A 54,799-nucleotide genomic window follows, 5' to 3' on the forward strand; every position below is an offset into this window, starting at 1 on the left:
TTTATAATCTGAAAGCCTTCCCAGAAGGAAGATAGGAAAGTATTATTCGACATGAAAACGGTAGTTTGTGTAGGTTTTTGTTTGGCGACTAAACCATATCACTTACTACCGTTTTTGTTTTCAGTTCCCGCTAATCTGCGAAGAACCTTAAAAAAGCCGCTTTATTAGCGGCTTTTTTCGATAATGGGATAAGGGTGCCAAGTTAGCCGTTAAGGGCTACCTTGCTGTCTGCACTGTCCATGTCCTTCAGCTCAACCAGTACTTCTTCAGCCCAGTCAATCCACGCCTGACGGTTGTGGATCCCACGGCGAAGCGTTAGACGATCAAGGCGTGCCTGACGGTCCATGTTCTTGTAGTCGCCGAAATGGACTTTCTCCAGTTCGTGGTAGTGGTTCATCAGCGTGTGAGACTCTTCAATCAGCCCTTCCAGCTGCTGTTGCATCGGCACAGAATTGTGCACGCCACAAACCAGTAGCTTGGCAGAGAACTCATCGCGGATGGTTGGGTTGCGAGCAGGCTCCTGGAACCACTCAAACAGTGCCTGACGGCCCAGATCAGTGATGGAGTATACTTTACGATCCGGCTTGCCTTCCTGCGGTTCCAGTTTGCAGGTAACCTGATCGTTGGTTGCCATTTTGTTTAGCTCTCGGTAAACCTGCTGGTGGCTTGCCTTCCAGAAGTAGCCGATGCTGTGGGAAAATTCTTTTGTTATATCGTAACCGGTTGCGTCGCGATTGCTCAGCACGGTCAAAATTACGTGTGGTAGTGACATCTCTTCTATCCGTTAAAATACTACAAATAAAAAACAATCAGACCGACGTTACCCTTCGCTCTTTGGCGTTTGTTATAATCGTCTTGTTGCAGTGCCTGATCGAGATCACGTAGCATACACATCAATGTGATCTTTATCGACACCAGAAAGTGATAATAACCATTTTGGGCAGCGTCCAATTGTTCATCTTGTGATGTTTGTCTATATCTTAAGGTTTCCGATGCACTGCAATATATTGTGATTCATCCATGTTCACAGTGCATGTGATTACTTTAGACTATGCGACTAGTTACATTACGTCTCATTATTGAGTCACTGTAATAAAAAAAGTGTGTAAAAGGTATAAATGGCATATCGGGCCTGATCTGGCTGAGGCGAAGGATTGGGGGTTGGTGAGATCAGTAAAACAAAGGCCTCCACGCGGGAGGCCTTAAAGTAGCGTTTAGATGTTCAGGTAATCAGATTAGCCTGTGTTGCGCATGCCTGTCGCGATACCGGCGATGGTTACCATCAAGGCCTCTTCCAGCATCGGTGATGGCTCATCTTGCTGACGGGTACGGTACAGCAGCTCGGCCTGGAGCATATTCAGCGGCTCAACATAGATGTTACGCAGGCGGATGGCCTCTGCACCCCATGGATCCTGTTCCATCAGGTGGGCACTGTTCTCGACATTCAGCACGGCCTTGATGTCTTCCTGCAGCTGATCGCGCAGTTTCTGACCCATCGGCCATAGCGACTTGTCGGTCAGGCGCTGATCATAGTACTCGGCAATCCCGATGTTGGTTTTGGTGAATACCATTTCCAGCATACCAAGGCGGGTCGAGAAGAATGGCCACTCGCGGCACATATCTTCCAGCTGCTGGGCATGACCCTTATCAATCGAGAACTGAATCGCCTCACCGGCGCCCAGCCAGGCTGGCAGTAGCAGACGGTTCTGGCTCCAGGCGAAAATCCACGGAATGGCACGCAGGCTCTCTACGCCGCCTTTCGGGTTACGCTTGGCCGGACGCGAGCCCAGCGGCAGTTTGCCCAGTTCCAGCTCCGGTGTGGCCGCGCGGAAGTACGGGACAAACTCTTCGTTGCCGCGTACCACGTTGCGGTAGGCTTCGCAGGAGACTTCGGACAGCACGTCCATCAGCTCACGCCAGTCTTGTTTCGGCGCTGGTGGCGGTAGCAGGTTGGCTTCCAGAATCGCACTGGTATACAGGCTCAGGCTGTTGACGGCAACTTCCGGCAGGCCGAGCTTGAATCGGATCATCTCACCTTGTTCGGTAACGCGCAGGCCGCCTTTCAGGCTGCGTGGCGGCTGCGACAGCAGTGCAGCGTGTGCAGGCGCACCACCACGGCCGATAGAACCACCACGGCCGTGGAACAGGGTCAGTTCGACACCGGCCTCTTCACAGACATCAACCAGGGCTTCCATCGCGCGGTACTGGGCCCAGCCAGCTGCCATTACACCGGCATCTTTGGCCGAGTCGGAGTAGCCGATCATGACCATCTGGAAATTCTGGATAAAGCCACGGTACCAGTCGATACTCAGTAGCTGCTTGATGACCGATTCGGCATTGTTGAGATCTTCCAGTGTTTCGAACAGCGGACAGACATCCATTCTGAACGGACAGCCTGCTTCTTTCAGTAGCAGGTGGACAGCCAGAACGTCAGAAGCGGTACGAGCCATGGAGATCACGTAGGCGCCCAGGGCTTCACGTGGCTGCTCAGCAATCGCCTTACAGGTTTCGATTACCTCCTGAACATCAGGCGAAGGCTGCCAGTCACGAGGCAGGAGCGGACGTTTTGAGGCCAGCTCGCGCACCAGGAAGGCGACTTTGTCCTGCTCACTCCACTGATCGTAGTCGCCGAGGCCCAGGTGACGGGTCAGCTCGGAAATGACATCTGAGTGGCGGGTACTTTCCTGGCGAATATCCAGACGTACCAGGTGGACGCCGAAACTCTTGATGCGGCGCAGCACATCCAGCAGCAGGCCGTCGGCAATGATACCCATGCCGCACTCGTGGAGTGACTGGTAACAGGCATAGAGCGGATCCCATAGCTGGTCGACATGATCGATAATGCCGAAGTTAGGCACGCTCAGGCCTTTAATCTGGGCGTCGAGCACATCACGGGTATTGGTGAGCTTGGCACGCAGATCCTTGAGGATGGCACGGTAAGGTTCGTGCTCGTCACCGGCTAGCTCGCGTACCTGGTCGTTGCATTTGACCATCGACAGCTCGCTGACCAGCTCCTGGATATCGCTCAGGTACAGATCGGCGGCTTTCCAGCGAGACAGCAGCATGACTTCGCGGGTGACCGACGAGGTCACAAACGGGTTGCCGTCACGGTCACCCCCCATCCAGGAGGAGAATTTCACCGGCGAGGCATCAATCGGCAGGCCTTCGCCAAGGTGGGTTGTTAGTTTCTCGTCGAACTGGCGCAGGAATTCCGGCACGGCCTGCCACAGGGAGTTCTCGACAACGGCAAAGCCCCATTTGGCCTCGTCAAGCGGGGTCGGGCGCTGCTGGCGGATCACATCAGAGTGCCACGCCTGGGCGATCAGCTGCTCGAGGCGCTGTTCGACACGCTGGCGCTCGCTTGGAGACAGCTCGCTCAGCTCCAGCTTGGAGAGGCATTTGTTGATCTGCACCAGCTTGTGGATCATGGTACGGCGGGCAATCTCGGTAGGGTGCGCCGTCAGTACCAGTTCGATGTTCAGATCACGTACCGCCTGAATAGAATCAAACTGGCTGATATCACTGTTGCTGAGTTTGCCAAACAGGGTATCGATAGAGTCCGGGCTGCAGATATGTTCTTCGCAGTGGCGGGATACCGTGTGATACTGCTCGGCAATATTGGTTAGGTTTAGGAACTGGCTAAAGGCACGAGCTACCGGTAGTAGTTCGTCATCAGGCAGGTTTTGCAACTCATCGATCAGTTTTTCACGATCATCCTGATTTCCTGCGCGGGCAGATTTAGATAACTTACGTATGGCTTCCACTTTATCTAGCAATGGCTCGCCATGCGCATCTTTAATGGTATTACCCAGCAGGTGGCCGAGCATACTGACGTTACTTCTTAACGCGCTGTACTTTTCGTTCATATCGCATCCATCTCGTAATTTTGTTACATCCAAATCGCAATTGCGTTAGTGACAATCTATCCGTGATCCCACTTTCAGGTCAACTTTGATTACATTTAGGCGCCATAAATTGAAGCTAGATTGATATTTGTCATGATATGAAATCCAGTATGTAACAAATTTTCGTAAAAATGGGTCATAAGACACGCATTTAGTGTGCTATCTGCGCCGTTTAGTGTGCTATCTGCGCCGTTTAGTGTGCTCTCTGCGCATAGTGCTATAACTTTCGTCGCCTAGCGGGTATTAGATCTGACAATTCTAATTAACATTTTTTTTATTCCTGCTGTTGACAGGCCAAGGATTAATCGGTAAACATATAAATGCAATCAAGATGAATAAAAATTTAGCTGTTTATTGATGCCAATATCGACGCAAAGTGTCAGCGCAAAGAATAGCTAAAGATGCTGAATGTAGGAAGTTATTAACATGAACCAGGCGACTATTCACAATCTGAATTCCCTCCGACGACGCTAAGTCTCACCGCCTGGTGCGCTCGTGCACCCCTTCATCCGCTGTATCTGCAGCATAGTTTCAAACACCAAGTATTAACTACTTAACGCATTAAAAACGGAATTTCATATGTTGAACACCTTCATTATCGGTGCCAGCGGTTATACCGGCGCAGAGCTGGCGAAAATGGTGCATACCCATCCACAACTGAATCTGGCGGGCCTGTTCGTATCGGCCAACAGCCTCGATGCCAACAAGCCACTTAGCGACCTGCACGGACAGCTCAAAGGCATTGTCGACCTGCCGCTTCAGCCTTTGACTGACCCTGATGCGGTTGCCGCCAAGGCAGATATCGTTCTGCTGGCCACAGCCCACGAGGTTAGCCACGACCTGGCAACGATTTTTCTCTCCAAAGGCTGTCAGGTGTTTGATTTGTCTGGCGCGTTTCGGGTGCAAGGCGATGACTTCTATACCCAGTACTACGGTTTCGAACATCAGCACCAGCAGTGGCTGGAGAAGGCGGTTTATGGCCTGGCCGAGTGGAATAGCCAGGCGATTAAGCAGGCGCAGCTTGTGGCCGTTCCGGGCTGCTACCCAACGGCATCGCAGTTGGCACTGAAACCGCTTCTGGAGGCTAACCTTATTGATAAAGACCAGTGGCCTGTTATCAACGCGGTGAGCGGTGTTTCTGGCGCAGGCCGCAAAGCCACTATGGTCAACAGCTTCTGCGAGGTTAGCCTGCAGGCCTATGGCGTCTTCGGTCATCGTCACCAGCCGGAGATTGCGGCGCACCTTGGTTGCGATGTGATTTTTACCCCTCATCTCGGCAACTTTAAGCGCGGGATCCTGGCAACGATTACGGCCAGGCTGGCCCCGGGTGTTGATGCCGGGAAAGTGGCCGAGGCCATGCAGCAAGCCTATCAGACCCAGGATGGCCAGCATGCTGTCAGGTTGCTGGGCGAGCAAACGGCAAGTATTCAAAATGTTGTTAACACTTGCTTTTGCGATATTGGTTGGAAGGTACAGGGCCAACACATAATTTTAACATCGGCGATTGATAATTTATTGAAAGGTGCCTCATCCCAAGCGATGCAGTGCATAAATATTCGAAATGAATTCCCGCAATTAACGGCGTTGGTTTAGGAGGTAGCACCATGAGTCAGGTTCCTTTGGTAATTAAGTTAGGTGGTGCCGTGCTGTCATGCACGGACACGCTGGAAAAACTGTTCGGTGCGATCAGCCATTACCAGGAAAAAGCCCAGCGACCACTATTACTGGTTCACGGCGGCGGTTATCTGGTTGACGACCTGATGGAAAAACTGCAGCACGAGACCGTAAAGAAAGAAGGTCTGCGGGTGACGCCGAAAGAGCATATTCCCTTCATTGCTGGCGCGCTGGCCGGTACGGCCAACAAAGTTTTGCAGGGGCAGGCGATTAAATCAGGCGTAGCAGCTGTGGGTCTGAGCCTTGCCGATGGCGGCCTGTGCCAGATCACTGAGCTGGACCCGGAGCTGGGTTCGGTTGGCAAGGCTGCACCGGGCAATAGCGAACTGGTCAAGCTGATTATGGCCTCTGGCTATTTGCCGATTGTCAGCTCGATTGGCCTTGATGGTGATGGCGAGCTGATGAACGTCAATGCCGATCAGGCGGCGGTTGCGGTGGCGGCGGCGCTGGATGCTGAACTGGTTCTGCTGTCGGATGTCAGCGGCGTGCTGGATGGCAAAGGGCGGCTGATTGCCAGCCTGACTGAAAACGAAGCCGAGGCGCTGATCACCCAGGCCGTGATCACCGACGGCATGGTCGTCAAGGTACGGGCTGCCTTCGAGGCTGCGAAAGCACTGGGGCGGCCGATTGAAGTGGCGACCTGGCGTTACCCGGACAAGCTGGAAGCCTTGTTCGATGGCCAGAGCATCGGCACCAAGTTCTCGGTGTAAGCCGGACGAAAACAGAATTTATTTGATTAGAACACCCATTATATTAGAACGCCTGAGCGGTATGACCGTCGAGCAGGCAAGCAGGAGAGCATTATGAGCAAGGTAACTAAAGTAGTATTGGCCTATTCCGGCGGTCTGGACACATCAGCGATTATTCCATGGCTGAAAGAAAACTATGACTGTGAGGTGGTGGCGTTTGTGGCTGATGTCGGCCAGGGTGAGGCAGAGCTGGAAGGGATTGAAGAGAAGGCACTGGCTTCGGGAGCATCCTCTTGCTTTATTGCCGACCTTAAGGACGAGATGGTTGCCGACTATATCTACCCGAGCCTTAAGACTGGTGCTATCTACGAAGGCAAGTACCTGCTGGGTACCTCGATGGCACGTCCGATCATCGCCAAGGCACAGGTTGAATGTGCGCTGGAAGTCGGCGCAGATGCTGTCTGCCACGGCTGTACCGGTAAAGGTAATGATCAGGTACGTTTCGAAAGTGCCTATGCGGCGCTGGCACCACAGCTGACAGTGATTGCGCCTTGGCGTGAGTGGGATCTGCGTAGCCGTGAGGCCCTGCTGGACTATCTGGCCGAGCGTGATATCCCGTGTACGGCATCACTGGAAAAAATCTATTCGCGTGATGCCAACGCCTGGCATATTTCGACCGAGGGCGGAGTACTGGAAGATACCTGGAACCAGCCTAACGAGCTGTGCTGGGTCTGGACCAAAGATCCTGAAGATGCACCAGAAACACCAGAAACGGTATCAATCTTGATTGATAAAGGCGAAATCGTTGCGGTTGACGGCGAAGTGATGTCACCACTCAACGTCCTGACCTACCTCAACGAAAAAGGTGCCGAGCATGGTGTCGGCCGTATCGATATCGTCGAGAACCGTCTGGTGGGTATGAAATCCCGTGGTTGCTATGAAACTCCGGGTGGCACCATCATGAATGAGGCACTGCGTGCGGTTGAGCAGCTGGTTCTTGACAAGGAGTCATTCGAGTTCCGTGAGTCTATCGGCCTGAAAGCCTCGCACCTTATCTATGACGGTCGTTGGTTTACCCCGCTTTGCAAATCACTGCTGGCAGCTGCCGATGAGCTTGCTCAGGATGTGAGCGGTGAAGTTGTGGTGAAACTCTATAAGGGGCAAGCTACAGTTGTTCAGAAGCGCTCGCTAAACAGCCTGTACTCGGAAGAATTTGCCACCTTTGGTGAAGATGAGGTTTATGACCACAGTCATGCCGAAGGCTTTATCCGCCTGTACTCGCTGGCCAGCCGTATTCGTGCGTTAAACGAACAAAAGAAAAATAAATAATTCAAAGCAATGAGCAAGTCGAGTAGCGAAGCATAGGAGAAGTACCATGGCACTATGGGGCGGACGTTTTAGTCAGGCAGCTGACACACGGTTCAAGCAGTTCAACGATTCACTACGTTTTGATTACCGTTTGGCGGAGCAAGACATCGTTGGTTCTATTGCATGGTCAAAGGCACTGCGTCAGGTGAACGTCCTGACGGACGAAGAGCAGCAGCGGCTGGAGCTGGCACTGAACGAGCTCAAGCTGGCGGTGATGGAAGATCCGGAGCAAATTCTGCGTTCTGATGCCGAGGATATTCACAGCTGGGTCGAGCAGCAGCTGATCAGCAAGGTGGGGGATCTGGGCAAGAAGCTGCACACCGGTCGTTCGCGTAACGATCAGGTCGCGACGGATCTGAAGCTGTGGTGTCGTCAGCAGGGCCAGCAGCTACTGCTGATGCTGGATAAGCTGCAGAACCAGCTGGTCTCGGTCGCCCGGGACCACCAGGGGACGGTACTGCCGGGCTATACCCATTTGCAGCGTGCCCAGCCGGTGACGTTTGCCCACTGGTGTCTGGCCTATGTGGAGATGTTCGAGCGTGATCATTCGCGGCTTCACGATGCGCTTAATCGTCTTGATACCTGTCCGTTGGGATCGGGCGCGCTGGCCGGTACGGCCTATCCGATTGACCGTGAGGAGCTGGCCCATAGCCTGGGCTTCCACCGGGCAACCCGCAACAGCCTTGACTCGGTATCGGATCGCGACCACGTGATGGAGCTGTTGTCGACGGCCTCCATTTCGATGCTGCACCTGTCGCGGATGGCAGAAGACTTGATTTTCTACAACTCCGGCGAGTCGAACTTTATCGAACTGGCCGATACCGTGACGTCGGGCTCGTCCCTGATGCCGCAGAAGAAAAATCCGGATGCACTGGAGCTGATCCGGGGCAAGTGCGGCCGGGTATACGGCTCGATGGCCGGCATGATGATGACGGTGAAGGCATTGCCGCTGGCCTACAACAAAGACATGCAGGAAGACAAGGAGGGCTTGTTTGATGCCCTTGATAGCTGGCATGACTGTATGGAAATGGCCGCGCTGTGCTTTGACGGCATCAAGGTCAACAAGGATCGTACCTTGGAAGCTGCGATGCAGGGCTACTCGAATGCCACCGAGCTGGCTGATTACCTGGTTGCCAAAGGTATCCCGTTCCGTGAAGCCCACCATATCGTCGGGGTGGCCGTGGTGGCCGCTATCGACAAGGGCTGCGCACTGGAAGAGCTGTCACTAACCGAAATGAAAGCCTTCTCCGAGGTGATAGACGAGGATGTGTATCCAATCCTGACGATTGATTCGTGTCTGGACAAGCGTTGTGCCCTTGGCGGGGTGGCGCCTAATCAGGTGGACTATGCGATTGGCCAGGCCGAGAAGCGTCTCGAGAAGCGCTACTCGCCGGGTGTGAAGGTACGGGGAGCACGTCTGACCGACCTTGATGCCATTGAAGGTATGGTCGTCTACTGGGCTGGGCTGGGTGAGAACCTGCCACGGATGCGCAATGAACTGGTGCGTGATATCGGCTCGTTTGCCGTGGCCGAACACCACGGAACCGTGACGGGATGTGCATCGCTGTATGTCTACGACTCCGGATTGGCAGAAATTCGCTCATTGGGTGTCGAGGCCGGCTGGCAGCAGCAGGGCCAGGGCAAGGCGATTGTCGAGCATTTGATTGAGAAAGCTGGTCAGATGGCGATCAAGAAGGTCTTTGTCTTGACGCGTGTACCTGAATTCTTTATGAAGCAAGGCTTTATCCCGACATCCAAGTCGCTGTTGCCGGAAAAAGTGATGAAAGACTGTGACCGTTGCCCACGTCAGCATGCCTGTGACGAAGTCGCGCTGGAAGTGCGTCTGGATCAGGAGCAGGCGATTCCGACAGTAAATGTCGCGTAACGGCTAGCTCGTTATTCGAATGTAAAAAATCCGGTCGCAGGCGTTATCCTGCAGGCCGGATTTTTTTATGGCGATTGTTGCTGGCGCGCGCTCTTGTTGGTCTTTTTCAGCCACAACATGAAGGCGACTACCCAGTGGGCAATCAGCAGCAGGCTGAAGGCAGTGGCGGCAAAAAGAAGGGTAATGGATTCTACAACGGTAGGGGTGGGTAGGTAGAAGTAATACCAGACGCCCCAACTGATCACGCTCAGTACTGACAGCTGAACCATACATTGGCGGCATCGCCCGAGCTTTTGTCTGAATACTTGTGCCGCTTGGCAGCTACGACAACCCATGATGTCATCCGAATTGTTTTGACAGGAAGTAGGATTGTACATGAAAAAAGCCCTCCGGATGGAGGGCGGATCGGTAGTGCAGGAGAGTTGATAGTTTTTTGGGGCCAAGACCCACTATTGTGCCGGGTTAGATTACTGAGCTGCTGATTAACAACCCGGGCCGCAATCCAGACAGTGCTTGATCATTTCCGGGCCAAGGTGCAGTTTGGCATTGAGATCACGCAGTGCGGTGCGAACCCCTTCTTCGATTACCGGGTGATAGAACGGCATCTCGAGCATTTCTGCCACGGTCATCTTGTTTTGGTGCGCCCAAGCCAGCAGGTGCGCCAGGTGCTCGGCATTCGGACCCATCATTTCGGCCCCCAGGAAACGGCCGGTACCGTGTTCGCCGTAGACATGCAGCACCCCTTTGTTGCGTAGCATGACACGGGAACGGCCCTGATTTTCAAACGACACCTCACCGGTTTCGAAGCAGCCACAGTTACCAAGACGTGTAGTAATTTCCTTGTAGGTTTCACCGACCATCGCAATTTGCGGATCAGAGAAGACTGCCGAGATTTTCGAGCGGCGCAACCCGGCGCGGATATCCGGGAAGCGGCCGGCGTTGTCACCGGCAATACGCCCCTGGTCAGCCGCCTCGTGCAGCAGCGGAAGCTGGTTGCTGGCATCTCCGGCGATGAAAATATTCTCGGCCGACGTTTGCAGGGTAAAGTGATCGGCAACCGGTACACCGCGTTCATCCAGTTCCAGCGAAGTATTCTCTATCGCCAGCTTGTCGACATTCGGGCGGCGGCCAGTGGCAGCCAGGACATAGTCGACAGTGATCACTTTGAACTCGCCGTCTTTGTCCAGATACTGGATCTCGACAGCATCACCAATACGTTTCATGCTCTCGATCCTGACATCGGCATCGAGGTAGAACTCTTCGTTGAAGGCCTTATCGGCATAGGCCATAACCGCAGGGTCGGTGAGTGGACCCACCTGGCCACCAAGTCCAAACATGACAACCTCTACACCGAGGCGTTTCAGAGCCTGGCCCAGTTCTAGGCCGATAACGCCGGGGCCGAATACCGCAACCGAACTTGGCAGATCGTCCCAGTTGAACACATCATCATTGATGATCAGGTGATCACCCAGCTCGTTCCATACTGCCGGGTAGGCAGGGCGGGAGCCCGTTGCAATCACAATACGCTTGGCGGTGATTTGGGTGTGGTCGTCGACGGTCAGGGTGTTATTGTCGATGAACTTGGCATAGCCGGAAATCTTGTCTTGTGACGGGATTTCGTCAACCCCTTCCAGAACAAAACCGACAAAGCGGTCACGCTCGCGCTTGACACGGTCCATGACTTCACGGCCGTTAATGACGATTTCGCCTTGCGGATGGACACCAAATGCCGGTGCTTTTTCGATCTGGTGAACGCTTTCTGCCGCAGCAATCAGCAGTTTTGATGGCATGCAACCAACGCGGGCACAGGTTGTGCCGTAAGGACCGCCTTCAATCATTACTACGCTATCGGTATGGGCCTTGGCTGCGCGGTATGCGCCCAGGCCTGCGGTACCACCACCGATGACTGCAACATCAACATTCAGGGTTTTCATTTTTGCTCTCTCCACTCAAATCTTGCCAGTTTTCGGCTTTATTCGTAACGGTGGGGCATTCCGCCCCACCTTGTTATTGCTGCTTGGCCGATTTAGCCCAGGAATGCTTCTAGTTCTTCGCTGCCGCCGATGTGCTTGCCACCGATAAATACCTGAGGCACGGTGCTGCGACCGGATACGGCGCGCAGGCTGACAGTGGTTGCATCCTTGCCCAGGATAACTTCTTCATACTGCAGTCCCTTGTCGATAAGGTTCTGCTTCGCCTTGGCACAGAACGGACAGCCAGGCTTGGTAAATACCGTGATTGACTCTTGCAGCTTGTGCTCGGGAGCCACGTACTGCAACATGGTGTCGGCATCAGAGACTTTGAACGGGTCGCCCGGCTCTTCGTTTTCGATGAACATTTTTACTACCACGCCGTTCTTCACCAGCATGCTGTAGCGCCAAGAGCGAGGACCGAAACCCAGTTCCTCCTTGTCGACCAGCATACCCATACCTTTTGAGAACTCGCCGTTGCCATCCGGGATGAAGGTGATGTTTTCTGCTTCCTGATCGGCCTTCCAGGCGTTCATCACAAAGGTATCGTTGACTGACACACACAGGATGTCGTCGACACCGTGCTCGGCAAAAACGGATGCCAGTTCGTTGTAGCGCGGCAGGTGGCTAGAAGAACACGTTGGAGTGAAGGCGCCTGGCAGGCTAAAGACCACCACTGTCTTGTCGGCAAAAAGCTCGTTGGTGCTTAGGTCAACCCACTGGTCGTCCTGGCGGGTGTGGAAAGTAACCTGTGGGACTGGCTGGCCTTCTTTTGATGCGAACATAATATTTTCCTCAATAATTCAAATGCGTATAGATGGTTTTAATGTCTCAACCGGAGCTTACTCTTCGCTGCTCCGTTTTGATGTGATGATTATGTCGATTTTGACTTGATAGCTCTAATCGTTTGCTGCTATGGTTTTGATAGTTAATTTCTATTAAAAGATATCTAGTCATGAACATTCGAGATCTTGAGTATCTGGTAGCGTTGTCTGAGCATAAGCATTTCAGAAAAGCGGCCGAGGCCTGTTTTGTCAGCCAGCCCACCCTGAGCGGCCAGATCCGCAAGCTGGAAGACGAGCTCGGTGTATCCCTGCTGGAGCGAACCAGCCGCCGGGTGCTGTTTACCGATGCCGGTCTGAGCCTAGTCTCGCAGGCGCAAAAAGTGCTGCTGGAGGTCAAGGTGCTGACGGAGCTGGCCAGCCAGCAGGGGGAAAGTATGGCCGGGCCGCTGCATGTCGGGTTTATTCCTACCGTCGGTCCGTATTTGCTGCCGCATATTATCCCGCAGCTCAAGGCCTCGTTTCCGCAACTCGAGTTGTTCCTCCATGAGGCGCAGACCCACCAGTTGGTCCGACAGCTGGAAGAGGGCAAGCTGGACTGTATTATTCTGGCCGCCGTCAAAGAGACCGAGCATTTCATTGAGCTGCCGCTCTACAATGAACCTATGGTTCTGGCGGTCCCTGAGGAGCACCCTTGGGCCAAGAAGGAAACGCTGGATATGGCCCAGTTAAACGGCGAAACCTTGCTGATGCTGGGGGACGGCCACTGTTTGCGGGATCAGGCGATGGGCTTTTGCTTTGCCGCCGGTGCCCATGAGGATGGCAGCTTCAAGGCGACCAGTCTTGAGACGTTGCGCAATATGGTTGCTGCGGGAAGCGGGATCACACTGCTGCCTAAACTGGCAACGCCCAAAGAGCAGAGTCGTGACGGGGTGAGCTATGTAAAAGCCTGCGATCCGGTACCGACCCGATTGATCACTCTGGCATACCGACCGGGCTCACCGCTGCGGGGGCGCTATGAGAAAATCGCCGAGCTGATCAACCAGCATATTGCGGCCCGTTTCAGTGTTGATTAAGGGCTATGTCGCCAGATATAAAAAGAGCGCCAATCGGCGCTCTTTTTTCGACGTGAACTTGGCGTTGGATCAGAATAGCTCGTCAGAACTGTCTGATTCAAAAATACCGTCAGAGGATCCTTCGCCCACCTGCTCGGTCGGCTCTGTTCCTTTCTCGAAGTACTCGAACATCGAGGTGTAATCATTACGGTTGCTGAGCTTGCCGGTATCGCGGTCAATCCGGACCTTGACGATATCGGACGGTAGCTGCTTGCGCTGAACCGGCACATCTTCCAGGGCGGTTTCCATAAAGGTTACCCAAGCCGGCTGGGCTGTTTTGGCCCCGGCTTCACCGCCGGAAATCTGTTTCTTGTCCAGATTGTTGTTCCAGGCGGCTTTACCCAGCTCACGGCTGTGATCATCAAAGCCGACCCAGGACGTCGCGACAATATTCGGGCCGAAACCTGAGTACCACGCATCTTTCGAGCCATTGGTGGTACCGGTTTTACCGCCGACATCACGGCGCTTGAGTACCTGACCGCGCCAGCCGGTGCCGTTCCAGCCGCTGCCGTGACGCCAGTCGCCGCCACCCCAGATATTGCTCTCCAGCATCTCGCGAACGAGGAAGGCATTTTGTTCGGAAATAACCTGTGGCGCATAGCGCGTCTGCTGCTGGTCGCTTTCTATGGCACTGCCGGTATCGCCCAGTTCCTGCTCGCTGATAGCAATGTCATTCAGTACCGCCCGGCTGGCTGCGATGTTATTGCCGGCCTGCTGCTGTTCCCGCTGACAGTCGTTGTTGCAGACAATATTCGGGTTGGCCTGATAGACCAGATTGCCGTAAGGATCTTCAACGCGCTCGATGAAGTAAGGCTCGACATAATAGCCGCCGTTGGCAAAGACAGAGAAACCCTGGGCCATTTCTAGCGGTGTCAGGCTGCCTGCGCCCAGGGCAATGGCTTCTGCCCGCGGCAGATCTTCGCGCTTGAAGCCGAAGCGGGTGAGGTAGCTGATGGTATCGTCCAGCCCGACATTTTGCAGTACCCGCACGGCCATCACGTTTTTCGACTGTGCCAGTCCAAGGCGCAGGCGTGTCGGGCCGTTATAGGTTGGTGGCGAGTTTTTAGGACGCCATGCCGTGCCCATGCTCTTGTCCCAGCGGTTGATTGGTGCGTCATTGACCAGGGTTGCCAGTGTCATGCCTTTTTCCAGCGCCGCCGAGTAAATGAACGGTTTGATGCTGGAGCCGACCTGACGGATGGACTGGGTGGCACGGTTAAATTTGCTGTGGACAAAGTTGAAGCCGCCGACCATGGCTTTGACTGCGCCGTTTTGCGGGGAAACCGCGACAAAGGCTGTATTGGCATCCGGCACCTGGCTCAGTACCCACTGCTGGTCTTTTTGCTGTACCCAGATTTGCTGACCAGCCGCCAGAATATCTGCCGCGGTTTTCGGCGCAGGTCCCTGGCGGGTGTCGGTCATAAACTTACGGGCCCATTTCATGCCGCTCCACTCAATGGTGTGCTGCTCGCCGTCATTGGTCAGAACCTGGGCGCTCTTGCCGCTGGTGGCCATAACGACGGCGGCCTGGAGCTCGCCATAGCTCGGCTGTTTGTTCAGGTGCTCGATGACTTTGTCGGTCGTCCAGGCTGTCTGTTCGGGTTTCCACAACGTGGCGACAGCGCCTCTGAAACCATGGCGCTGGTCATAGCTCAGCAGGTTGTTGACTGCTGCCGTCTGGGCTGCACGCTGTAGCTTGGGATCAACCGTGGTGTAGATACGCATGCCGGAGGTATAGGCATCTTCACCGTAGCGCTCAACCATCCAGGCGCGGGCGCGTTCGGCAAAATACGGTGCATTGAGTTCAATTTCTGCACCGTGATAACGGGCGAGAATTGGCTCGGATCGGGCCTGATCAAGTTCAGCCTGGGTGATGTAGCCTTCGGCAAACATACGACCCAGGACGACGTTACGACGTGTGGTGGCGCGATCCATCGAGTAGATCGGGTTCATGGTCGACGGGGCTTTCGGCAGGCCGGCGATAATGGCAATTTCACTCAGGGTCAGCTGGCTGACCTCTTTACCAAAATATACCTGCGCCGCTGCACCGACACCGTAGGAACGGTAGCCGAGGTAAATTTTATTGAGGTAAAGCTCGAGGATCTCTTCCTTGCTCAGCAGTTGCTCGATATGGATAGCGATAAAAATCTCTTTGATTTTTCGCATTATCTTCTTTTCGTTGGAGAGAAAGAAGTTTCGGGCCAACTGCTGGGTAATCGTACTTGCCCCCTGTTTGGCCGAGCCCGAGGTGGCCACGACAAAGGCGGCACGGGCGATACCAATCGGGTCAATACCGGGATGGTCGTAGTAACGGCTGTCTTCGGTCGCGATGACCGCATTGATCATTTGCGGCGGAATATCGTCAAGTGCCAGAGGAATGCGGCGTTTCTCCCCGAACTGGGAGATCAGTTTTCCGTCTGCACTGAATACCTGCATAGGTGTCTGTAATTCAACATTTTTTAGAGTTGCAACATCCGGGAGCTCTGGTTTTACATAAAGGTAAAAACCAAAGATAGTACCGACTCCAAGAATTGTGCAAATCATTGCAAGGATAAGTAATCGCTTTATGAACTTCACTTGAGAATTCCTGTTACACCATCATTCGACCGTTCAATCTATTTCAACCAATAGTATAAAGATAACTTAAATAAAATTAACGCCATAGGTTGGTGTTTGTTAGAAAAATATATTGCTTTTCCATTAACAGGGAGCATAGCACGGTATGTTTCGGAACCCACCAATAATTGGCATTGATATCGGCCATCATAGCGTTAAAGCGGTCGTCTTGAACCCAAAAAAAGAGCAACTGGAACTCTCTGCCTTTGCAGAAATTACCTTGCCTTCTTCGGTTATTAACGACCAGCATAGCGTGAATACGTCAGCCTTGTTGTCAGCAATACGTAAATTAAAAAAGAGTCTGCCGTTTAACGCCAGAAAAGTGGTCATTGCCCTGCCGGACAGCGCGGTCATTAGCAAGGTGATCCAGCTTGATACGAACCTGAGTGACGAGGAAGCGGAATTTGCAGTGACCCAGGCGCTCAGTGCCTCTTCCCCCTTTCCGGTTGAAGAGCTCAGTTTGGATTTTTTTCCGCTGTCATCGGACGCCTTTGTTGAAACGGCAACGACCGTACCGTTTCAGGTGTTTGCTGCGCGAAAGGACACCATAGACAGCCGGATCAAGGCATTAAAAAAGGCGGGCCTGCATCCCGGGGTGGTCGAACTCCAGACACACGCTCTATTGTGGCTGGGCGAGTATATAGCCGAACGCGCCGCGATGCAGGAGTTGTGGGGTATTGTGGATATCGGTATGCACTGTACTGAATTTAGCATCAAGCCACCTGGCGGTGCGGCCTACCACCGCGAAATGGCTTTCGGTACCTCGCTGGTGAGCGGGAATATGGCTGGCGGCAGTGAAGAGCCGGGGGGCTTTGCCCCCGAACTCGAACAGGCTGAAGTCTTTACCAAACAGCTGGCAGATCACCTCAAGCGGCAGTTTCAGCTTTATAATTCGACACACCCGCGCTCGGTGCTAAAAGGGATCTGGCTGTGTGGCGGGGGGCAGCATGTTGTGCTGGAAGAACTACTGGCCCGGCTGCTGGGTGTCGAGGCCAGCTGGATCAACCCTTTTCGTTATTTTCCCTGCAGCAAAAAGCTGGGGCAGATCGCCAGCAATAGCTATTACGGCCAGTATGCGGTTGCGGCCGGGCTGGCTATAAGGGGTGCCAGTCAATGATTGCACGCTTGAATTTGTTGCCGTGGCGGGAGGAAAAGCGAAAGCAGCATAAGCAACGTTTTTTTACCATCCTGGTGGGCGTTATGCTGGCAGTTGCTGCCGTGCAATGGCTGCTGGCGAGCTACATTGAGCAGCAGCAGGCGCACCAGCAGGCACGGAACCAATTGCTGCAGCAGGAAATATCAACGCTCGAGCGCCAGCTTGCATTTTTACCCGGCCTCGACAGGCAGCGTGCTGCACTTAACAAGCGGCTTGGGGTGATAGGGGACATTCAGCAGGAGCGTAATCAAATCACGCACCTGCTGAGTATATTGCCTGGTATTGTCCCGCAGGGAGTCTATCTCGACAGTGTGTCACTGTCGTCCAACCGGATCGCCGTCAATGGGATCGGTGACTCTACCGGTCGCCTGGCAATACTGTTATCCAATGCCGAGCAGTCCCCCTGGCTGGAGGATGTGGCCATGCACTCGATTGTGGCAACGAAAGGTGACCAGGCACAGGACCAGACCCGGTTTAAGGCCTCGTTTACCCTGGCAATGCATCCGGAGTCGGCATCCGGGAAGACCCATAGTCAACAAGGAAAACGGCAGTGAGTGACTGGCAGGATTTAGATCTGGATGAAATAACCGAGTGGCCGTTGATACCGCAATGTGCCGTGGCGTTGTTTCTGGCATTGGCAATGGGCACGGCTGGCTACTGGTATTGGCTGACACCGTTGCATGAGGAGCTGGTCCGGCTCAAGCATACAGAACGGGAGCTTCGCCAGCAGGTTGGAAAGCGGGCCAGCCAAGTGGCGGCCCTGCCCAAGGTAAGAGATCAGATTCAAGCGCTGGAAGAGCGCTATCAGTATGTCGTAGAGCAATTGCCCGAGGAGGAAGAATTGGCAAGCCTGCTGTCTGGCGTGAATGACATCGGGGTCCGCAACGGCCTCGAGTTTCAACGTATCGAATGGGGCCCCAGGCGTGAACACCCTCTGTATTACGAACTTCCCATCAATATTGCCCTGACTGGCCGCTACGTAAACATCGGTCAGTTTGCGGAGTCGGTTGCCAGGCTATCACGTATTGTGACCCTGAATGACTTCGATTTGGCTTTTCTCCGGCAGCACCAGAATCAGGAAACCCTGTCGCTGAAGGTGTCTGCCAGTACCTATCGTTTTAAAGCGCCGAAATAGAGGTGGCCAGTTTGAAAAGGATGTCATTGCTAGTCTTCATATGCTGGCTGGTGGTTGGCTGCCGGGCCAATGAAGATTCTGTTCAGCAGTTTATCGAACAGGCCCATAACCAGGCCCTGGTGCAGATAGAACCCCTGCAGGAACAGTATGTTTTCGTGGCTGACGAGTTTGTTATGGCGAGCAACCGAATCCCCTTTGTTCGCCCTCGCCCGGAACTGAAGACCGTCGGACAGGAGAGAGATATGTCTTGCTGGCAGCCGGATATGATGCGTACACGCAGCGCTTTGGAGGGCATACCTTTGGCCCAGCTCAGGATGAAAGGGGTTATTGGTGACAAGCGTGTACTCTGGGCGATCATTGCCAGGCCAGACGGCAAGTTGGAAAAAGTCCGGGACGGGCACTACCTGGGTCTCAATTTCGGCAAGGTTCGACAGGTTAGCCCGAGCAGTGTTGAGATTGAAGAAGTATTACCTGACGGTATGGGGTGCTGGTTGAAAAGGCTGACCACATTGCCACTCGCTTCCGCAGGTTCTGCCGTATAGAAGGAAGAAAAAAAGATGAAACGGAGTTTTCCAGTATCCACTGGTGCGTGGGCCAGATATTGGCTGCCTTTGTGGCTGTGTCTGGTCTCGATGGCTTTTCCTGTGACTGCCGTGACGGTGGTGGATAACCAGATAGCCGATATAGATTTCAGGCGGGACAAGCAAAACCGGGGGGTACTCAGTGTCAAGCTGGCCAAGCCCCAGTCGCTGGTTGATATGCGCAAGTCCGGCAGGCAGCTTTACATTGAAATGGTGGGGACGACACTCAGTGACGAGATGGTGTACTTGCTCGATGTTGCCGATTTCGCCACGGTTGTCGAGTCGGTCGAGACGCTGCGGACCGAAAAGGGGGCCCGGCTGGTGCTCAACACAACTGCCGACTTTGTCTACGACTATGACTTGAAAGGCACACTGTTAACGGTGTTTGTTGCCGGCCGGCCTGAGCCGGCCAAGGCGGGGCAGAGCCGTGACGTGAGCTACAGTGGTAAGCCTATTTCAATTAATTTTCAGGATATTCCCGTTCGTAACGTGCTTCAGCTGATTGCGGAGTATAACGATTTCAACCTCGTGGTCTCAGACTCCGTGCAGGGCAGTGTGACCCTGCGTTTGGATGATGTGCCCTGGCCCCAGGTGCTGGAAATTATTCTCCAGGCCAAAGGGCTGGACAAGCGGGTGCAGGGCTCGGTGGTATTGATCGCTCCGAAGCAGGAGCTGACCCAGAGCGAGCAGCAGATCCTCGAGGCCAGGCGCAAGGAGCAGGAACTGGCTTCATTGCGCTCGGAAATCATTCAGGTCAATTTTGCCAAGGCCACGGATCTTGCCGAGTTGCTTCAGGGCGGGGACGGGGGCAGTAGCATGCTCTCAAACCGGGGTTCCCTGCATGTCGATGACCGTACCAACTCATTGATTGTCAATGATCTTGGTGAGCGTATCGATACCATCAAGAATATCATTGCCGCGCTGGATATTCCGGTCAAGCAGGTTCATATCGAGGCCAGGATCGTCTCAGTCAATGAAGGGGATATTGATGAAATCGGGGTCCGCTGGGGGGTACTGAGTAGCAGCGGCAGCAAGACGGTCGGCGGGTCGATTGAGAGTAACCTCAACTCTGTCGGGCTGCTGGAAGAAGAGGCGACAGTGGAAGACTTCCTTAACGTCAACTTGGCCGCCACTCAGGCCGGGGCTTCCAGTATTGCCTTCCAGGTTGCCAAAATGGGCGATATCCTGCTGGATCTCGAACTCTCCGCCCTGCAGTCGGAAAATAAGCTGGAAATCATTTCCAGCCCGCGGCTTGTCACTACCAACAAGCAGATGGCCTATATCGAGCAGGGGACAGAGATCCCCTACCTGGAGGCCTCATCGAGCGGGGCGGTATCTGTTGGCTTCAAGAAGGCGGTGCTGAGCTTGATGGTGACGCCGCAGATCACCCCGGATGACAAACTGGTGCTGGATTTAGTGGTGACCCAGGACAAACCGGGAGATGTCGTGAGTACCGGTACCAGCGAGGCGGTAGCCATTGATACCCAGCGAATCGGCACCCAGGTGCTGGTGAATAATGGCGAGACGGTGGTGCTGGGAGGGATTTATCAGCACCAAACCAATAACTCGATCAGAAAAGTCCCCGTATTGGGGGATTTGCCGATACTTGGTGCCTTGTTCCGCCACAAACTGAACAAGCTGGCCAAGCGAGAGTTGCTGATCTTCGTGACCCCGAAGATAGTGATGCAGTGAGTACACGGGAGTCATGGACTGTGCAGGTAGGGTTGACGGCGTGATTGTCTAGATGTGCGCAGCACCATGATGAAAAGCTAACTTATTGTGTTTATTGATGGCTTTGGCCTCTACAAGGCGATTATTCCGCAAGATCCCCATGCCGATGCGTGTCTCAAGGGTAATTAAATTGGTAATGAGGCACACTAGCTATTGCCAAATGATAGCGAGTCCTGAGATAATTTTCGGTCTTATCACGAATTAAATGTGAGGAAGTTGGCGCCTCGGGCTTATTTATCGATAGCCTGCGGGCGGTGTCGTTTTATTAACCGCGCGTAAAATTGCTAAAAATGGCTGAAAAACGAAATATTTTCCTGGTCGGCCCAATGGGTGCCGGCAAAAGCACTATTGGTAGACATCTTGCACAGCAGCTACATATGGAATTCTTTGACTCTGATTCTGTCATTGAAGATCGTACTGGAGCCGATATCAGCTGGGTATTCGATGTGGAAGGTGAAGACGGTTTCCGTGTTCGCGAAGAGAACGTGATCAATGACCTGACCCAAGAGCAAGGGATCGTCCTTGCGACAGGTGGTGGTTCCGTTAAAAGTAAAGAGAACCGCAACCGCCTTTCTGCTCGCGGTATCGTGGTTTATCTTGAAACTACCATAGAAAAACAACTCGCCCGTACTCAGCGTGACAAAAAGCGTCCTCTGCTACAGACAGATACGCCACGCGAAGTACTTGAAGCTCTGGCAGAAGAGCGTAACCCTTTGTATGAAGAGGTTGCAGACTATGTAGTTCGCACTGACGATCAGAGCGCCAAGGTAGTTGCAAACCAAATCATCAAAATGCTTGAAGAGCGTTAATCAATAGTAAGAGAAGCTGACCATGGAACGGATCAACGTCAACTTAGGTGACAGAAGCTACCCAATCTCAATCGGCGCCGAGTTATTTACTGACCCGGCGTTGTTTTCCTCTGCCATCAGTGCCGGTCGACGTGTTGTCGTGGTCAGCAATGAAACGGTGTCGCCGCTGTATGCCGATACAGTGATGGCGACCATCCGTCAGCTCCAGTGCGATGTCGCTCTGCTTTCGCTACCTGACGGGGAACAATACAAAACCCTGGAGACCTTCAACCAAATCATGACATTTTTGCTGGAAGGCAATTACGGTCGTGATGTGGTGATTGTTGCCCTCGGGGGCGGCGTTATTGGTGATGTAGTGGGATTTGCGGCTGCCAGCTACCAGCGTGGTGTTGATTTTATCCAGGTACCGACCACCCTGTTGTCACAGGTGGACTCATCTGTCGGCGGTAAAACAGCGGTAAACCATCCTCTGGGTAAAAACATGGTTGGAGCCTTTTACCAGCCTAAGGCCGTTGTGATTGATAACCACTGCCTGAAAACCTTGCCTGAGCGCGAGTTTGCTGCCGGGATGGCAGAAGTGATCAAGTACGGTATTATCGCTGACAGCGAATTCTTCATCTGGCTGGAGCAAAACCTCGAGAAGCTGCAGGCATTGGATAATGATGCGCTCAGCTATGCGATCGGTCGCTGCTGCCAGATCAAGGCGGATGTTGTTGCTGCCGACGAAAAAGAGTCAGGCGTACGTGCATTGCTTAATCTGGGGCATACCTTTGGCCATGCTATTGAGGCTGAAATGGGATATGGCAACTGGCTGCACGGCGAAGCGGTGTCGGCAGGCACAGTACAGGCCGCACAGACTGCCCATCTGCATGGTCTATTGTCGTCAGATGATGTCCAGCGAATTACCCGTTTGCTCGAGCGGGCTAACCTACCGGTCAAAGCCCCGGCATCGATGGATTTTGATTGTTATATGAAGCATATGATGCGGGATAAAAAAGTCTTGTCAGGTCAGCTAAGATTGGTTCTGCCGACATCTATCGGCAGTGCCGAGGTCGTGGCTGATGTGCCCCACGATATCTTGCGTCGTGTGATTAATTCTTGAAGTTGTGAACAACCATGACTCGTGACACCTCAGTCGCAGCGTTGGATCTGGATACCCAGGTCCAACTCCTTTCCCGTATACAGTTTTTAACCCGCTTTAGTTCTAATCTTATTCAGATAACTGGCCGCGAAGGCGCCGGTAAAACATGGCTGGCACAGCGTTACCTGGAACAATGGGCGCAGGGTAGCAACCAGACGCTATTGCTTTGCCACCGGGCACAGTCCGACAGCCAGCACCGCTCTATCATACTGAAGCAGCTTGTTGCCCAGCCGGTTTTCAACGATCAGGATCCGCTGCAGGAAAGTGTCGAGCGCATGCTCGGAAGTGGTCCTGCCAATTTGCTGCTGGTTATTGATGATGCGCACTTGCTCAGTGCGACGCTCATTGCTGAGCTATGGGCCTTGGTACAACAGGCGCAGAACATGCCTGGCTGGCAAATCAACGTGTTGCTCTTTAGCCAGTCGGGGCGGCTGGACAAATACCTGAGCCAGGTTTCCCATGGTCAGGGGGCGGCGCCGCTTGAGTTGGAAATTGTTGATTTCAGTGAACAAGAAGTGCAAACCTTTGTCGAAGTGATATTCGCCACAGATAGGTTGGATGCCCACGGTAGGCGCGCGCTGAGGGATAAAGCGGCAGCGTCATCGCCCGTTCCCGGGGCACTGATGCAACTAGAACAAACGGAGCAGACAAATATGGCCAGTTCTCGATCACGTACCTTATCGCCAATGACATTGCTGGCTGTTTTACTCGTTGTTGCAGCTGCCGGACTGGCGTTCGTCTTTTTTCCGGCAGATGATTCCGCGCCGGTTGCTGCACAGACTGAAAGTCCGGAACCGGCTGACGAGGCTCGCCAGGCACTGACCCTGTCAACCGGACAGGTAGAAGAAGAGCTGAGCGAATCGCTGCCAGAGCCAATATCCGGCGAAACAGCGCTATCGCGAGATGTTACCGATACCATCAATGATGATTCTCATCGCCTGCCTCAGGAGATCTCTCTGGAGGGGCTGACTGTTGGCCGCAGTGATGATAACCAGCGGGTTGTCCTGCCGTCAGATGTCGTGGATGCGATGATCACCGAGCAGGAGCTGGGGGGCAGTGGAGCCATGGCGGTTGCTGATCAGCCAGCTATTGAAGAGGCTGTGAGCGAAGCCATTCAGCCTGCAGATACCACAGAGCAGACAAATCGGGAGATCGCATCGGTGGCGGGTGAGCCAGCCTCGGAAAGCGAGCCCGGATCCGATGCTTTGCCAGAGCCTGTCTCAGTAGCCCCCGCAGAGCAAGCGGAAGAGGGGAGTACCAATCTTGGGGCTGCGCTGAAAGGGGTGGACAAGCGCCACTATGCGCTGCAGCTGGCCGCTCTCAAGTCATTGGCAGCAGCCAATAAATTTATTGCTGAGTACCAAATCGCCAATATTGCGACCATCTATGAGACTCGCCGCAATGGCGAGCCGTGGTTTATTGTGATCAGTGGTGACTACCCGAATATCGTTGCTGCCCGCAGGGCGGAAACACAGTTGCCGGAGAGGCTGCAAGTTGTTCAGCCATGGGTGAAATCCTACGCACAGATCCATCGTGAAATCGAGCGGGTGAAATAATCGCAGCGGCAAGCAGATAATTACGTGAATTGGTATCAGACTCGGGGTGAAATGAGGTACAATCCGCCACCTTTCGTAACAATATCGGTTCTGGTGGTGGTTAGCTGAATGAAAAAGCATCGTGCATTCCTTAAATGGGCTGGAGGCAAATACTCTCTGGTCGAGGATATCGAGCGCCATCTGCCACCTGCGCGTAAACTGGTCGAACCCTTTGTCGGGGCCGGCTCTGTCTTTCTGAATACCGATTTCGAGCATTACCTGCTGGCGGACATCAACCCGGATCTGATCAATCTCTATAATACGCTGAAAGAGAAGCCAGAAACGTACATCAACGACGTGAAAAGCTTTTTCACACCGGAGTACAACCAGAAAAGCGCATATCTGGAAATTCGCGAAGCCTTTAACAAGACCGATGATCCCTATCTTCGTTCTCTGTACTTCCTGTATATGAACCGCCATGGCTTTAATGGCCTGTGTCGTTATAACAAGAAAGGCGGCTTCAACGTCCCGTTTGGCTCCTACAAGAAGCCGTATTTCCCCGAAGACGAGATGTATTTCTTTGCCGAGAAGGCCAAGCGTGCGACGTTTGTATGCGAAGGCTATCAGCAGACGTTTTCCCGGGCCCGTAAAGGGTGCGTGATTTACTGCGATCCGCCTTATGCGCCTTTGTCGACCACGGCGAATTTTACTTCATATGCAGGAAACGGGTTTAGCCTGGATGATCAGGCGGCATTGGCCGATGTGGCAGAAAAGGCCGCTACTGAGCGTGACATACCGGTATTGATATCCAATCACGATACCACGCTGACCCGCCGTCTGTACCACGGTGCCGAGCTGTCCGTGGTCAAGGTGAAGCGTACCATCAGCCGTAACGGCAGCGGACGCAATAAGGTGGATGAGCTACTGGCGTTGTTCAAGCTGCCGGTAGTCTAGCGTCCGTGGGTTGCTGTGACGACAAGGGTGATGGCAGCCACCAGGGCAATAAATAACAGAATCCCGCTGATCCCGGCAATAATAAATGGCCAGGGTGACTTCTGGCTGAAGTCATGCTGGCGGTTGCGATCCGACTGTACCCCGAATAGGGCCGCCGCGATGCTGAGAGCTAAGCTTTTTGGCTTGTTGTTCTGATTTTTCTTACCGTTAACGCGTTGTTTTTCCATTCCCACCTCCTCATGCTCTAAAAGCATAGTCATTATATTATCAATTGCAGGTAGAAATCCGTTAAGACATCATTCTTTGGATCGGGTAGAATTGCGCCGATTTCCGATAACGTTTTCGTAAGTACCGTATAGAGGCTGAACATGAAGGACTTTTTGATCGCTCCATCTATCCTGTCTGCAGATTTTGCTCGTCTTGGCGAGGATGTCGAGAAAGTATTGGCTGCAGGTGCCGATGTTGTGCACTTTGATGTGATGGACAATCACTATGTACCGAACCTGACATTTGGTGCGCCAGTGTGCAAGGCACTGCGTGATTACGGTATTACAGCGCCGATTGATGTTCATCTGATGGTTAAGCCAGTCGACCGTATTATTCCTGATTTTGCCAAGGCCGGTGCCACGATGATCACCGTCCATGCCGAGGCTACTGAGCACCTGGATCGTACGCTGCAGCTGATCAAAGAACACGGCTGTCAGGCAGGGGTGGTCTTTAACCCGGCTACACCGCTGCACTATCTGGACTACGTCATGGATAAAGTGGACTTGATCCTGCTGATGTCGGTTAACCCGGGCTTTGGTGGCCAGTCATTCATTCCGAATACGCTGGATAAGCTGCGAGAGGTACGTAAGCGTATTGAAGCCTCTGGCCGTGAAATTCGCCTGGAAATAGACGGTGGCGTCAAGGTCGACAACATCCGTGAAATTGCCGAGGCGGGTGCGGATATGTTTGTTGCAGGCTCGGCTATTTTCAGCCAGCCGGACTACAAGGCGGTGATCGATGAAATGCGCGCCGAGCTGGCCAAGGTAGAGCGTTAATGGATCATTTCAAAGGCATTAAGTTTATTGCTTTTGATCTGGACGGAACGCTGCTCGACAGCGTTCCTGATCTGGCAGAAGCGGCCGACCAGGCCATGCGTGCCCTGGGGCGTCCGGGCGTGACGGTCGAGCAGGTGACTACCTGGATTGGCAACGGTGCCGATATTCTGATTGGCCGGGCGCTAAGCCGTAGCCTTGAGGTAGACCCTGAGCTTGATCCCGAGTTGCATAAAGAGGCTCGCCAGCTGTTTGACCGTTTTTACGATGCCGGCGGCCATAAGCAGAGCGCGCTTTACGACGGGGTGAAAGATACCCTTGCCGCTTTTCATCAGGCCGGTGTGCCGATGGCTATCGTTACCAACAAGCCTGCCCAGTTTGTTCCGCACCTGTTGGAGCAGCATGGTATCAGTGACTATTTTGTCGATGTGATTGGCGGCGATACCTTCCCGCTTAAGAAACCGGATCCTTTTGCCCTGCACTGGTTGATGGAGAAGCACCGGCTGGCCGCATCAGAAATGCTGATGGTCGGTGATTCACGTAACGATATCTTGGCGGCAAAAGCCGCGACATGTTATGTTGTCGGATTGACCTACGGTTACAATTACGGTCAGCCGATCAGTGACAGTGAACCCGATATTGTGCTGGATCACTTTAGCCAGTTGGCAGAAGTGGTTAAACTAGACAGCTAGTACGATCAGGTCTGCGTATATCTGACGATAAGTTTTGAATATTAGTCAGCGGCACTTGTGCCGCTGCTTATCTTTAGTGACATAGGAAATCCCATCATGAGTAAACCCATTGTATTGAGTGGCGTCCAGCCTTCTGGCGAATTGAGTATTGGTAACTATTTGGGGGCGTTGCGTCAGTGGGAACAGATGCAGGATGATTATGACTGCCAGTACTGTGTCGTCGACCTTCACGCTATCACTGTCCGTCAGGATCCGAAGGCGCTTCACGAAGCCACGTTGGATGCATTGGCTATCTGCCTGGCGGTTGGTGTCGATCCTAAGAAGAGCACGCTGTTTGTTCAGTCGCATGTGCCGGAGCATGCCCAGCTAGGCTGGTTGCTTAACTGTTATACTCAGATGGGTGAACTGAGCCGAATGACCCAGTTCAAGGACAAATCACAGCGCCATGCCAATGACGTCAATGTCGGCTTGTTTGGCTACCCGGTACTGATGGCTGCCGATATTCTGCTGTACGGGGCGCACCAGGTACCAGTGGGCAGCGATCAGAAGCAGCACCTTGAGCTGGCCCGCGATATCGCCACTCGCTTCAATAACATTTACGGTGATGGCGAGGCTATTTTCCAGGTGCCTGAACCTTATATTCCGGCAATTGGCGCACGTGTTATGAGCCTGCAGGATGCGACCAAGAAAATGTCCAAGTCTGATGACAACCGCAAGAATGTGATCACCTTGCTGGAAGAGCCTAAGTCGATCATCAAGAAGATCAACAAGGCACAGACAGATACCGAAACCCCGCCGCGCATCGCTCACGGCGTCGACAAGGCTGGTATCACCAACCTGATGGGCTTGTACTCGGCTGCAACCGGCAAGTCGTTCGAAGAGATTGAAGCCCAGTATCAAGGGGTGGAGATGTACGGCCCGTTCAAGAAAGATGTTGGTGAAGCGATTGTCGCCATGCTTGAGCCTGTACAGGCGGAATACAAGCGTATCCGTGAAGACCGTGCCTACATGGACTCCGTGATGAAAGCCGGTGCCGACAAGGCCTCTGAACGTGCTGCCGTTACCCTGAAGAAGGCTTACGAAGCGGTAGGTTTTGTCACCCGTCCGTAAGAGAGACTAGGTGGTAGTATTTATCAAAACCGGCCCGATGGCCGGTTTTTGTTTCATGTTTTTCTGAAATCATGGCTTGCCTTTCTTTTCCCCTATAGCAAAATAGACCGCCAACTCATCCTGGGAGCTGATGTATCAATGCTGCTGATTATCGACAATTATGACTCTTTCACCTACAACCTGTACCAATACTTCTGCGAGCTGGGCGCAGAGGTGAAAGTTGTGCGTAATGATGAAATTGATATCGCTGGCATTGAGGCCCTGTCGCCTTCCCACCTGGTGATCTCGCCGGGCCCCTGTACGCCTGATGATGCGGGTATTTCGCTGCAGGCCATCGAATATTTTGCCGGTAAGCTGCCGATCCTGGGGGTTTGTCTGGGTCACCAGTCGATTGCACAGGTCTTCGGTGCAAAAGTGGTGCGTGCCCGTCAGGTGATGCACGGTAAGACATCGCCAGTTGTCCATACCAATTGCAGCGTATTCGAAACCCTGAATAATCCGCTGACTGTTATCCGTTACCATTCGCTGGTGGTAAAGGCCGATACATTACCGGATTGTTTTGAAGTGACGGCCTGGACTGAGCGCGAGGGTGAGTTCGACGAAATCATGGGAATCGCCCACAAGACGCTGCCGATCGAAGGGGTGCAATTCCATCCTGAGAGTATTTTGACCGAACAGGGTCACCAGCTTCTGGCTAACTTTCTGCGCCGCTAACAGAACAAAAAGTACAGCAACAGGATTTTCTGCTGAATGAGCCTCTGACGCAGTCAATAATCTACTCACCAGGTTGCGGAATTTTCTTTGCCTTTCGATTGGAAAGGTCCGTAAATCTGTCTTATTTCCGCGATCCTCATCACTTTTTTTAACATTTTGTTGGCGTTTTTCAGGAAAATCCTCTGGCAAGCTTATGCACTAGAGGTGAAGCCCACAGCCTTTATTTCCTCAGCGGAAATACACTTTTTTCCATTGTGTTGTTAATAAATTTCCCTCAAACCCGCATAAATATGTATTCAACAGAGCGTTAGCCAACCCAGATAAAGGATAAAAAAAATATTCTGCTATTGGAATTGGTTAATAAAATGTAAATACTATGCTTAAGACGCAATACACAGAAGGAAAGGATGATGGCAATGGAGCACAAAGTAGGACGTCAGCTGTTTGACGAGGTGATGGTACCTTGTTATTCCCCGATGCAGATCGTACCGGTTAAAGGCCAGGGTGCGCGTGTGTGGGACCAGGACGACCGGGAGTATATTGATTTTGCCGGCGGTATCGCAGTGAGCTGTCTGGGCCATTGTCACCCTGTTATGGTCAATGCACTCAAGGAGCAGGCCGACAAGCTATGGCATTTAAGTAATGTCATGACCAACGAGCCGGCGCTGCGTCTGGCGAAAAAGCTGACCGAGCACAGTTTTGCCGAAAAGGTGTTCTTTGCCAACTCCGGTGCCGAGGCTAACGAGGCAGCGCTGAAGCTGGCCCGTCGTTATGCGGCCGATAAGTTTGGCCCGGAAAAATCTGAAATTATCTCATTCCAGCAGGGTTTCCATGGCCGTACCTTCTTCACCGTAACCGTCGGTGGCCAGGCTGCCTATTCTGACGGCTTCGGCCCGAAACCCGGTGACGTAACCCACTTGGTATACAACGACCTGTCGACACTGGCCGAGCATATGTCAGAGCGTACCTGTGCTGTGATGATGGAGCCGCTGCAGGGGGAAGGCGGGATCATTTCGCCGACTCAGGAATTTATCCAGGGTGTACGTGAACTCTGCGACAAGCACAATGCCCTGCTGATCTTTGACGAGGTCCAGACGGGTAATGGCCGTACCGGTGACTTCTATGCCTACCAGGGGCTGGGTGTCACGCCGGATATCCTCAGCACCGCGAAATCACTGGGCGGTGGTTTCCCGATTGGTGCCATGCTGACAACCTCTGAGCTGGCTGTTCACCTGAAGGTCGGTACACACGGCTCGACTTACGGTGGCAACCCGCTGGCCTGTGCCGTTGCCGAAGCAGTCGTGGACGAAGTGACCAAACCTGAGGTACTGGATGGCGTTAAACAGCGCGAGCAGTGGTTCCGCGAAGGACTGGCGCAAATCAATGCTAAGTACCCAATCTTTGATGAAGTGCGCGGCAAAGGCTTGCTACTTGGTGCAGCCCTGAATGAAGAATGGCAGGGGCGCGCCCGCGACATTTTGCTGGCGGCCGGTGAAGAAGGCCTGATGGTACTGGTCGCCGGTGCTAACGTAGTGCGCTTTACCCCGTCACTGGTGATCGACAAGGCTGATATCGATGAAGGCATGGCCCGCCTTGAGCGCGCGATTGCCAAGTTGTATCAATAAAAAGTTACACCAATAAAAAAAGCGACATCAATAAATTTGTTTATACATGCAGTGGCTGGCAGGAGCCTGGCCACTGCAGTTGCCTGCCTCTGAATAAGAAATGGCAATATCCACGACTAGAAAACAATGAGCTAGCGGCGCTTGCCGCTACCTGCATCAGGAGGGAGTTCGATGCTGGTTATACGTCCTATTACTGAAGCCGACTTACCGGCGCTAATGCAATGCGCCGAAGAGTCCGGTCATGGTTTTACTTCACTACCGGTGAATGAAGAAATCCTGCGCAACAGGATTGAACACTCGGTGGAGAGCTTTGCCAAAGCCGTCACCAAGCCGGGGCCGGAAGGTTACCTGATGGTGGCAGAAGACACCAAGACGGGAGAAATTGCCGGTACGACAGCAATAGAAGCCGCTATCGGCCTGGACAATCCCTTTTATACCTACCACCTGAGTACCGTGGTTCACTCATCTCGCCGTCTTAATGTTCACAATGTGGTGAAAGTGCTGACATTTGGTAATGACTACACCGGTGTGAGCGAGCTATGCACCCTGTTCTTGCGTCCGGAATGGCGTCAGGGGCTTAACGGACGCCTGCTGTCGAAGTGCCGTTTTATGATGATGGCCGAGCACCCGGAGCGATTCGACACCACGGTGATCGCCGAAATGCGCGGCGTTTCCGATGAGGAAGGGCATTCGCCGTTCTGGGAATGGTTGAAAGAGCACTTCTTCTCGATTGATTTTACGTTGGCAGACTACCTGACCGGGATTGGTAAAAAAGGCTTTATTGCCGACCTGATGCCGAAGCTGCCGATTTACGTCAACCTGCTTAGCCCGGAAGCCCAGGCGGTGATTGGCGAGGTACATGAAAAAACACGCCCGGCACTGCGTTTGCTCGAAAAAGAAGGGTTTAGCTGCCGCGGCTATGTCGACATTTTTGATGCCGGCCCGACTGTCGAGTGTGATACCCGCAATATCGAGTCGGTACGTCACTCTCAGCGTTGCACCGTGGTGATTGGCGAGTCTGCGACAGGCAAAGACTGCATTATCAGTAACAGCTCATTTGAGAATTTCCGGGCGGTTGTCGGTAAGGTCGTCCTTGATGAAGAGAAGGCGATCGCGCAGATGGACGCGGAAATGGCAGAAGCACTGCAGGTGAAAAATGGTGATCAGGTTCGCCTGATTGCGCAATAAAAAGGACGGGAGAACATCATGACACAATGGATAGCAGGAAACTGGCAGGAAGGTAATGGCGAAGCGATGCAGTCACTGAATCCGTTCAGCGGTGAGGTGATCTGGCAGGGAAAAGGCGCGACTGCCGAGCAGGTCGAGCTAGCTGTTGCCGGTGCCCGTCAGGCTCTCCTGAGCTGGCGTAAAACAGCCTTTAGTGAACGTCAGGCCATCGTTGAGCGTTTTGCCGAGCTGGTCAAAGAAAACAGCGAACATATTGCCTGCACCATTGCCGAGGAAACCGGTAAGCCGTTGTGGGAGACCCGAACGGAAGCCGGGGCGATGGTCGGCAAGATAGCCATCTCGCTACGCGCCTATGATGAGCGTACCGGCCACAAACAGAAACAAGTGGCCGGAAGCCAGGCAATCCTGCGTCACCGTCCGCTGGGTGTCATGGCAGTCTTCGGTCCTTATAACTTCCCGGGCCACTTGCCTAACGGCCACATTGTACCAGCGCTGCTGGCCGGTAATACCGTTGTATTCAAACCGTCAGAACTGACGCCGAAAATTGCCGAAGAGACCATGAAGCTGTGGCAGCAGGCCGGCTTGCCAGGCGGGGTGATTAATCTGGTTCAGGGGGCCCGTGCCACGGGTGAGGCTCTGGCGGGCTCTTCCGGTATCGATGGCTTGCTGTTTACCGGCAGCGCCAACACCGGTCATATCCTCCACCGTCAGTTTGCCGGTCAGCCGGGCAAGATGCTGGCGCTTGAGATGGGCGGCAATAACCCGATGGTTATCTCCGAGGGCTATGGCGAGCTGGAAGCGACTGTCTACACTATTATTCAGTCAGCCTTTATCAGTGCCGGACAGCGCTGTACCTGTGCCCGTCGGTTGTATCTGCCGCAGGGCGAGAAGGGGGATGCGCTGCTGGCGCGTCTGATCGAGGCCACATCGCAGCTTCTTATCGACGGCCCGTTTGCCGAGCCGCAGCCATTTATGGGGCCGCAGATCTCTGAGGCGGCCGCTGACGGTATCATCCGTGCACAGGCCAACCTGGTGAGTCTGGGAGGCGAAGTCCTGCTCGAAGCCAAGCGTGGCCAGGGAGCGATAGTGACGCCGGCGATCATCGAGGTGAGCAAGGTGGCCGAGCTACCGGATGAAGAGTACTTTGGTCCGTTGCTACAGGTCGTTCGTTATCGGGACTTGGAGCAGGCGGTAACGCTGGCCAATGATACCCGCTACGGTTTGTCGGCAGGGCTTGTTTCTACCAGTGATGAAGAGTGGCAATACTTTATTGATCACATTCGTGCCGGGATTGTAAACCGTAACCGGCAGCTAACCGGGGCCAGTGGTGATGCACCGTTTGGCGGACCGGGCGCCTCCGGTAATCTACGACCGAGTGCATATTACGCTGCGGATTACTGTGCGTATCCGATGGCATCGATGGAAGGTGAACAGACCGAGTTACCGGCTCAGCTATCACCGGGTATCAAGCTGTAAGCGCGAGAGAGCGGCATTAATCGACAAGGGGATAGCATCATCATGGAAAGGGTTGAACAACTGTTTAATGCGCTGTGGCAAGATTATACCCAGCGTCTATGTCCGTCGGCAGGTCAGGTTCATGATCTGCTGGAGGAAGGCGAGCCCCTGCTCAATGATCATATTGCGCTGCGGACGTTTAACCTTCCGCAGGTCGGGCTTGACCGCCTGGCTGCGCCGTTTATTGCCATCGGCTATAAACCGTGCGGCAGGTACCACTTCGAGGCCAAGAAGCTCTATGCCGAGCACTTTGAGCACCCGAATCCGTTGGCTCCTAAGGTTTTTATCAGCGAATTGATGGTGGGGCAGTTCTCGTCATTGCTGCAGGAGACGGTACGCGATCTGGTTAACCAGGTACCGGAAGAAGCCATGCATGATCCGGCGTTTCTTTACGGCGGGCGGTTATGGGATCTGGACTATGCGACCTATGAGCTGTTGTCGGCAGAAAGTGAATATGCCGGTTGGTTGGCGGCGCATGGCTTTGGTGCCAACCATTTTACCGTCAGCATTAATCAGCTGGAGCAGTTCACCGAAATTCAGGAAGTGAATCACCTGCTACGTCACAACGGTTTTGTGATCAATGAGTCAGGCGGGGAAGTCAAGGGTAGCCCGGAGGTGATGCTGGAGCAGTCTTCAACAATGGCCGATCGGGTTCCTGTCAACTTTTCCGATGGCGTTCGCGAGGTGCCGGGTGGCTTCTATGAGTTTGCCAAGCGCTATCCAACCGCTGATGGTGAACTGTACCGGGGATTTGTCGAGGCCTCGGCCGACAAGATCTTCGAAAGTACTAATCAGTAGTTACAGTAATTAAGCTAAGCACTAAATCCACGGCTGCCATGGGTGGCCGTGGATTTTATGTTTTTAGCCCATGTGGCTAGTGCTGGCTGTCCAGCGGAGGGAGCCATGGACTGTCATTGCCCTGATGGCGGCTGGTGGAGTCAAATGTTGTCTGCTGTTCCAGATAGTGACGCTGGCCGCTAAAGCCCGTCAGCTCGACGGTCGCCGGCAGCGTTTGGATCACGGCAGGTGGAGTGTTGCCTGCATTCGGTGCAAAGCGTTCAATATCCATATAATTGCGTTCCGTATTATCCGAACGGTATCTGACGCCACTTCCGTTATTGGGGCCAGACTGCGAAGTGTATACAATATACATATGCACAATGTAGCATTGATGGTGGGGATCGCAAGAGGAACAATCGTGAGCGTTGTAGCAAATTATGTCTGAAGCTATTACATTGATGCCCAGCAGGTATACGTCGGACACAAAAAAAGCCGCATGATGCGGCTTTTTATCGTTTTGCTTTCCGGGTACCGGGTTTAGCGAGTACCGTAAACTACAATCGTTTTACCGTGTGCCGAAATGAGGTTCTGCTCTTCCAGCATCTTCAGGATACGACCGACAGTTTCACGTGAACAGCCGACAATCTGGCCGATTTCCTGACGCGTGATCTTGATCTGCATACCGTCAGGGTGAGTCATCGCATCAGGCTGCTTCGCAAGGTTCAGCAGTGTCTGGGCGATACGGCCTGTAACATCCAAGAATGCAAGATCACCTACTTTCTGGCTGGTCACCTGTAGGCGGCTTGCCATCTGAGCAGATAGGCGCATCAGAATATCTGGGTTTACCTGAATTAGCTGACGGAATTTCTTGAAAGAAATCTCAGCGACTTCACAAGGTGTCTTCGCACGAACCCAAGCTGTACGTTCCTGACCTTCTTCGAACAGGCCTAGTTCACCGATGAAGTCACCCTGGTTTAGGTAAGACAGGATCATTTCCTTGCCTTCTTCATCCTTGATCAATACGGCAACAGAACCTTTGACGATGTAGTAGAGCGTTTCTGCTTTCTCGCCCGCATGAATCAAAGTGCTCTTTGATGGGTACTTATGAATGTGGCAATGGGAAAGAAACCACTCTAGAGTTGGATCTGTTTGAGGTTTACCTGGAACCATATTACTAACTTCCTCTGCGTTTGTTGCCCAACAACGATATCCTTATTACTTGAAGCTGGGCCTAACAATAGAATTGTTCGCCGTCTAGGATATGCAGTCAACCGCTGGGCTGCAAGCTCACGTGAATAATTAGTTCAGAGTTTATCTTTTTTCGGCGCGTATTTCTTGATATTGATCTATCTGAAAAGGGCATTTTGTAGTCATAAGTGTGCACATGATCACACCGTTGTGAGTTAGTGCCAAATACCCCTGTTTTAAGTAAGGAGAAAGCAATGCAATCACGCGTGAAATGGGTCGAAGAGATGACCTTTCTGGGCCAGTCAAATTCTGGTCACAGCGTCGTAATGGACGGTAATGGGGGCGAAAAAGCACCAAGTCCGATGGAAATGGTACTCATGGCTGCGGGAGGGTGTAGTTCGGTCGATGTGGTCGATGGATTAAAGTCTGCCGGCCAGAAAATCACGGCCTGTGAAGCCCAGATTTCTTCCGAGCGCCGTGAGCAGGCTCCGCGTATTTTTACTTCGGCAAACTTGCATTTTGTGGTTACGGGTCATGATTTGGACGAGGCTCTGGTCGAGAAAGTTGTTGCCGACTCGCTACAGAAGTATTGCTCGGTGTGCCTGATGCTGGGTGAGGGCGTGGAGATGACGCACTCCTACGAAGTCGTGAAGGCATAAGCGTAGCGTTAGAAGAGACGAGTATCGAGTAAGAGCGGAAAGTACACTTCTCGCACCTCGTTACTCGACTCTTGCTATTGGCCTTTGTTATTACCCGATTTTACCCGTTTCGATTAATTGCTGGATCAGCGGTCGCATGATCAGTTCCATGGCAAAGCTCATTTTTCCGCCTGGTACCACCAGGGTATTGTGGCGCGACATAAACGATCCCTGGATCATTGACAGTAGATACGGGAAATCGACATTTTTGATCCCGCGAAAACGGATCACCACGAAGCTTTCATCCAGGCTGGGAATCGCCTTGGCACTGAGCGGGTTGGAGGTATCAACCGTTGGTACCCGCTGAAAGTTAATATGGGTACGGGAAAACTGCGGGGTAATGTAGTTGAGGTAGTCGTCCATTGAGCGAACGATCGACTCCATGACAGCTTCGCGGGAGTGTCCGCGATCCCGCGTATCCCGGACGATCTTCTGGATCCATTCAAGGTTCACAATCGGCACCATGCCGATGAGCAGATCGACATGCTGGGCGACATTGATCTCGCCGTCGACGACCCCGCCGTGCAGTCCCTCGTAGAACAGGACATCGGTATTTTCCGGCAGATCCTGCCACGGGGTGAAAGAGCCCGGCATTTGGTTGTAGGGAACGGCCTCGTCAAAGGTGTGCAGGTAGCGTCGGAACTGGCCACTGCCGTCATCGCCGTATTGACGGAAAAAGGTTTCTAGCTGGGCGAAGTCATTGGCCTGGGGACCAAAGTAGCTGATATGGCGCCCCTGTTCTTTGGCCTTGCGAATTTCGACATCCATTTCCGGACGAGTAAAGCGGTGAAAGCTGTCCCCTTCTAGCCAGGCGGCGTTAATGCTCATCATATTGAACATTTTACGAAAAGCTTCAGAGGTGGTGGAGGTGCCAGCACCCGAAGACCCTGTTACTGCAATAATTGGATGTTTTGCAGACATGACAAACCCTGTCGTTAACATTAACGGAAAGAGTTATTAACAGGCTGGAGAGGGAAGGTCAAGTATAACTCGGGCTGCAAGGTGAAAAATGATACCGCGGCCCGGTATGGTTAACGGTTGTTGGTAAGGGTCAGGAGTGCAGATCTCGGCGCAGTTTGATATCGACCGATTCGTGCAGCTCGGAAAAGACAATTACGGCATCACCTGAGGCTAGCTGCTGGCGAACATGTTGCACTTTTTGCTCCATGGTCAGTTCACTTTCACCATAGTCGGTACCTTCGCGCAGAACGAAGTGCTCGATGAGGTTTGTCAGGGTCTCCGGATCGATCTCTTGCCAGGGAATAATCATAGCGGTGTTATCAGCATGTAAGACGGATAGCTGATTATATTGTTAATTTCATAAATTGTAGAGCGCTAATATGGCCCCGCAACAGAGCTCTTTAACAGATCTCAGTAACAGAGCCAGAGTACTCCGCTTTTTCTCGTAACTCTTACTTAGCCTTTGATTACTTTCTCAAACCATTCGGGAACGGTTTTTTCCAGCCAGAAGTCCGGATTGCGCAGCGAACCGCTGACAAAACCGACGTGGCCACCGTATGGACTGAGATGGTAGTCGATATTCTCGGGCAGGGACTGGGTCGGAATAACGGCCGAGGTCATGAAAGGGTCATCGGCGGCATGGATGATCCGCAGTGGTGTCTCTATGTTCTGAAGCTTGTTGATACCGCTACAGCGGCGGTAGTAATCGGCTGCATCTTCGAATCCGTGCAGTGGTGCGGTGACCTGTTCGTCAAATTGCCATAGCGAGCGGATTTCTTCCACTTCGCTGGCTGCGATCGGCATCTTATCCGGCAGAGCTGCAATTTTACGGCTGAGGTTTTTTTTCATCGAGCCCAGCAGGTATTGCTGGTAGACCCGGGAAAAGCCCTGCTGGATCCGCTCCGAGCAGGAAGCCAGGTTCAGGGGCGGGGAGATGACCTGTGCTGCCGCAAGCTCTGACTGATGACTGGTTTCTGCCAGATAGTTCACCAGCATATTGCCGCCAAGCGATACACCGACGGCAAATAGCGGGGTGTCGGGAAACTGCTGGCGTAACCACTTGATAAAGAATGCTGCATCTGTTGTTTCACCGGAGTGGTAGCCGCGGGCCTGGCGATTGATCTCGCCGCTGCAGCCGCGAAAATGCATCATAACCCCGAGCCACCCCTGCTGGCTGGCGGCATACAGCAGTCCGTTGGCATAGGGGCTGTGAAAACTGCCTTCCAGGCCATGGAATAAAATCATGATGGGTTTACTGGCCGGGTGCTGTGCTGCCGGGCCTGTCCAGGCCAGGTCGAGAAAGTCGCCGTCAGGGGTTTCTATCCGCTGCTCTACCGGAGTAAATAGCGGCTTGCGGCGAATAAAGCGTGGCAGCAGTGTCTGTAAGTGGGCATTGCGTAACCCGTTAGCGGGTTCAAAGGGCATCATCGGCAACTCCTCTTCCCGGTTACAGGGGAAAGTCATTCATGGGATCTTTTTTTAACAGCTCTGCCAATATAAGCAAGCCCTGTTCCAGTTTGCTATGGGTGAAGGGGGCGCTGATTGCAAGCCTGACAGCAGGCGGAATTGTCCCGCCCGGCGGGGTAAACATCTCGGCTGACTTTATGATCACGCCCTGTTGCTCGGCAGCCGAGACAAAGTCACTGAGCCTCCAGTAGTCAGGCAGTGTCAGCCAGACATGAAAACTGTCCCGGGTATGCTGAATGGCAAAATCCCCCAGGTGCTGCTCCACCAACTGCTGGCGCTGGTTGATATCGTGGTGGATATCCTGCAGCACCCGGTCGGCATCCCCTTTGTGGATGAGTTCGCAGGCCAGCCCGGTGAGCAGGGGGCTGATCATCAGGCTGTGGTTGTGTAGTGCGGTGTTGAGCCGCTGTTGCAGGTTGAGCGGCACCTGGATATATCCCAAACGTAGCCCCGGAGCGAGGCATTTTGACAGCCCGCCGATATGGATGACCTGTTCCGGATCAAGGTTAACCATCGGGGCCGGGCGCTGCTGCGGCAGCAGACCGTTGACATCGTCTTCAACCAGCAACAGCTGGTACTGGCGGCAGATCGCGAGGATGTCACGGCGGCGTTGTTCGCTCATGGTGGCGGTTGTCGGGTTTTGCAGCGTCGGTGTGCAATAGATCATTCTTGGTTGGTGCTGGCGGCAGGCCGCTTCGAGACTGGCAGGAATGATCCCCTCGTGATCAAGGGCAACAGGCTTGACGTTGACTTGCTGCTGCCTGGCGAGGCTCAGAAAACCGGGATAGGTGACCTGTTCGACCAGCACGGTGTCTCCCTGGCGGCAAAATGCAGACAGGATCAGCTGGGCGGCATGCTGCCCCCCCGAGGTGAAGTGCATACGCTCGGGGTCGATATTCAGGCCTTTGGTTTGCAGCCAGCGGGCAACGACGCTGCGATGGGCGCCCAGCCCCTGCGGATCGTGATATAGCATCATCTGGTTGAGTTGCTCGGGATGGCGGGACAAGTTTTCCATGGCTTGCTTGAGCATCCCGGCACGGTCAATACACGGGGGAATATTGTGGCCGAGGTTGCAGGCCTCTTCTTCCTGGGCGGAGTAGTTGTAGACCCAGCTCGGTGCATCCTGCTGGCAGACAAACGTACCGGCTCCCACCTTTGCCTCTACCAGCTCTCGCCGTTCTGCCTCGGCATAGGCCCGGGTGACAGTGCCTACGGTAACCTTCAGCTGATCGGCGAGGGCGCGATGGGTTGGCAGCTTGTGCCCGGCAGGCAGTTCGCCTGAAGTGATTTGCTGCTCGATGGCATCGGCGATCTGGCGATAGAGGGGCTCGGCCTTGTGATCGTCCGTCGAGGCTGTGAGTGCAATATTCATGATTGTCATGGTGACAATAAACCTTTTGATCTCAATTAATCTCACTGTTAGGGTTCATTTTGAGTGTTAAATCGTGTCAAAGCAATATTAACTTGAAATTGTATCGGTACAATTTTAATCAAGGAGGAGTTCTACCGTGTGGGAGTGGCAATTTATTATTTCTCTGTCTGCGTTTGCAGCCACGATGACCGGGACGCCGGGACCGAACAATTTAATGGTCACGGCATCGGGCGCTAATTTTGGCTATTGGCGGACTCTGCCCCATATGATGGGGATAGGGCTGGGGCTGGTATCGATGATAGTCCTGGTGGCGGCAGGACTCGGGGTGGTATTTACCCGCTTTCCGCTATTACATGAGCTGCTTCGCTGGTGCGGCAGTGTTTATCTGCTGTATTTGGCCTGGAAGATTGCCACGGCCAGTTCCGCTCCCCGGGTCGAACAGCAAAACAGTCAGCCGATGACGTTCTGGGCGGCGGCGATGTTCCAGTACGTCAATCCGAAAGCCTGGATGATGTCCGTGACGGCGATCAGTACCTTCACGGTAGCCGGGGAGCTCTACTGGCAATCAGCGACACTTGTTGCCGGGGTATTTTTCCTGATCTGCTTCCCGAGTGTCTCTGTCTGGGCTGGCTTTGGGTCTGTGATTGGACGCTGGCTGCACAGCAGCAGAGCACGTCGGGTATTCAACGGCGTAATGGGCGCGCTGACGGCAGGTTGTGTGGTAATGATTTGGTAGAAGGCGATGTTGGTACTACTTGGCCTGAAGGTGAGACAGCTGCGAGGAGGCACCAAGTTGCTGGCAGTAACGGGCCAGATTGTTGCTTGTTACTGTCCCTGCAGCAGGGGTCGGTACAGGCAGTAAAAGGTTAAGCTGCTTGAGCAGTGCATGCTGCTGGTTTTTCTCCAATTCAAGCTCGAAACTGAGCAATTGCTGGTAGCCTGCTTGGTCCAGCTGGGGTTTTAGCTGCTGGCGCATGGTGCGGTATTGTTGCAGTTGCTTGTCGCTGACGACAAGGCTGGCTGTCAGGGCATGGATTTGCTGATCGGCCAGCTCAATATGCAGGGTATCCAGCCAATGCAGCAGCAGGGCAAGGTTCACATTGCCCTGATAGGTATTCTGCAGTGTCAGGCAGGCTTGTTTGATGCCAGCCCGAGCATAATAGCTCAGGCTGAACTGCCAAAAATCCTCTGCCGAGAGTGCAGCGGGGCGGGGCATTATTAGCTGTTGCCCTGGAACTGGGCTTCCATTGCTTCCAGCTCTTCCTGCAGCTCCATCCATTCCATCTCAATCTCTTCCAGTGATGACTTGGCATCCCCCTGACGCTTGAGCTGTTCGTTCAGGCGAACTTTGTTCTCGGCATCGTAAATTGCCGGATCGGACAGCTCGGTTTCGGCCTGTGACACTTCAGCGGCAAGTTTCTCCATTTGCTTGTCCAGCTTATCGATATTTTTGCGCAATGGTGCCGTTTGTTTGCGGAACTCGGCTTCCAGGCGTTTTTGCTCCTTGCGGGAGGCTGCACTGTTGTCTTTGGTGGTTTCTGGCTTGGCTGCCTGTTGTTCCCGACGTTCGTTGCGCTGCTGTTCGGTAAGCCACTTATGGTAGTCATTCAGATCACCGTCGAACGGCATTACCTGGCGGTCATGGACCAGATATAGATCATCGGTGGTGGCACGCAGCAGGTAGCGGTCGTGGCTGACGATGACCATGGCCCCTTCGTAAGACTGCAGGGCCAGTGTCAGTGCCTGACGCATGTCCAAATCCAGGTGGTTGGTCGGTTCATCGAGCAGCAACAGGTTCGGGCGCTGCCATACAATAAGTGCCAGTACCAGGCGGGCTTTTTCGCCGCCCGAGAACGGGCCGACTTTATCGAGGGCTTTGTCACCGACAAAACCGAAGCTGCCGAGATAGTCCCGAAGCTGCTGTTCGGTGGCCTGCGGGGCAATACGCGCCAGATGCTGAACCGGCGTGTCATCAAGCCGCAGGGTCTCAAGCTGGTGCTGGGCAAAGTAGCCGATCTTGACGCCTTGCGAATAGGTCAAGTCGCCAGCCTGGGCCGGTAGTTCGCCAGACAGTAGCTTGATTAGGGTCGACTTACCGGCACCGTTCCGCCCTAGCAGGCCGATGCGGCTGCCCGGAACAAGGTTGAGGCGAATTTTTTCCAGGATCAGGTTGTCACCGTAACCGGCTGCGACCTCATCCATCATCATGATCGGGTTGGGCAGGGCAGATGGCTCGCGAAACTCGAAGCTGAACGGGTTATCAAACTGGGCCGGCAGCACCTTCTCCATTCGCTCCAGTGCCTTGATACGGCTCTGTGCCTGACGGGCTTTGCTGGCCTTGTAGCGGAAGCGGTCGATATACGACTGCATGTGCGACATTTGTTTCTGCTGCTTCTGGTACATGGCCTGCTGCAACACCAGTTTTTCTGCACGCTGGTTTTCAAACGACGAATAGTTACCGGTGTAGCTGTTCAGGGTCTGGTTTTCGATATGGATGATGCGGCCGACGACCGGATCAAGAAAGTCACGGTCGTGGGAGATCAGTACCAGGGTGCCACGATAGTTCTGGAGCCATTTTTCCAGCCACATTACGGCATCCAGATCCAGGTGGTTGGTCGGTTCATCGAGCAGCAGCAGATCGGAGCGGCAAAGCAGGGCCTGGGCAAGGTTCAGGCGCATCCGCCAGCCACCGGAGAACTGGGTCAGGTTCCATTGCATCTGCTCCTGGGAAAACCCCAGGCCATCAAGCAACTCGGCGGCTCGGGCATTGATACTGTAGCCGCCGATGGTATCAAGCTTGCCGTGTAACTCGGCGACTTTGTTGCCGTCGTTGGCTTGCTCAGCCGCGGCTAAGTCTTGCTCTAGCTGGCGGTATTCGCGGTCGCCGTCGATCACATACTCAATCGCACTACGCTCCAGTGCCGGGGTCTCCTGGGCGACCCAGGCCAGCTCCCAGTTGGCAGGAAACTGGCAGGTGCCTGCATCTACACTTAATTCACCTTTCAGTAAGGCAAATAAGGTAGATTTACCACAGCCGTTTTTGCCTACCAGACCGACCTTGTCGCCGGGATGGATGGTGGCAGTGGCGTTCTCGAGAAGGGCTTTACCGCCTCGTAGTAGCTGAATGTCCGAAAAGGTAATCATCGACAGTGTCGGGGTAGCCCCGCTCCGCAAAATAAAGTGCACGAAATGAGCGGCAGTCTATACCAAACGGCCTCTGACTGCTAACTCGATGATAATCGTCGGGCTATATTGAGAAAGATGCGGTTATGAATTGAGATTCAGGTGATCCGCTGCCGGTACAATTATGTATGATGTGTATAGAAATCATGATAGACGTTGCGCCTGAGGGAATAATCCGCAGGTTATTGTAAGGGACACTATGACCAAACAAGGACGGCCAAAGATTTTGGTAGTTTATGCCCACCCGGATCCGCAGGAGTCGGTGGCTAACAATGAGATGCTCAAGGGAATAGAGGATCTCGAGCATGTGACGATACATGATCTGTATGCCGCTTACCCCGATTTTTTCATCGATATAAACCATGAACGGGCGCTGATCCGCCGTCATGACATTATTGTTTTCCAGCATCCCCTCTATATGTACTCCTGCCCGGCTTTGCTCAAGGAGTGGATGGACGTGATATTGAGCAAGGGGTTTGCGCACGGCGATGGCATCGAGACCAAAGGCAAATACTGGCGCTCGGTGATCACTACCGGCGGTGCGGCGGAGGCCTATACCCCGGACGGTTATAACCGCTGTAGTATTGCGGAGATCCTAAAGCCTTTTGAGCTGTCAGCCGATTTATGTCAGATGACCTGGCTTGAGCCGCTGGTATTGCACTGGGCAAGGCGGATCCCGGTGCAGGAGCTTGAGCAACACGTCCAGAATTATCGTCATTGGCTCAGCGATCCGCTGGCTGATGGCAAGGAGGCTGACTATGGCCAGTGATGTACTTTCTGTCAGTGTCGTCTTTCTGGCGGCTGCCGTTGTGGCCGTCCCGATTGCCCAGCGCTTGGGGCTAGGGTCCGTGCTGGGTTATTTGCTGGCCGGTATCGCCATCGGTCCGTGGGGGCTGAGGCTGATCTCCGATGTCGATGCCATTTTGCATTTTTCCGAATTCGGGGTGGTCTTGCTGCTGTTTCTGATCGGCCTCGAACTGAACCCCAAGAAACTGTGGCAGATGCGCAAGCCGATCCTCGGGCTGGGAGGCAGCCAGGTTGTGGTGACCAGCATAGTGATTGCCGCCATTGTAATGGCCTGCCGGCCGTTTCTTCCCGAGATCAGCTGGCGTGATGCTGCAGTGGTCGGGATGGGGTTGGCGCTTTCTTCCACGGCCATTGCGCTACGGGTGATTGAGGAGCAGAACCTCGACGGCAGCGAAACCGGGCAGTCGGGGTTTGCGGTATTGCTGTTCCAGGATATTGCGGTGATCCCGATGCTGGCTGTGTTGCCGGTATTGGCTGGCGGCGGCGGGGGAAGCTGGCTCGATTTCGCCTGGATGATCGGTGGCATACTGGCGTTGCTGGTGGGCGGACACTTTCTTCTGCGCCCGCTGTTCCGCTGGGTGGTCTTGAGCGGGGTCCGGGAACTGTTTAATGTTGCCGCGCTGCTGCTGGTTATCGGTATCGCGCTTGGCATGCAGTCGCTGGGGCTGTCGATGGCGCTGGGCACCTTCTTGGCCGGGGTGCTGCTGGCCGAGAGCGAGTATCGCCATGAGCTGGAAATTGCTATTGAGCCGTTCAAGGGGTTGTTGCTCGGACTGTTCTTTATCTCGGTCGGTATGGCCGTCAATCTCGGATTGCTGCTGGAGTACCCGTTACACATTCTGCTGGCCGTTATCGCCCTGATCTGCGTCAAGGGACTGCTGCTCTATGGACTGGCACGGGTGTTTGGGATCCGGGCCAAGTCTCGTAGCCAGATGGCCGCTATTCTTAGCCAGGGCGGCGAGTTTGCCTTCGTTCTGTTTACGGCGGCATTGGGTGAAGGGTTGCTCGGCAAAGAGTTGTCGGCATTCCTGCTGGTGGTGGTGAGTATTTCGATGATGACCACCCCATTGATTTTGTTGCTTCAGGACAAGTGGTTTATTAGGACATTCAAGGCCGAAGAAGAGGCAATGGAGAGTGATGTTATTGACCGTGAGCCACGGGTGATCATCACCGGTTTCGGGCGCTTCGGCCAGGTAGTCGGGCGGTTGCTGTTTGCCAACAAGATCCGGGTAACGGTGCTTGAGCGGGATCCGAGCCAGATCCAGTTCCTGCGCAAGTTTGGCTACAAGGTGTATTACGGTGATGCCACTCAGCTTGACTTGTTGCGGGCGGCAGGGGCCGACAAGGCCGAGGCGATAATCATCTGTACCGACGAGCCCGATGAAGTGATGGAGGTCGTTACTCTGTGTCAGCAGTATTTCCCCAACCTCAAAGTGCTGGCACGGGCAAGAAGCCGGGTTGAGGCCCATCAGCTACTTAGCCATGGGGTTGAGTGTTTTTCCCGTGAAACTTTTGCCGGCGCCCTTGATTTAGGTCGTCAGGCCCTCATATCTCTGGGTATGCACCCGTACAAAGCCAAGCGGGCCGAGGCACATTTCCGTAAACTGGATACAACAGCGCTACGGGATTTGTTGCCGCAGCATTCCGAGGATGTGCATCTGGCATCGCGGGCCAAAGAGGCCCGGAAAGAGCTGGAAGAGATTTTTGATCGGGAAATGCGCGGTGAACGTGAGCGGCACAATGGTTGGGACTAGTTGGGTTGTTATGAATGTTTGTCATAACAGCCAGTTGTAAGGGAATGGGTAACATGGCAAAAAAACGATTTATTGCCGGAGCGGTGTGTCCTGAGTGTAAAAAACAAGACACCTTGCGCTGGTGGCAAGAGAATGATGTCGAGATGGTTGAGTGTGTGGAGTGCCATCATACCGACCGTCGGTTGCCGCAATCTGTAGCGGAAAGTGAACAGCTTTCCCCGCAGACCAAGCAGCAAGTAATTGGGATCTTTAAACCCGAATAGCGAGCAGATATTGGCATCAAGGTGCCTTTATCCGTTATTATGCGGGGGAGATTTATATTGAGTGCCGTTTCATCGTGATTGTGCGTCTGCAAGATAGTCACAATGAAACGGTACTATCTACCTATCGGAGTAAACATGAAAGTCACTAAAGACATCGTAGTAAGCCTAGCTTATCAAGTGAAAACTGAAGAAGGCGTGGTTGTTGACCAGTCAACAGCGGATGCACCACTGGATTACCTTCACGGCCACAACAACCTGATTGTTGGTTTGGAGAAGGCTCTGGAAGGTCGTGAAGCCGGTGACAAATTTGAAGTGACTGTTGCTCCTGAAGATGCATACGGCGAGCACGTGGCTGAAATGGTTCAGCGTGTACCTGCAGATGTTTTCCAGGGTGTTGACGAGATCACTGTTGGCATGCGCTTCCTGGCAGATACTGACCAGGGTCCGATTCCTGTCGAAGTAACGGAAGTTGATGGCGACCACGTTGTTGTTGACGGTAACCACATGCTAGCGGGCCAGACGCTGACATTTAACGCGGAAGTTGTTGCACTGCGTGCTGCAACAGAAGAAGAGATCGCTCACGGTCATATTCACCAGGGCGGTGGTTGCTGTGGTGGCGGTAGCTGCGGCGACGACCACGGTCACGACCACAAAGAAGAAGGCGGTTGCTGTGGTGGCGAAGAGAAGGGCGGCTGCGGCTGTTCTCACTAAGCCCTGTGCTTAATCAGTAATAGAAAACGGGAAGCTCAGGCTTCCCGTTTTTTTTGAATCATCAATAATGCGGTGGCGGCGTTTCTTCGGATTCGCTGGCCATATTGGATGGCTCTATGCCTTTCACCTTGCCGACCATATATTTCAGCTGCACCTGCATTTCGTCAATCAAAAACTGCTGTTTGGTCAGTGCCTGGTTCAGATCTTCGATGGTCTGCTCCTGGAAAGCCTGTTTCATTTCCAGCTCGTCAATTTGAGCCTGTAGTTTGTCGATGTCACTCATAGGGCGAATGTGTCCGCGGTTAATCTGTGGTCCAGGCCTGGGCAATACCGGCGGATGTGCCGGATATAACCCGTCCGTCAGGGGTAATGGCCACATCATACACCACTGCCGCCGGTGGTCGAGTATCTTGTTGCGCTGCCGCTTCCCAGCGGCCGAGGTTGTCGCCTGTCTTGCTGTCCCACAGTTCGATGCGCCTGGCCGGGGTGCCTGTTGCGAGCTGGGTGCCGTCATCCGAGAACCGGGCGCTGGACAAGTTTTGCTGACGCAGGCGAACAGCCAGCTCGGCCTGTTTCTCGCCGCTGCTGAGATCCCAGATAAACACATCGTTGCCGCCATCGGCGGTGAGTGCCAGTTTACCGTCCCGCTGAAGGGCGACCCGGCTGATCCGCGAAGTATGCTCGAACTGATAGATGATTTGGCCGTTGCGGGTATCCCACAGGTAAGCGTAATAGTCATTGCCGCCCGACAGGGCAAACTGTCCGTTGGCTGACAGGGCTACAGAATTCACTTTTTCTCGATGGGCAAGGAACTCTAGCCGCCGTCCGCTGCCCAAGTCGATGTACAGTGCCTTGCCGTTAGAGAGTCCCAGCAGAATATGCTGGCCGTTGCTGGCAATATCGACATCGCGGATGATCCCGTCCGATATGGACCAAAGCCCGTCTGAGCGCCCCCATGCCAAGTCCCACACCGCAAAATTTTGCGCCGTGGCGGTAATGGCGTAGCGGTTGTTGTCGGAAATGCGGCTGGTCAGAACGGTATTGTGATGTGGGTCTTGAGAACCAAAGTCGGCTAACTTTTTGTTTTGCTGTAAATCCCATAGCACGATACCTTGTTCCGTTGAGTGCAGAATGGCAAAGCGGCCGTCTCGGCTGAGGCTAAAGCTGGTGGCACCTTCGGGAGCAATAGACCAGCGCTTGACCTCTGAGCCCGAAAAAAAGCAGCCAGTCAGGGTAATCAGTGCCAAAATAATGCTAAAGGCTTGTATTTTTTTATGCATTAAGGTCTGGTTCCGGTTTGTTTTGCTAAGAGATAAAATGTGGCTAAGCGTATTAAGTCACTGATTAAAAATGATAGTTAGGCAGTGACTTAATACGGTTGGTATTAGTATATTGATATAGCGCGCTTTTCACAGCAATGGTGAAAAGCCGATTATAAAAATGAGGCATTCCCTCATCGATTGATGGAGAAATACATGAAACCTGTTCTAAAGATGTCTGTTTTGGCTGCTACGATCCTACTTGCTGTAGGCTGCCAAGATGAAAAAGCGGCTGAAGCAAAACCTGCAGAACCTGCAAAGGTAGAGCAGGTAGCATCTGAGGCAGCGCCGGCAGCATTTGCTTCCGAGGACGAGAAAGCCGCCTATGCGATCGGCGCATCACTGGCGCAATATTTGTCGGCAAACCTGGACCAGCAAAAAGAGCTGGGTCTGGAGCTGGACCGCGAGCACGTACTGGCTGGTGTTAGCGATGTATTTGCAGGCAAGAGCCGCATGACACCGGAAGAAACGCAGCAGGCGCTTCAGGACCTGGACAAGCGTGTGTCTGAAATCGTGGCAGCAAAAGCGCAGGCAGAATCCGAGAAGAATATTAAGGCCGGTGAAGAGTACCGTTCCGAGTTTGAAAAGCTGGAAGGCGTGATGAAGACAGACTCTGGTCTGCTTTATCAGGTAGAAACACAGGGCGAGGGTGACAAGCCGGCAGCCACCGATACTGTTAAGGTTCACTATAAGGGAACCCTGACTGACGGCACCGAGTTCGACAGCTCTTATAAACGCAACCAGCCAGCGACATTCCCGCTGAACCAGGTGATCCCAGGCTGGACTGAAGGGGTGCAACTGATGCAGGTTGGTTCTAAGTTCAAGTTTGTTATTCCGCCAGAGCTGGCATATGGCTCTCAGGCTAACCCGAGCATTCCTGCAAACTCAACCTTGGTGTTTGAAGTTGAACTGCTTGATATCGTCAAGGCTGAAAAACCTGCGGCAGAAGTAACACAGTAAGCAATTGTTTGCTAAGGCTTAATATGCCTAAAGCGAATATTCAGTAGACAAAACCCGGCCTCTGCCGGGTTTTTTGCTTTATACTGCTAGTTGAATATCCAGATAAAAGTTCAGGCTACTGTCAAAATTCTGATAAACTTGCAAGCAAGATTTGAAATTTTATCCGTTCTATTTATTTTCACGATCTTCGATGACGGTGAAACTAAATAAAATGGTTTGAGCAAGGAAGATATGACAGTGGTATCTACAGATAACTTTGGCTCTGAAGTCATGATCGAGAGTGATTTGATTGAGCCGCGCGCGTTTAGTGAACATGATTATATCATCTTACGCTCCTACGAGGCCGTGGTAGATGGCCTGGCTGCGCTGATAGGACCGTTCTGTGAGATTGTGTTGCACTCACTGGCTGATTTGAACACATCGGCGATCAAAATTGCCAATGGTGAAAATACCGGGCGTAAGGTCGGCTCGCCGATCACCGATCTGGCATTGCGGATGTTGCGCGATATTGAAGGCTCGGAGCGTAACTTCTCCCGTGCTTATTTCACCCGTGCCAAGGGCGGCGACCTGATGAAGTCGATCACCATAGCGATCCGCAATGGCGAGGATCGGATCATTGGTCTGCTTTGTATCAACGTCAATCTGGATGCGCCTTTCTCCCAGATCCTGCAATCCTTTATGCCGACCGATGAAGCCAAGCAGGCCGCATCAAGTGTTAACTTTGCCAGCGACGTCGACGAGCTGGTCGATCAGACGGTCGAGCGAACGATTGAAGAGATCAATGCCGACAAGAATGTATCGAACAATGCCAAGAACCGCCAGATTGTCATGGAGCTATACGACAAGGGTATCTTCGACATCAAAGATGCAATCAACCGTGTGGCGGAGCGACTGAACATATCCAAGCACACGGTTTACCTGTATATCCGCCAGCGCAAGACTGAGGACGGCGAAAAATGAGCCTGAATTATGTGCTGGTGGTTGACGGGCCGGCATATGGTACCCAGGCAGCCCGCTCGGCTTTTCAGTTTGCCGAGGCCCTGATTGAACAGGGGCATCGGCTGTCGCGGGTGTTTTTCTATCAGGACGGTGTCCATAACGGTTCATCCCTGTCGGCACCGGCATCGGATGAGTTTGATCTGGTTGCTGGCTGGCAGCAGTTGGCAAAGGCGCATCAGGTTGAACTGCAGACCTGCGTAGCGGCAGCACTGCGCCGTGGGATCGTCAGCGAACAAGAGGCGCAGCAAAATACCCTGCCGGGGCATAATCTGGCCCCGGGTTTTGAGCAGGCCGGGCTCGGCGGCCTTGCCGAGGCAATGCTGACAGCCGATCGGGTTATTCAGTTTTAAGTCATTACCATTCAAGAGAACCTATGAAATCGCTAGGCTTTGTATTTCAGAGTGCGCCTCATGGCAGCAGCAGCGGTCGTGAAGGGCTGGATGCCGTCTTGGCGACGTCGGCATACAGTGAAGATATCAGTCTGTTTTTTATCGGCGACGGTGTCTTCCAGCTGTTAGCCAACCAGCAGCCAGGGCAAATATTGTGTCGTGACTATATTGCGACTTTTAAGATGCTGAACCTTTATGATGTCGAGAATATTTATGTTTGCCGCCAGTCGCTGTCCGAGCGTTGTATCGAAGACAGTGAGCTGGTAATAAACGTCGATGTAGTCGATCAGGCGGACATTACGACTAAACTTCATCAGTGTCAGCGAATTCTAAGTTTCTGAGGCCGTTATGCTCCACACCATCTCAACATCTCCCTTCCAGACTCAAGATCTGCAACGTTGCCTTCAATATTTGCGCCCAGATGATGAAATTCTGCTATTACAAGACGCGGTTAGTGCCGGAATTGAAAAAAATAGCTGGTGCGAGGCAATAAAAAAGTCGGGTGTAAAAATTTATTTACTGGAAGCCGACCTCGCTGCAAGAGGCTTGGCCGATAAAGTCGATAACAGTATGAATGTTATTGATTTTAAAGGATTTGTTTTGCTCACCGAACAGCATGAAAGTCAGCTTAAATGGGGCTGAAGTCAACGAAGACGTTGCATGATATTTGGCTTTTTCCAACTGTTTAAGAAATGATCATCTGATTGATCGCTGTATATATCTTGACACCCATTAGTGCGATGCCTAAAATTTCGCGTCCTCCTGTTGTTGGGAGGCGGATTTTTCACATTTACGAAAGTAATATTTCAGGAGCTATTTAATGGCAACTATTAACCAGCTGGTACGCAAGCCACGTGCAAAGCAAGTTGTTAAAAGCAACGTGCCTGCGCTAGAAGCGTGTCCACAAAAGCGTGGTGTATGTACTCGTGTATACACTACTACTCCTAAGAAACCAAACTCAGCACTACGTAAAGTGTGCCGTGTTCGTCTAACAAACGGTTTCGAAGTAACATCATACATCGGCGGTGAAGGTCACAACCTTCAGGAGCACTCAGTTGTTCTTATCCGCGGTGGTCGTGTTAAAGACCTTCCGGGTGTTCGTTACCACACTGTTCGTGGTGCACTTGACTGTGCAGGCGTTAATGACCGTAAACAAGGTCGTTCTAAGTACGGTGTGAAGCGTCCTAAGTCTTAATGGATTCCGTTAAGTAAGGCCAAACACTAAAATTATTTAATTTTGAAGAAACTGAAAAGTTTTGGATAACCTGAAGAAGACAACGGAGAATATCCATGCCACGTCGTCGCGTAATCGGTCAGCGTAAGATCCTTCCAGATCCAAAGTTCAAATCTGAGCTGCTGGCAAAATTCGTTAACATCCTAATGGTTGACGGTAAAAAATCTACTGCTGAGAAAATTGTTTACACTGCACTTGATGCAATGGCTGAGAAGTCAGGTGAAGAACACCTAGCAGTATTCGAAAAAGCTCTTGAAAATGTACGCCCTGCGGTAGAGGTTAAATCTCGCCGTGTTGGTGGTTCAACTTACCAGGTGCCTGTAGAAGTACGTCCAGTACGTCGTAACGCACTAGCTATGCGTTGGTTGGTTGAAGCTGCGCGCAAGCGTGGTGAAAAATCTATGGCTCAGCGTCTTGCTGCAGAAATGCTAGACGCGGCTGACAACAAAGGTTCTGCTGTTAAGAAACGTGAAGACGTTCACCGTATGGCAGACGCGAACAAAGCGTTCGCACATTACCGCTGGTAATACCGACTTGGCGCAGCAAGCCTGGCTTGCTGCGCCTAAACCATACTCTAAGGTTAACCTTAGTAAGAGGATACAGCCGTGGCTCGTAAAACGCCTATCGAGCGCTACCGTAATATTGGTATTTGTGCTCACGTTGACGCCGGTAAAACAACAACTACCGAGCGTATTCTGTTTTATACAGGCCTGTCTCACAAGATTGGTGAGGTTCACGACGGCGCTGCTACCATGGACTGGATGGAGCAGGAGCAGGAACGTGGTATCACTATCACTTCTGCTGCTACTACTACGTTCTGGCGTGGTATGGAAGCTCAGTTTCCTGAGCACCGCGTTAACATCATTGACACCCCGGGACACGTTGACTTCACCATTGAAGTAGAACGTTCTCTGCGTGTACTTGATGGTGCAGTTGTAGTTTTCTGTGGTTCTTCGGGTGTTGAACCTCAGTCTGAGACCGTATGGCGTCAGGCTGACAAGTACGAAGTACCGCGTATGGTTTTCGTCAACAAGATGGACCGAGCTGGTGCAGACTTCCTACGCGTTGTCGACCAGATCAAGAACCGTCTTGGTGCGAATCCAGTGCCAATCCAGCTAAATATTGGTGCTGAAGAAGAATTTAAAGGTGTGGTTGACCTGATCAAGATGAAGACCATCAACTGGTCGGAAGAAGATCAAGGCACAACATTCACCTATGAAGACATTCCAGCAGAGATGCAAGACCTTGCTGATGAATGGCGCATGAACTTAGTTGAATCAGCTGCCGAGGCATCTGAAGAGCTAATGGATAAGTACCTTGAAGAAGGTGAGCTGTCTGAAGAAGATATCAAGGCAGGTCTACGTCAGCGTACACTAAACAACGAAATTGTTCTGGCAACTTGTGGTTCTGCATTCAAGAACAAAGGTGTTCAGGCAGTACTGGATGCGGTTATCGAATTCCTGCCGTCTCCTACGGAAGTTAAAGCTATCCGTGGTGAAGATGAGCTGGGTAACGAAATCGAGCGTCACTCAAGCGATGACGAACCATTCTCAGCGCTTGCGTTCAAGATCGCAACAGACCCGTTCGTTGGTAACCTGACTTTCATGCGCGTTTACTCGGGTGTTGTGAACTCTGGTGATTCAGTCTACAACTCTGTTAAAGAGAAGCGTGAACGTTTCGGTCGTATCGTACAGATGCACGCGAACAAACGTGAAGAGATCAAGGAAATCCGCGCCGGTGATATCGCCGCGGCGATTGGTCTCAAAAACGTAACTACTGGTGACACGCTGTGCGATCAGGATCATAAAGTGATTCTTGAGCGCATGGAATTCCCGGAACCAGTAATTCAGATCGCGGTAGAGCCGCGTTCTCAAGCTGACCAGGAAAAAATGGGTATCGCGCTGGGTAAACTAGCGGCAGAGGACCCGTCTTTCCGCGTAGAAACCGACGATGAGTCTGGCCAGACGCTAATCTCTGGCATGGGTGAACTTCACCTGGATATCATCGTTGATCGTATGAAACGTGAATTCAGCGTTGAATGTAACGTGGGTAAACCTCAGGTTGCATACCGTGAGACCATCCGTGGTCGCACGGAAGTTGAAGGCAAGTTCGTACGTCAGTCTGGTGGCCGCGGTCAGTTTGGTCACGTATGGCTTAAGATCGAACCATCGGAGCCTGGTGAAGGCTTCGTCTTCGTGGACGAAATTGTGGGTGGTGTTGTACCGAAAGAATTTATCGGTGCGGTATCGAAGGGTGTCGAAGAGCAGATGAACAATGGTGTACTTGCCGGTTACCCGGTACTGGACGTCAAAGCGACTCTGTATGATGGCTCTTACCATGATGTTGACTCGAGTGAAATGGCGTTTAAGATCGCAGGTTCAATGGCATTCAGGAAAGGTGCGCTAGAAGCAAATCCGGTAATTCTTGAGCCAATGATGAAAGTTGAAGTAACTACTCCGGAAGACTGGATGGGTGATGTTGTCGGTGACCTTAACCGTCGTCGCGGCATGATCGAAGGTATGGAAGAAGGGCCAGCAGGCCTGAAGATTGTCCGTGCCCAGGTACCGCTTTCAGAGATGTTCGGTTACGCAACAGATCTTCGCTCTGCTACTCAGGGTCGTGCTTCTTATTCTATGGAATTCAGTGACTACGCTGAAGTGCCGAAGAATGTTGCAGACCGAATTATTGCAGAACGCTCTTAATTTGATTATTGCGTCAATCGTCGTTGACGCATAAAATACAAACTTCAGACGCGCCCCCTGACCTAGTAGGGGGCGTATCTTAACTAGGAAGGAACACGATCGTGTCTAAAGAAAAATTTGAACGTACGAAACCGCACGTTAACGTTGGTACTATCGGCCACGTTGACCACGGTAAAACTACTCTAACTGCTGCTATCTGTACTACTCTTTCAAAAGTATACGGTGGTGAAGCTAAAGACTTCGCATCTATCGATAACGCTCCAGAAGAGCGCGAGCGTGGTATCACWATCTCTACTTCTCACGTAGAGTACGATACTCCAASTCGTCACTACGCACACGTAGACTGCCCAGGACACGCCGATTACGTTAAAAACATGATCACTGGTGCTGCGCAGATGGACGGTGGTATCCTRGTTGTTGCTGCAACTGACGGCCCWATGCCTCAGACTCGTGAGCACATCCTACTAGGCCGYCAGGTTGGTATCCCATACATCATCGTGTTCATGAACAAGTGTGACATGGTTGATGACGAAGAACTRCTAGAGCTAGTAGAAATGGAAGTTCGTGAACTTCTATCTGAGTACGAATTCCCAGGTGACGACTGCCCAGTAATCATGGGTTCTGCTCTTGGCGCGCTAAACGGCGAGAAAGAGTGGGAAGACAAGATYGTTGAGCTAGCTGAAGCACTAGACAACTACATCCCAGAGCCAGAGCGTGCGATCGATCGTCCGTTCATCCTACCTATCGAAGATGTATTCTCAATCCAGGGCCGTGGTACTGTTGTAACTGGTCGTGTTGAGCAAGGTATCATCACTGTAGGTGACGAAGTTGCTATCGTAGGTATCAAAGAAACTACGCTAACTACTTGTACTGGTGTTGAGATGTTCCGTAAGCTTCTTGACGAAGGCCGTGCTGGTGAGAACGTTGGTGTTCTACTACGTGGTACTAAGCGTGACGAAGTTGAGCGTGGTCAGGTTCTTGCTAAGCCAGGTTCTATCACTCCGCACACTACTTTCGAGTCAGAAGTATACGTTCTGTCTAAAGACGAAGGTGGCCGTCACACGCCATTCTTCAAAGGCTACC

The 54,799-nt window shown here is 52.9% G+C and carries 55 protein-coding genes; 37 read left to right on the forward strand and 18 right to left on the reverse strand.

What is annotated here, in order from left to right:
* Window positions 1-202 precede the first annotated feature (202 nt).
* The 3 genes from EIZ48_RS24755 to ppc form a co-directional block, all read right to left on the reverse strand.
* The gene (locus tag EIZ48_RS24755; RefSeq protein WP_075762972.1) at window positions 203-772 is read right to left on the reverse strand and encodes a PadR family transcriptional regulator; all 570 of its coding nucleotides are present in this window, start codon (window positions 770-772) and stop codon (window positions 203-205) included.
* 20 nt (window positions 773-792) lie between these two features.
* Window positions 793-951, reverse strand: a complete 159-nt coding sequence (locus EIZ48_RS24760) for a hypothetical protein (RefSeq protein WP_160657648.1) — start codon at window positions 949-951, stop codon at window positions 793-795.
* 284 nt (window positions 952-1,235) lie between these two features.
* Window positions 1,236-3,866: a phosphoenolpyruvate carboxylase gene (gene ppc, locus EIZ48_RS24765; protein ID WP_160657651.1), complete on the reverse strand. Its 2,631-nt coding sequence runs from the start codon at window positions 3,864-3,866 to the stop codon at window positions 1,236-1,238.
* Between the two features lie 618 nt (window positions 3,867-4,484).
* On the opposite strand from ppc, the gene argC reads away from it, so the two are divergent.
* The 4 genes from argC to argH all read left to right on the forward strand — a co-directional run bounded on the left by argC (window position 4,485) and on the right by argH (window position 9,521).
* The gene (argC, locus tag EIZ48_RS24770) at window positions 4,485-5,498 is read left to right on the forward strand and encodes an N-acetyl-gamma-glutamyl-phosphate reductase (RefSeq protein WP_160657653.1); all 1,014 of its coding nucleotides are present in this window, start codon (window positions 4,485-4,487) and stop codon (window positions 5,496-5,498) included.
* Window positions 5,499-5,509: 11 nt separating this feature from the next.
* Window positions 5,510-6,289 (forward strand): acetylglutamate kinase, encoded by a 780-nt coding sequence (gene argB / locus EIZ48_RS24775; protein ID WP_075762969.1) that lies wholly within the window; start codon window positions 5,510-5,512, stop codon window positions 6,287-6,289.
* 93 nt (window positions 6,290-6,382) lie between these two features.
* Complete coding sequence (locus EIZ48_RS24780; RefSeq protein WP_160657655.1) at window positions 6,383-7,597, forward strand: argininosuccinate synthase; 1,215 nt, start codon at window positions 6,383-6,385, stop codon at window positions 7,595-7,597.
* 46 nt (window positions 7,598-7,643) lie between these two features.
* Entirely contained in the window at window positions 7,644-9,521 is a 1,878-nt protein-coding gene (gene argH, locus EIZ48_RS24785; protein WP_075762967.1) for an argininosuccinate lyase, read from the forward strand.
* A 65-nt stretch (window positions 9,522-9,586) separates the two neighbouring features.
* Here argH and EIZ48_RS24790 read toward each other — a convergent pair whose 3' ends face one another.
* The 3 genes from EIZ48_RS24790 to EIZ48_RS24800 all read right to left on the reverse strand — a co-directional run bounded on the left by EIZ48_RS24790 (window position 9,587) and on the right by EIZ48_RS24800 (window position 12,276).
* On the reverse strand, window positions 9,587-9,898 hold the full coding sequence (locus tag EIZ48_RS24790) for a DUF3624 domain-containing protein (protein WP_240153090.1): 312 nt from the start codon (window positions 9,896-9,898) through the stop codon (window positions 9,587-9,589).
* A gap of 105 nt (window positions 9,899-10,003) precedes the next feature.
* Window positions 10,004-11,455 (reverse strand): dihydrolipoyl dehydrogenase, encoded by a 1,452-nt coding sequence (locus EIZ48_RS24795; protein ID WP_160657658.1) that lies wholly within the window; start codon window positions 11,453-11,455, stop codon window positions 10,004-10,006.
* Window positions 11,456-11,547: 92 nt separating this feature from the next.
* Window positions 11,548-12,276: a glutathione peroxidase gene (locus EIZ48_RS24800; RefSeq protein ID WP_160657661.1), complete on the reverse strand. Its 729-nt coding sequence runs from the start codon at window positions 12,274-12,276 to the stop codon at window positions 11,548-11,550.
* Window positions 12,277-12,446: 170 nt separating this feature from the next.
* On the opposite strand from EIZ48_RS24800, the gene oxyR reads away from it, so the two are divergent.
* A complete protein-coding gene (oxyR, locus tag EIZ48_RS24805; RefSeq protein ID WP_160657663.1) occupies window positions 12,447-13,349 on the forward strand; it encodes a DNA-binding transcriptional regulator OxyR in 903 nt (300 codons plus the stop codon).
* A 69-nt stretch (window positions 13,350-13,418) separates the two neighbouring features.
* Here oxyR and EIZ48_RS24810 read toward each other — a convergent pair whose 3' ends face one another.
* The gene (locus tag EIZ48_RS24810; protein WP_160657665.1) at window positions 13,419-15,965 is read right to left on the reverse strand and encodes a PBP1A family penicillin-binding protein; all 2,547 of its coding nucleotides are present in this window, start codon (window positions 15,963-15,965) and stop codon (window positions 13,419-13,421) included.
* A gap of 145 nt (window positions 15,966-16,110) precedes the next feature.
* On the opposite strand from EIZ48_RS24810, the gene pilM reads away from it, so the two are divergent.
* The 9 genes from pilM (at window position 16,111) to EIZ48_RS24855 (ending at window position 25,046) form a co-directional block, all read left to right on the forward strand.
* Entirely contained in the window at window positions 16,111-17,121 is a 1,011-nt protein-coding gene (gene pilM / locus EIZ48_RS24815; RefSeq protein ID WP_160657667.1) for a type IV pilus biogenesis protein PilM, read from the forward strand.
* Window positions 17,118-17,714, forward strand: a complete 597-nt coding sequence (locus EIZ48_RS24820) for a PilN domain-containing protein (protein ID WP_160657669.1) — start codon at window positions 17,118-17,120, stop codon at window positions 17,712-17,714. Before pilM ends, EIZ48_RS24820 begins: the two co-directional genes overlap by 4 nt.
* The gene (locus EIZ48_RS24825) at window positions 17,711-18,295 is read left to right on the forward strand and encodes a type 4a pilus biogenesis protein PilO (RefSeq protein ID WP_160657671.1); all 585 of its coding nucleotides are present in this window, start codon (window positions 17,711-17,713) and stop codon (window positions 18,293-18,295) included. Before EIZ48_RS24820 ends, EIZ48_RS24825 begins: the two co-directional genes overlap by 4 nt.
* A gap of 20 nt (window positions 18,296-18,315) precedes the next feature.
* Entirely contained in the window at window positions 18,316-18,837 is a 522-nt protein-coding gene (locus EIZ48_RS24830; protein ID WP_160657741.1) for a pilus assembly protein PilP, read from the forward strand.
* A gap of 15 nt (window positions 18,838-18,852) precedes the next feature.
* Complete coding sequence (locus EIZ48_RS24835; RefSeq protein WP_160657673.1) at window positions 18,853-20,568, forward strand: type IV pilus secretin PilQ; 1,716 nt, start codon at window positions 18,853-18,855, stop codon at window positions 20,566-20,568.
* 329 nt (window positions 20,569-20,897) lie between these two features.
* A complete protein-coding gene (gene aroK / locus EIZ48_RS24840) occupies window positions 20,898-21,416 on the forward strand; it encodes a shikimate kinase AroK (protein ID WP_075762958.1) in 519 nt (172 codons plus the stop codon).
* Window positions 21,417-21,438: 22 nt separating this feature from the next.
* Window positions 21,439-22,518, forward strand: a complete 1,080-nt coding sequence (gene aroB, locus EIZ48_RS24845; protein WP_160657675.1) for a 3-dehydroquinate synthase — start codon at window positions 21,439-21,441, stop codon at window positions 22,516-22,518.
* Window positions 22,519-22,532: 14 nt separating this feature from the next.
* A complete protein-coding gene (locus EIZ48_RS24850; RefSeq protein WP_160657677.1) occupies window positions 22,533-24,113 on the forward strand; it encodes an AAA family ATPase in 1,581 nt (526 codons plus the stop codon).
* 108 nt (window positions 24,114-24,221) lie between these two features.
* Window positions 24,222-25,046: a Dam family site-specific DNA-(adenine-N6)-methyltransferase gene (locus tag EIZ48_RS24855; protein WP_160657680.1), complete on the forward strand. Its 825-nt coding sequence runs from the start codon at window positions 24,222-24,224 to the stop codon at window positions 25,044-25,046.
* Here the strand turns inward: EIZ48_RS24855 and EIZ48_RS24860 are convergent.
* The gene (locus EIZ48_RS24860) at window positions 25,043-25,273 is read right to left on the reverse strand and encodes a DUF2970 domain-containing protein (RefSeq protein ID WP_160657682.1); all 231 of its coding nucleotides are present in this window, start codon (window positions 25,271-25,273) and stop codon (window positions 25,043-25,045) included. The two genes, EIZ48_RS24855 and EIZ48_RS24860, sit on opposite strands and share 4 nt — an antisense overlap.
* 141 nt (window positions 25,274-25,414) lie before the next feature.
* Here EIZ48_RS24860 and rpe point away from each other — a divergent pair, with 141 nt between their 5' ends.
* The 8 genes from rpe (at window position 25,415) to EIZ48_RS24900 (ending at window position 33,728) form a co-directional block, all read left to right on the forward strand.
* Entirely contained in the window at window positions 25,415-26,089 is a 675-nt protein-coding gene (gene rpe, locus EIZ48_RS24865; protein WP_075762953.1) for a ribulose-phosphate 3-epimerase, read from the forward strand.
* Window positions 26,089-26,778, forward strand: a complete 690-nt coding sequence (locus tag EIZ48_RS24870) for a phosphoglycolate phosphatase (RefSeq protein ID WP_160657684.1) — start codon at window positions 26,089-26,091, stop codon at window positions 26,776-26,778. The genes rpe and EIZ48_RS24870 overlap by 1 nt, the downstream gene beginning before the upstream one ends.
* A gap of 96 nt (window positions 26,779-26,874) precedes the next feature.
* Window positions 26,875-27,888, forward strand: coding sequence for a tryptophan--tRNA ligase (gene trpS / locus EIZ48_RS24875; RefSeq protein ID WP_160657687.1), 1,014 nt, complete (start codon window positions 26,875-26,877; stop codon window positions 27,886-27,888).
* A 138-nt stretch (window positions 27,889-28,026) separates the two neighbouring features.
* The gene (locus tag EIZ48_RS24880; protein ID WP_160657690.1) at window positions 28,027-28,602 is read left to right on the forward strand and encodes an aminodeoxychorismate/anthranilate synthase component II; all 576 of its coding nucleotides are present in this window, start codon (window positions 28,027-28,029) and stop codon (window positions 28,600-28,602) included.
* A gap of 410 nt (window positions 28,603-29,012) precedes the next feature.
* A complete protein-coding gene (locus tag EIZ48_RS24885; protein ID WP_160657693.1) occupies window positions 29,013-30,227 on the forward strand; it encodes an aspartate aminotransferase family protein in 1,215 nt (404 codons plus the stop codon).
* A 171-nt stretch (window positions 30,228-30,398) separates the two neighbouring features.
* Window positions 30,399-31,415, forward strand: a complete 1,017-nt coding sequence (astA, locus tag EIZ48_RS24890; RefSeq protein WP_075762948.1) for an arginine N-succinyltransferase — start codon at window positions 30,399-30,401, stop codon at window positions 31,413-31,415.
* An 18-nt stretch (window positions 31,416-31,433) separates the two neighbouring features.
* A complete protein-coding gene (astD, locus tag EIZ48_RS24895; protein WP_160657695.1) occupies window positions 31,434-32,891 on the forward strand; it encodes a succinylglutamate-semialdehyde dehydrogenase in 1,458 nt (485 codons plus the stop codon).
* 42 nt (window positions 32,892-32,933) lie between these two features.
* Window positions 32,934-33,728, forward strand: coding sequence for a DUF1338 domain-containing protein (locus tag EIZ48_RS24900; protein WP_160657698.1), 795 nt, complete (start codon window positions 32,934-32,936; stop codon window positions 33,726-33,728).
* A 76-nt stretch (window positions 33,729-33,804) separates the two neighbouring features.
* Here the strand turns inward: EIZ48_RS24900 and EIZ48_RS24905 are convergent, their stop codons facing one another.
* Both EIZ48_RS24905 and crp read right to left on the reverse strand, forming a co-directional pair.
* On the reverse strand, window positions 33,805-34,083 hold the full coding sequence (locus EIZ48_RS24905; RefSeq protein ID WP_240153092.1) for a hypothetical protein: 279 nt from the start codon (window positions 34,081-34,083) through the stop codon (window positions 33,805-33,807).
* Between the two features lie 164 nt (window positions 34,084-34,247).
* Window positions 34,248-34,880 (reverse strand): cAMP-activated global transcriptional regulator CRP, encoded by a 633-nt coding sequence (gene crp, locus EIZ48_RS24910; protein ID WP_036801200.1) that lies wholly within the window; start codon window positions 34,878-34,880, stop codon window positions 34,248-34,250.
* Window positions 34,881-35,152: 272 nt separating this feature from the next.
* On the opposite strand from crp, the gene EIZ48_RS24915 reads away from it, so the two are divergent.
* On the forward strand, window positions 35,153-35,557 hold the full coding sequence (locus EIZ48_RS24915) for an OsmC family protein (protein ID WP_160657701.1): 405 nt from the start codon (window positions 35,153-35,155) through the stop codon (window positions 35,555-35,557).
* Window positions 35,558-35,647: 90 nt separating this feature from the next.
* Here EIZ48_RS24915 and EIZ48_RS24920 read toward each other — a convergent pair whose 3' ends face one another.
* The 4 genes from EIZ48_RS24920 to EIZ48_RS24935 all read right to left on the reverse strand — a co-directional run bounded on the left by EIZ48_RS24920 (window position 35,648) and on the right by EIZ48_RS24935 (window position 39,404).
* The gene (locus EIZ48_RS24920; RefSeq protein WP_160657704.1) at window positions 35,648-36,517 is read right to left on the reverse strand and encodes a phosphoribulokinase; all 870 of its coding nucleotides are present in this window, start codon (window positions 36,515-36,517) and stop codon (window positions 35,648-35,650) included.
* A 130-nt stretch (window positions 36,518-36,647) separates the two neighbouring features.
* Window positions 36,648-36,866, reverse strand: a complete 219-nt coding sequence (locus tag EIZ48_RS24925) for a YheU family protein (protein ID WP_160657706.1) — start codon at window positions 36,864-36,866, stop codon at window positions 36,648-36,650.
* A 146-nt stretch (window positions 36,867-37,012) separates the two neighbouring features.
* Entirely contained in the window at window positions 37,013-37,984 is a 972-nt protein-coding gene (locus EIZ48_RS24930) for a hydrolase (protein ID WP_160657709.1), read from the reverse strand.
* Between the two features lie 19 nt (window positions 37,985-38,003).
* Window positions 38,004-39,404 carry an aminotransferase-like domain-containing protein gene (locus tag EIZ48_RS24935; protein WP_160657711.1) on the reverse strand — a complete coding sequence of 467 codons (1,401 nt, stop codon included), beginning with the start codon at window positions 39,402-39,404 and terminating at the stop codon, window positions 38,004-38,006.
* A gap of 127 nt (window positions 39,405-39,531) precedes the next feature.
* On the opposite strand from EIZ48_RS24935, the gene EIZ48_RS24940 reads away from it, so the two are divergent.
* Entirely contained in the window at window positions 39,532-40,131 is a 600-nt protein-coding gene (locus tag EIZ48_RS24940; RefSeq protein WP_338046947.1) for a LysE family translocator, read from the forward strand.
* A gap of 15 nt (window positions 40,132-40,146) precedes the next feature.
* On the opposite strand, the gene EIZ48_RS24945 is transcribed toward EIZ48_RS24940, so the two are convergent.
* Together EIZ48_RS24945 and EIZ48_RS24950 are read right to left on the reverse strand one after the other, a co-directional pair.
* Window positions 40,147-40,611, reverse strand: a complete 465-nt coding sequence (locus tag EIZ48_RS24945) for a TIGR02444 family protein (protein ID WP_160657713.1) — start codon at window positions 40,609-40,611, stop codon at window positions 40,147-40,149.
* Between the two features lie 2 nt (window positions 40,612-40,613).
* Window positions 40,614-42,539 (reverse strand): ABC transporter ATP-binding protein, encoded by a 1,926-nt coding sequence (locus EIZ48_RS24950; RefSeq protein ID WP_160657715.1) that lies wholly within the window; start codon window positions 42,537-42,539, stop codon window positions 40,614-40,616.
* Window positions 42,540-42,777: 238 nt separating this feature from the next.
* Here EIZ48_RS24950 and kefG point away from each other — a divergent pair, with 238 nt between their 5' ends.
* From kefG to slyD, 4 genes are all read left to right on the forward strand, one after another.
* Complete coding sequence (gene kefG / locus EIZ48_RS24955; RefSeq protein WP_160657716.1) at window positions 42,778-43,347, forward strand: glutathione-regulated potassium-efflux system ancillary protein KefG; 570 nt, start codon at window positions 42,778-42,780, stop codon at window positions 43,345-43,347.
* Window positions 43,337-45,139, forward strand: a complete 1,803-nt coding sequence (gene kefB / locus EIZ48_RS24960) for a glutathione-regulated potassium-efflux system protein KefB (RefSeq protein ID WP_160657718.1) — start codon at window positions 43,337-43,339, stop codon at window positions 45,137-45,139. Before kefG ends, kefB begins: the two co-directional genes overlap by 11 nt.
* 53 nt (window positions 45,140-45,192) lie before the next feature.
* Window positions 45,193-45,402, forward strand: a complete 210-nt coding sequence (locus EIZ48_RS24965; protein WP_160657720.1) for a YheV family putative zinc ribbon protein — start codon at window positions 45,193-45,195, stop codon at window positions 45,400-45,402.
* A 135-nt stretch (window positions 45,403-45,537) separates the two neighbouring features.
* Window positions 45,538-46,113, forward strand: a complete 576-nt coding sequence (gene slyD, locus EIZ48_RS24970) for a peptidylprolyl isomerase (RefSeq protein WP_075762934.1) — start codon at window positions 45,538-45,540, stop codon at window positions 46,111-46,113.
* A 61-nt stretch (window positions 46,114-46,174) separates the two neighbouring features.
* Here the strand turns inward: slyD and EIZ48_RS24975 are convergent, their stop codons facing one another.
* Together EIZ48_RS24975 and EIZ48_RS24980 are read right to left on the reverse strand one after the other, a co-directional pair.
* Window positions 46,175-46,396: a SlyX family protein gene (locus EIZ48_RS24975; RefSeq protein WP_160657721.1), complete on the reverse strand. Its 222-nt coding sequence runs from the start codon at window positions 46,394-46,396 to the stop codon at window positions 46,175-46,177.
* Between the two features lie 19 nt (window positions 46,397-46,415).
* Window positions 46,416-47,393, reverse strand: coding sequence for a WD40 repeat domain-containing protein (locus EIZ48_RS24980; RefSeq protein ID WP_160657723.1), 978 nt, complete (start codon window positions 47,391-47,393; stop codon window positions 46,416-46,418).
* Between the two features lie 195 nt (window positions 47,394-47,588).
* Here EIZ48_RS24980 and fkpA point away from each other — a divergent pair, with 195 nt between their 5' ends.
* From fkpA to tuf, 9 genes are all read left to right on the forward strand, one after another.
* A complete protein-coding gene (gene fkpA, locus EIZ48_RS24985; RefSeq protein WP_160657724.1) occupies window positions 47,589-48,392 on the forward strand; it encodes an FKBP-type peptidyl-prolyl cis-trans isomerase in 804 nt (267 codons plus the stop codon).
* Between the two features lie 237 nt (window positions 48,393-48,629).
* Entirely contained in the window at window positions 48,630-49,352 is a 723-nt protein-coding gene (locus tag EIZ48_RS24990) for a PAS domain-containing protein (protein ID WP_160657748.1), read from the forward strand.
* On the forward strand, window positions 49,349-49,741 hold the full coding sequence (gene tusD, locus EIZ48_RS24995) for a sulfurtransferase complex subunit TusD (RefSeq protein WP_160657726.1): 393 nt from the start codon (window positions 49,349-49,351) through the stop codon (window positions 49,739-49,741). The genes EIZ48_RS24990 and tusD overlap by 4 nt, the downstream gene beginning before the upstream one ends.
* A 23-nt stretch (window positions 49,742-49,764) precedes the next feature.
* Complete coding sequence (tusC, locus tag EIZ48_RS25000) at window positions 49,765-50,121, forward strand: sulfurtransferase complex subunit TusC (protein ID WP_160657729.1); 357 nt, start codon at window positions 49,765-49,767, stop codon at window positions 50,119-50,121.
* A gap of 7 nt (window positions 50,122-50,128) precedes the next feature.
* Window positions 50,129-50,422, forward strand: coding sequence for a sulfurtransferase complex subunit TusB (tusB, locus tag EIZ48_RS25005; RefSeq protein WP_160657732.1), 294 nt, complete (start codon window positions 50,129-50,131; stop codon window positions 50,420-50,422).
* A gap of 178 nt (window positions 50,423-50,600) precedes the next feature.
* The gene (gene rpsL / locus EIZ48_RS25010; RefSeq protein ID WP_004399892.1) at window positions 50,601-50,975 is read left to right on the forward strand and encodes a 30S ribosomal protein S12; all 375 of its coding nucleotides are present in this window, start codon (window positions 50,601-50,603) and stop codon (window positions 50,973-50,975) included.
* 95 nt (window positions 50,976-51,070) lie between these two features.
* Window positions 51,071-51,541 carry a 30S ribosomal protein S7 gene (gene rpsG / locus EIZ48_RS25015; RefSeq protein WP_047877869.1) on the forward strand — a complete coding sequence of 157 codons (471 nt, stop codon included), beginning with the start codon at window positions 51,071-51,073 and terminating at the stop codon, window positions 51,539-51,541.
* A 78-nt stretch (window positions 51,542-51,619) separates the two neighbouring features.
* Window positions 51,620-53,716: an elongation factor G gene (gene fusA / locus EIZ48_RS25020; protein ID WP_160657734.1), complete on the forward strand. Its 2,097-nt coding sequence runs from the start codon at window positions 51,620-51,622 to the stop codon at window positions 53,714-53,716.
* A 101-nt stretch (window positions 53,717-53,817) separates the two neighbouring features.
* The coding region (gene tuf, locus EIZ48_RS25025; protein ID WP_160657736.1) for an elongation factor Tu at window positions 53,818-54,799 on the forward strand (982 nt) is incomplete at its 3' end.

The sequence above is a fragment of the Photobacterium alginatilyticum genome (assembly GCF_009910675.1).
Classification (GTDB): Bacteria; Pseudomonadota; Gammaproteobacteria; order Enterobacterales; family Vibrionaceae; genus Photobacterium; species Photobacterium alginatilyticum.

Bases quoted from the DNA above. Each gene is read 5' to 3' on its own strand.
- EIZ48_RS24755 (WP_075762972.1), bottom strand. From the start codon at position 772: ATGTCACTACCACACGTAATTTTGACCGTGCTGAGCAATCGCGACGCA.
- ppc (WP_160657651.1), bottom strand. From the start codon at position 3,866: ATGAACGAAAAGTACAGCGCGTTAAGAAGTAACGTCAGTATGCTCGGC.
- argC (WP_160657653.1), top strand. From the start codon at position 4,485: ATGTTGAACACCTTCATTATCGGTGCCAGCGGTTATACCGGCGCAGAG.
- argB (WP_075762969.1), top strand. From the start codon at position 5,510: ATGAGTCAGGTTCCTTTGGTAATTAAGTTAGGTGGTGCCGTGCTGTCA.
- EIZ48_RS24780 (WP_160657655.1), top strand. From the start codon at position 6,383: ATGAGCAAGGTAACTAAAGTAGTATTGGCCTATTCCGGCGGTCTGGAC.
- argH (WP_075762967.1), top strand. From the start codon at position 7,644: ATGGCACTATGGGGCGGACGTTTTAGTCAGGCAGCTGACACACGGTTC.
- EIZ48_RS24790 (WP_240153090.1), bottom strand. From the start codon at position 9,898: ATGTACAATCCTACTTCCTGTCAAAACAATTCGGATGACATCATGGGT.
- EIZ48_RS24795 (WP_160657658.1), bottom strand. From the start codon at position 11,455: ATGAAAACCCTGAATGTTGATGTTGCAGTCATCGGTGGTGGTACCGCA.
- EIZ48_RS24800 (WP_160657661.1), bottom strand. From the start codon at position 12,276: ATGTTCGCATCAAAAGAAGGCCAGCCAGTCCCACAGGTTACTTTCCAC.
- oxyR (WP_160657663.1), top strand. From the start codon at position 12,447: ATGAACATTCGAGATCTTGAGTATCTGGTAGCGTTGTCTGAGCATAAG.
- pilM (WP_160657667.1), top strand. From the start codon at position 16,111: ATGTTTCGGAACCCACCAATAATTGGCATTGATATCGGCCATCATAGC.
- EIZ48_RS24820 (WP_160657669.1), top strand. From the start codon at position 17,118: ATGATTGCACGCTTGAATTTGTTGCCGTGGCGGGAGGAAAAGCGAAAG.
- EIZ48_RS24830 (WP_160657741.1), top strand. From the start codon at position 18,316: ATGTCATTGCTAGTCTTCATATGCTGGCTGGTGGTTGGCTGCCGGGCC.
- EIZ48_RS24835 (WP_160657673.1), top strand. From the start codon at position 18,853: ATGAAACGGAGTTTTCCAGTATCCACTGGTGCGTGGGCCAGATATTGG.
- aroK (WP_075762958.1), top strand. From the start codon at position 20,898: ATGGCTGAAAAACGAAATATTTTCCTGGTCGGCCCAATGGGTGCCGGC.
- aroB (WP_160657675.1), top strand. From the start codon at position 21,439: ATGGAACGGATCAACGTCAACTTAGGTGACAGAAGCTACCCAATCTCA.
- EIZ48_RS24850 (WP_160657677.1), top strand. From the start codon at position 22,533: ATGACTCGTGACACCTCAGTCGCAGCGTTGGATCTGGATACCCAGGTC.
- EIZ48_RS24855 (WP_160657680.1), top strand. From the start codon at position 24,222: ATGAAAAAGCATCGTGCATTCCTTAAATGGGCTGGAGGCAAATACTCT.
- EIZ48_RS24860 (WP_160657682.1), bottom strand. From the start codon at position 25,273: ATGGAAAAACAACGCGTTAACGGTAAGAAAAATCAGAACAACAAGCCA.
- rpe (WP_075762953.1), top strand. From the start codon at position 25,415: ATGAAGGACTTTTTGATCGCTCCATCTATCCTGTCTGCAGATTTTGCT.
- EIZ48_RS24870 (WP_160657684.1), top strand. From the start codon at position 26,089: ATGGATCATTTCAAAGGCATTAAGTTTATTGCTTTTGATCTGGACGGA.
- trpS (WP_160657687.1), top strand. From the start codon at position 26,875: ATGAGTAAACCCATTGTATTGAGTGGCGTCCAGCCTTCTGGCGAATTG.
- EIZ48_RS24880 (WP_160657690.1), top strand. From the start codon at position 28,027: ATGCTGCTGATTATCGACAATTATGACTCTTTCACCTACAACCTGTAC.
- EIZ48_RS24885 (WP_160657693.1), top strand. From the start codon at position 29,013: ATGGCAATGGAGCACAAAGTAGGACGTCAGCTGTTTGACGAGGTGATG.
- astA (WP_075762948.1), top strand. From the start codon at position 30,399: ATGCTGGTTATACGTCCTATTACTGAAGCCGACTTACCGGCGCTAATG.
- astD (WP_160657695.1), top strand. From the start codon at position 31,434: ATGACACAATGGATAGCAGGAAACTGGCAGGAAGGTAATGGCGAAGCG.
- EIZ48_RS24900 (WP_160657698.1), top strand. From the start codon at position 32,934: ATGGAAAGGGTTGAACAACTGTTTAATGCGCTGTGGCAAGATTATACC.
- EIZ48_RS24905 (WP_240153092.1), bottom strand. From the start codon at position 34,083: ATGTATATTGTATACACTTCGCAGTCTGGCCCCAATAACGGAAGTGGC.
- crp (WP_036801200.1), bottom strand. From the start codon at position 34,880: ATGGTTCCAGGTAAACCTCAAACAGATCCAACTCTAGAGTGGTTTCTT.
- EIZ48_RS24915 (WP_160657701.1), top strand. From the start codon at position 35,153: ATGCAATCACGCGTGAAATGGGTCGAAGAGATGACCTTTCTGGGCCAG.
- EIZ48_RS24920 (WP_160657704.1), bottom strand. From the start codon at position 36,517: ATGTCTGCAAAACATCCAATTATTGCAGTAACAGGGTCTTCGGGTGCT.
- EIZ48_RS24925 (WP_160657706.1), bottom strand. From the start codon at position 36,866: ATGATTATTCCCTGGCAAGAGATCGATCCGGAGACCCTGACAAACCTC.
- EIZ48_RS24930 (WP_160657709.1), bottom strand. From the start codon at position 37,984: ATGATGCCCTTTGAACCCGCTAACGGGTTACGCAATGCCCACTTACAG.
- EIZ48_RS24935 (WP_160657711.1), bottom strand. From the start codon at position 39,404: ATGACAATCATGAATATTGCACTCACAGCCTCGACGGACGATCACAAG.
- EIZ48_RS24945 (WP_160657713.1), bottom strand. From the start codon at position 40,611: ATGCCCCGCCCCGCTGCACTCTCGGCAGAGGATTTTTGGCAGTTCAGC.
- EIZ48_RS24950 (WP_160657715.1), bottom strand. From the start codon at position 42,539: ATGATTACCTTTTCGGACATTCAGCTACTACGAGGCGGTAAAGCCCTT.
- kefG (WP_160657716.1), top strand. From the start codon at position 42,778: ATGACCAAACAAGGACGGCCAAAGATTTTGGTAGTTTATGCCCACCCG.
- kefB (WP_160657718.1), top strand. From the start codon at position 43,337: ATGGCCAGTGATGTACTTTCTGTCAGTGTCGTCTTTCTGGCGGCTGCC.
- EIZ48_RS24965 (WP_160657720.1), top strand. From the start codon at position 45,193: ATGGCAAAAAAACGATTTATTGCCGGAGCGGTGTGTCCTGAGTGTAAA.
- slyD (WP_075762934.1), top strand. From the start codon at position 45,538: ATGAAAGTCACTAAAGACATCGTAGTAAGCCTAGCTTATCAAGTGAAA.
- EIZ48_RS24975 (WP_160657721.1), bottom strand. From the start codon at position 46,396: ATGAGTGACATCGACAAACTACAGGCTCAAATTGACGAGCTGGAAATG.
- EIZ48_RS24980 (WP_160657723.1), bottom strand. From the start codon at position 47,393: ATGCATAAAAAAATACAAGCCTTTAGCATTATTTTGGCACTGATTACC.
- fkpA (WP_160657724.1), top strand. From the start codon at position 47,589: ATGAAACCTGTTCTAAAGATGTCTGTTTTGGCTGCTACGATCCTACTT.
- tusD (WP_160657726.1), top strand. From the start codon at position 49,349: ATGAGCCTGAATTATGTGCTGGTGGTTGACGGGCCGGCATATGGTACC.
- tusC (WP_160657729.1), top strand. From the start codon at position 49,765: ATGAAATCGCTAGGCTTTGTATTTCAGAGTGCGCCTCATGGCAGCAGC.
- tusB (WP_160657732.1), top strand. From the start codon at position 50,129: ATGCTCCACACCATCTCAACATCTCCCTTCCAGACTCAAGATCTGCAA.
- rpsL (WP_004399892.1), top strand. From the start codon at position 50,601: ATGGCAACTATTAACCAGCTGGTACGCAAGCCACGTGCAAAGCAAGTT.
- rpsG (WP_047877869.1), top strand. From the start codon at position 51,071: ATGCCACGTCGTCGCGTAATCGGTCAGCGTAAGATCCTTCCAGATCCA.